59 protein-coding genes and 1 pseudogene (1 of these 60 running past the window's edge) are annotated in these 53,459 nt (G+C 72.7%); 27 read left to right on the top strand and 33 right to left on the bottom strand.

All coding sequences use genetic code 11. The features are described 5' to 3' along the window. On the bottom strand, positions 1-280 hold the 5' portion of the coding sequence (locus ACSLTV_RS29390; protein WP_435613185.1) for a DUF2000 family protein. 182 nt of this gene lie to the left of the window's left edge; 280 of the gene's 462 nt are visible here — the first part of the coding sequence; the start codon lies at positions 278-280; the stop codon falls past the left edge of the window. Between the two features lie 49 nt (positions 281-329). On the opposite strand from ACSLTV_RS29390, the gene ACSLTV_RS29385 reads away from it, so the two are divergent. The 3 genes from ACSLTV_RS29385 to ACSLTV_RS29375 all read left to right on the top strand — a co-directional run bounded on the left by ACSLTV_RS29385 (position 330) and on the right by ACSLTV_RS29375 (position 2,517). Beyond that, entirely contained in the window at positions 330-1,205 is an 876-nt protein-coding gene (locus ACSLTV_RS29385; RefSeq protein WP_435613184.1) for an AraC family transcriptional regulator, read from the top strand. A gap of 323 nt (positions 1,206-1,528) precedes the next feature. Continuing rightward, the gene (locus ACSLTV_RS29380; protein WP_435613183.1) at positions 1,529-1,792 is read left to right on the top strand and encodes a GntR family transcriptional regulator; all 264 of its coding nucleotides are present in this window, start codon (positions 1,529-1,531) and stop codon (positions 1,790-1,792) included. A gap of 29 nt (positions 1,793-1,821) precedes the next feature. After that, a complete protein-coding gene (locus tag ACSLTV_RS29375) occupies positions 1,822-2,517 on the top strand; it encodes a methyltransferase domain-containing protein (RefSeq protein WP_435613182.1) in 696 nt (231 codons plus the stop codon). On the opposite strand, the gene ACSLTV_RS29370 is transcribed toward ACSLTV_RS29375, so the two are convergent. Next, positions 2,471-2,977: a YbjN domain-containing protein gene (locus tag ACSLTV_RS29370; protein WP_432139417.1), complete on the bottom strand. Its 507-nt coding sequence runs from the start codon at positions 2,975-2,977 to the stop codon at positions 2,471-2,473. The two genes, ACSLTV_RS29375 and ACSLTV_RS29370, sit on opposite strands and share 47 nt — an antisense overlap. Further along, the gene (mshA, locus tag ACSLTV_RS29365; RefSeq protein WP_432139418.1) at positions 2,970-4,310 is read right to left on the bottom strand and encodes a D-inositol-3-phosphate glycosyltransferase; all 1,341 of its coding nucleotides are present in this window, start codon (positions 4,308-4,310) and stop codon (positions 2,970-2,972) included. Before mshA ends, ACSLTV_RS29370 begins: the two co-directional genes overlap by 8 nt. Before the next feature lie 420 nt (positions 4,311-4,730). Between mshA and ACSLTV_RS29360 the strand changes: the two genes are divergently transcribed. The 3 genes from ACSLTV_RS29360 to ACSLTV_RS29350 all read left to right on the top strand — a co-directional run bounded on the left by ACSLTV_RS29360 (position 4,731) and on the right by ACSLTV_RS29350 (position 8,486). Continuing rightward, positions 4,731-5,549, top strand: a complete 819-nt coding sequence (locus ACSLTV_RS29360; protein ID WP_432139419.1) for a class I SAM-dependent methyltransferase — start codon at positions 4,731-4,733, stop codon at positions 5,547-5,549. Between the two features lie 183 nt (positions 5,550-5,732). After that, positions 5,733-6,869, top strand: a complete 1,137-nt coding sequence (locus ACSLTV_RS29355; RefSeq protein WP_432139420.1) for an NlpC/P60 family protein — start codon at positions 5,733-5,735, stop codon at positions 6,867-6,869. A 327-nt stretch (positions 6,870-7,196) separates the two neighbouring features. Further along, complete coding sequence (locus ACSLTV_RS29350; protein WP_432139421.1) at positions 7,197-8,486, top strand: PP2C family protein-serine/threonine phosphatase; 1,290 nt, start codon at positions 7,197-7,199, stop codon at positions 8,484-8,486. Positions 8,487-8,784: 298 nt separating this feature from the next. On the opposite strand, the gene ACSLTV_RS29345 is transcribed toward ACSLTV_RS29350, so the two are convergent. The 13 genes and pseudogenes from ACSLTV_RS29345 to ACSLTV_RS29285 form a co-directional block, all read right to left on the bottom strand. Beyond that, positions 8,785-9,120: a DUF2516 family protein gene (locus ACSLTV_RS29345; protein WP_432139458.1), complete on the bottom strand. Its 336-nt coding sequence runs from the start codon at positions 9,118-9,120 to the stop codon at positions 8,785-8,787. A 153-nt stretch (positions 9,121-9,273) separates the two neighbouring features. Then, positions 9,274-9,951 (bottom strand): hypothetical protein, encoded by a 678-nt coding sequence (locus ACSLTV_RS29340; RefSeq protein WP_435613181.1) that lies wholly within the window; start codon positions 9,949-9,951, stop codon positions 9,274-9,276. A 122-nt stretch (positions 9,952-10,073) separates the two neighbouring features. Continuing rightward, complete coding sequence (locus ACSLTV_RS29335) at positions 10,074-10,511, bottom strand: helix-turn-helix domain-containing protein (RefSeq protein ID WP_432139423.1); 438 nt, start codon at positions 10,509-10,511, stop codon at positions 10,074-10,076. A 116-nt stretch (positions 10,512-10,627) separates the two neighbouring features. Continuing rightward, a complete protein-coding gene (locus ACSLTV_RS29330; protein WP_435613180.1) occupies positions 10,628-10,972 on the bottom strand; it encodes a hypothetical protein in 345 nt (114 codons plus the stop codon). 35 nt (positions 10,973-11,007) lie between these two features. Further along, positions 11,008-11,618: pseudogene (locus ACSLTV_RS29325) on the bottom strand (hypothetical protein). Continuing rightward, entirely contained in the window at positions 11,615-11,851 is a 237-nt protein-coding gene (locus tag ACSLTV_RS29320) for a hypothetical protein (protein WP_432158290.1), read from the bottom strand. Before ACSLTV_RS29320 ends, ACSLTV_RS29325 begins: the two are co-directional and overlap by 4 nt. Then, a complete protein-coding gene (locus ACSLTV_RS29315; protein ID WP_432158289.1) occupies positions 11,848-12,399 on the bottom strand; it encodes a DUF2269 family protein in 552 nt (183 codons plus the stop codon). The genes ACSLTV_RS29320 and ACSLTV_RS29315 overlap by 4 nt, the downstream gene beginning before the upstream one ends. A gap of 101 nt (positions 12,400-12,500) precedes the next feature. Continuing rightward, on the bottom strand, positions 12,501-14,714 hold the full coding sequence (locus ACSLTV_RS29310; protein ID WP_435613179.1) for a HelD family protein: 2,214 nt from the start codon (positions 14,712-14,714) through the stop codon (positions 12,501-12,503). Positions 14,715-14,792: 78 nt separating this feature from the next. Next, positions 14,793-15,404 carry a TetR family transcriptional regulator gene (locus tag ACSLTV_RS29305; RefSeq protein ID WP_432139429.1) on the bottom strand — a complete coding sequence of 204 codons (612 nt, stop codon included), beginning with the start codon at positions 15,402-15,404 and terminating at the stop codon, positions 14,793-14,795. An 86-nt stretch (positions 15,405-15,490) separates the two neighbouring features. Beyond that, entirely contained in the window at positions 15,491-16,717 is a 1,227-nt protein-coding gene (locus tag ACSLTV_RS29300; RefSeq protein ID WP_435613178.1) for a phosphotransferase family protein, read from the bottom strand. A 69-nt stretch (positions 16,718-16,786) separates the two neighbouring features. Then, entirely contained in the window at positions 16,787-17,530 is a 744-nt protein-coding gene (locus tag ACSLTV_RS29295) for an HAD family hydrolase (protein WP_435613177.1), read from the bottom strand. Beyond that, a complete protein-coding gene (locus ACSLTV_RS29290) occupies positions 17,527-18,375 on the bottom strand; it encodes a GntR family transcriptional regulator (RefSeq protein ID WP_432139432.1) in 849 nt (282 codons plus the stop codon). The genes ACSLTV_RS29295 and ACSLTV_RS29290 overlap by 4 nt, the downstream gene beginning before the upstream one ends. 3 nt (positions 18,376-18,378) lie before the next feature. Beyond that, positions 18,379-19,254 (bottom strand): FadR/GntR family transcriptional regulator, encoded by an 876-nt coding sequence (locus ACSLTV_RS29285; RefSeq protein ID WP_432139433.1) that lies wholly within the window; start codon positions 19,252-19,254, stop codon positions 18,379-18,381. A gap of 125 nt (positions 19,255-19,379) precedes the next feature. Here ACSLTV_RS29285 and ACSLTV_RS29280 point away from each other — a divergent pair, with 125 nt between their 5' ends. Further along, a complete protein-coding gene (locus ACSLTV_RS29280; RefSeq protein ID WP_432139434.1) occupies positions 19,380-19,562 on the top strand; it encodes a hypothetical protein in 183 nt (60 codons plus the stop codon). Here ACSLTV_RS29280 and ACSLTV_RS29275 read toward each other — a convergent pair. The 3 genes from ACSLTV_RS29275 to ACSLTV_RS29265 all read right to left on the bottom strand — a co-directional run bounded on the left by ACSLTV_RS29275 (position 19,552) and on the right by ACSLTV_RS29265 (position 22,732). After that, positions 19,552-20,469: a winged helix-turn-helix domain-containing protein gene (locus tag ACSLTV_RS29275; RefSeq protein WP_432139435.1), complete on the bottom strand. Its 918-nt coding sequence runs from the start codon at positions 20,467-20,469 to the stop codon at positions 19,552-19,554. The two genes, ACSLTV_RS29280 and ACSLTV_RS29275, sit on opposite strands and share 11 nt — an antisense overlap. Positions 20,470-20,792: 323 nt before the next feature. Beyond that, positions 20,793-22,052 carry a GNAT family N-acetyltransferase gene (locus ACSLTV_RS29270; protein WP_432139436.1) on the bottom strand — a complete coding sequence of 420 codons (1,260 nt, stop codon included), beginning with the start codon at positions 22,050-22,052 and terminating at the stop codon, positions 20,793-20,795. A gap of 83 nt (positions 22,053-22,135) precedes the next feature. Then, on the bottom strand, positions 22,136-22,732 hold the full coding sequence (locus ACSLTV_RS29265) for an RsiG family protein (protein ID WP_432139437.1): 597 nt from the start codon (positions 22,730-22,732) through the stop codon (positions 22,136-22,138). Positions 22,733-22,912: 180 nt separating this feature from the next. Between ACSLTV_RS29265 and dtd the strand changes: the two genes are divergently transcribed. Beyond that, on the top strand, positions 22,913-23,338 hold the full coding sequence (gene dtd / locus ACSLTV_RS29260) for a D-aminoacyl-tRNA deacylase (protein ID WP_435613176.1): 426 nt from the start codon (positions 22,913-22,915) through the stop codon (positions 23,336-23,338). Positions 23,339-23,443: 105 nt separating this feature from the next. Here dtd and ACSLTV_RS29255 read toward each other — a convergent pair whose 3' ends face one another. The 6 genes from ACSLTV_RS29255 to ACSLTV_RS29230 all read right to left on the bottom strand — a co-directional run bounded on the left by ACSLTV_RS29255 (position 23,444) and on the right by ACSLTV_RS29230 (position 27,319). Beyond that, positions 23,444-23,734, bottom strand: a complete 291-nt coding sequence (locus ACSLTV_RS29255; RefSeq protein ID WP_432139439.1) for a DUF1416 domain-containing protein — start codon at positions 23,732-23,734, stop codon at positions 23,444-23,446. A gap of 35 nt (positions 23,735-23,769) precedes the next feature. Beyond that, positions 23,770-24,615, bottom strand: a complete 846-nt coding sequence (locus tag ACSLTV_RS29250) for a sulfurtransferase (protein WP_432139440.1) — start codon at positions 24,613-24,615, stop codon at positions 23,770-23,772. Between the two features lie 137 nt (positions 24,616-24,752). After that, the gene (locus ACSLTV_RS29245) at positions 24,753-24,833 is read right to left on the bottom strand and encodes a putative leader peptide (protein ID WP_350203226.1); all 81 of its coding nucleotides are present in this window, start codon (positions 24,831-24,833) and stop codon (positions 24,753-24,755) included. 197 nt (positions 24,834-25,030) lie between these two features. Next, positions 25,031-25,753 (bottom strand): LmeA family phospholipid-binding protein, encoded by a 723-nt coding sequence (locus ACSLTV_RS29240; protein WP_432158282.1) that lies wholly within the window; start codon positions 25,751-25,753, stop codon positions 25,031-25,033. Between the two features lie 106 nt (positions 25,754-25,859). Further along, positions 25,860-27,056, bottom strand: a complete 1,197-nt coding sequence (locus ACSLTV_RS29235; protein ID WP_435613175.1) for a hypothetical protein — start codon at positions 27,054-27,056, stop codon at positions 25,860-25,862. An 8-nt stretch (positions 27,057-27,064) separates the two neighbouring features. Then, positions 27,065-27,319 carry a MoaD/ThiS family protein gene (locus ACSLTV_RS29230; protein ID WP_432139459.1) on the bottom strand — a complete coding sequence of 85 codons (255 nt, stop codon included), beginning with the start codon at positions 27,317-27,319 and terminating at the stop codon, positions 27,065-27,067. Positions 27,320-27,397: 78 nt separating this feature from the next. Between ACSLTV_RS29230 and ACSLTV_RS29225 the strand changes: the two genes are divergently transcribed. After that, complete coding sequence (locus ACSLTV_RS29225; RefSeq protein ID WP_432139443.1) at positions 27,398-27,664, top strand: DUF3099 domain-containing protein; 267 nt, start codon at positions 27,398-27,400, stop codon at positions 27,662-27,664. A 29-nt stretch (positions 27,665-27,693) separates the two neighbouring features. On the opposite strand, the gene ACSLTV_RS29220 is transcribed toward ACSLTV_RS29225, so the two are convergent. Together ACSLTV_RS29220 and ACSLTV_RS29215 are read right to left on the bottom strand one after the other, a co-directional pair. Next, positions 27,694-28,056 carry a DsrE family protein gene (locus ACSLTV_RS29220; protein WP_432139444.1) on the bottom strand — a complete coding sequence of 121 codons (363 nt, stop codon included), beginning with the start codon at positions 28,054-28,056 and terminating at the stop codon, positions 27,694-27,696. A 190-nt stretch (positions 28,057-28,246) separates the two neighbouring features. Then, the gene (locus ACSLTV_RS29215) at positions 28,247-28,420 is read right to left on the bottom strand and encodes a hypothetical protein (protein ID WP_435613174.1); all 174 of its coding nucleotides are present in this window, start codon (positions 28,418-28,420) and stop codon (positions 28,247-28,249) included. A gap of 173 nt (positions 28,421-28,593) precedes the next feature. Here ACSLTV_RS29215 and ACSLTV_RS29210 point away from each other — a divergent pair, with 173 nt between their 5' ends. The 10 genes from ACSLTV_RS29210 to ACSLTV_RS29165 all read left to right on the top strand — a co-directional run bounded on the left by ACSLTV_RS29210 (position 28,594) and on the right by ACSLTV_RS29165 (position 38,650). Next, complete coding sequence (locus tag ACSLTV_RS29210; RefSeq protein WP_435613173.1) at positions 28,594-29,436, top strand: helix-turn-helix domain-containing protein; 843 nt, start codon at positions 28,594-28,596, stop codon at positions 29,434-29,436. Continuing rightward, positions 29,418-29,627, top strand: coding sequence for a DUF397 domain-containing protein (locus ACSLTV_RS29205; RefSeq protein ID WP_435613172.1), 210 nt, complete (start codon positions 29,418-29,420; stop codon positions 29,625-29,627). Before ACSLTV_RS29210 ends, ACSLTV_RS29205 begins: the two co-directional genes overlap by 19 nt. Before the next feature lie 218 nt (positions 29,628-29,845). Beyond that, entirely contained in the window at positions 29,846-30,508 is a 663-nt protein-coding gene (locus ACSLTV_RS29200) for a hypothetical protein (protein WP_432158280.1), read from the top strand. Continuing rightward, on the top strand, positions 30,505-31,338 hold the full coding sequence (locus ACSLTV_RS29195; RefSeq protein ID WP_435613171.1) for a hypothetical protein: 834 nt from the start codon (positions 30,505-30,507) through the stop codon (positions 31,336-31,338). Before ACSLTV_RS29200 ends, ACSLTV_RS29195 begins: the two co-directional genes overlap by 4 nt. Beyond that, the gene (locus tag ACSLTV_RS29190) at positions 31,335-32,273 is read left to right on the top strand and encodes a hypothetical protein (RefSeq protein ID WP_435613170.1); all 939 of its coding nucleotides are present in this window, start codon (positions 31,335-31,337) and stop codon (positions 32,271-32,273) included. Before ACSLTV_RS29195 ends, ACSLTV_RS29190 begins: the two co-directional genes overlap by 4 nt. Before the next feature lie 224 nt (positions 32,274-32,497). Continuing rightward, on the top strand, positions 32,498-33,073 hold the full coding sequence (locus ACSLTV_RS29185) for an FABP family protein (protein ID WP_432139451.1): 576 nt from the start codon (positions 32,498-32,500) through the stop codon (positions 33,071-33,073). Positions 33,074-33,105: 32 nt separating this feature from the next. Next, positions 33,106-33,543 carry a Fur family transcriptional regulator gene (locus tag ACSLTV_RS29180; RefSeq protein WP_432139452.1) on the top strand — a complete coding sequence of 146 codons (438 nt, stop codon included), beginning with the start codon at positions 33,106-33,108 and terminating at the stop codon, positions 33,541-33,543. A 9-nt stretch (positions 33,544-33,552) separates the two neighbouring features. Further along, positions 33,553-34,518 (top strand): CAF17-like 4Fe-4S cluster assembly/insertion protein YgfZ, encoded by a 966-nt coding sequence (gene ygfZ, locus ACSLTV_RS29175; protein ID WP_432139453.1) that lies wholly within the window; start codon positions 33,553-33,555, stop codon positions 34,516-34,518. A gap of 193 nt (positions 34,519-34,711) precedes the next feature. Continuing rightward, positions 34,712-36,640, top strand: a complete 1,929-nt coding sequence (locus tag ACSLTV_RS29170) for a DNA/RNA non-specific endonuclease (protein WP_432139454.1) — start codon at positions 34,712-34,714, stop codon at positions 36,638-36,640. Between the two features lie 72 nt (positions 36,641-36,712). Then, positions 36,713-38,650: a S41 family peptidase gene (locus ACSLTV_RS29165; protein WP_432139455.1), complete on the top strand. Its 1,938-nt coding sequence runs from the start codon at positions 36,713-36,715 to the stop codon at positions 38,648-38,650. 47 nt (positions 38,651-38,697) lie between these two features. Here ACSLTV_RS29165 and ACSLTV_RS29160 read toward each other — a convergent pair whose 3' ends face one another. After that, complete coding sequence (locus ACSLTV_RS29160; protein WP_435613169.1) at positions 38,698-39,564, bottom strand: alpha/beta hydrolase; 867 nt, start codon at positions 39,562-39,564, stop codon at positions 38,698-38,700. Between the two features lie 181 nt (positions 39,565-39,745). Here ACSLTV_RS29160 and ACSLTV_RS29155 point away from each other — a divergent pair, with 181 nt between their 5' ends. The 6 genes from ACSLTV_RS29155 to ACSLTV_RS29130 all read left to right on the top strand — a co-directional run bounded on the left by ACSLTV_RS29155 (position 39,746) and on the right by ACSLTV_RS29130 (position 45,175). Then, a complete protein-coding gene (locus ACSLTV_RS29155; protein WP_432139573.1) occupies positions 39,746-40,525 on the top strand; it encodes a response regulator transcription factor in 780 nt (259 codons plus the stop codon). Between the two features lie 116 nt (positions 40,526-40,641). Continuing rightward, positions 40,642-41,664, top strand: a complete 1,023-nt coding sequence (locus ACSLTV_RS29150; RefSeq protein WP_432139572.1) for a LacI family DNA-binding transcriptional regulator — start codon at positions 40,642-40,644, stop codon at positions 41,662-41,664. 89 nt (positions 41,665-41,753) lie between these two features. Next, positions 41,754-42,716, top strand: a complete 963-nt coding sequence (locus ACSLTV_RS29145; protein WP_432139571.1) for a S1C family serine protease — start codon at positions 41,754-41,756, stop codon at positions 42,714-42,716. A 29-nt stretch (positions 42,717-42,745) separates the two neighbouring features. After that, positions 42,746-42,946 (top strand): hypothetical protein, encoded by a 201-nt coding sequence (locus ACSLTV_RS29140; protein WP_432139570.1) that lies wholly within the window; start codon positions 42,746-42,748, stop codon positions 42,944-42,946. A gap of 43 nt (positions 42,947-42,989) precedes the next feature. Continuing rightward, positions 42,990-43,724: a response regulator transcription factor gene (locus tag ACSLTV_RS29135; RefSeq protein ID WP_432139569.1), complete on the top strand. Its 735-nt coding sequence runs from the start codon at positions 42,990-42,992 to the stop codon at positions 43,722-43,724. Further along, on the top strand, positions 43,721-45,175 hold the full coding sequence (locus tag ACSLTV_RS29130) for a HAMP domain-containing sensor histidine kinase (protein WP_432139568.1): 1,455 nt from the start codon (positions 43,721-43,723) through the stop codon (positions 45,173-45,175). The genes ACSLTV_RS29135 and ACSLTV_RS29130 overlap by 4 nt, the downstream gene beginning before the upstream one ends. A gap of 18 nt (positions 45,176-45,193) precedes the next feature. On the opposite strand, the gene ACSLTV_RS29125 is transcribed toward ACSLTV_RS29130, so the two are convergent. The 5 genes from ACSLTV_RS29125 to ACSLTV_RS29105 form a co-directional block, all read right to left on the bottom strand. Continuing rightward, positions 45,194-46,249, bottom strand: coding sequence for a hypothetical protein (locus tag ACSLTV_RS29125; protein ID WP_435613168.1), 1,056 nt, complete (start codon positions 46,247-46,249; stop codon positions 45,194-45,196). A gap of 10 nt (positions 46,250-46,259) precedes the next feature. Further along, entirely contained in the window at positions 46,260-47,477 is a 1,218-nt protein-coding gene (locus ACSLTV_RS29120; RefSeq protein WP_435613167.1) for an ABC transporter permease, read from the bottom strand. Beyond that, on the bottom strand, positions 47,474-48,307 hold the full coding sequence (locus ACSLTV_RS29115; RefSeq protein WP_435613166.1) for an ABC transporter ATP-binding protein: 834 nt from the start codon (positions 48,305-48,307) through the stop codon (positions 47,474-47,476). Before ACSLTV_RS29115 ends, ACSLTV_RS29120 begins: the two co-directional genes overlap by 4 nt. Then, positions 48,304-50,001 (bottom strand): hypothetical protein, encoded by a 1,698-nt coding sequence (locus tag ACSLTV_RS29110; protein ID WP_435613165.1) that lies wholly within the window; start codon positions 49,999-50,001, stop codon positions 48,304-48,306. Before ACSLTV_RS29110 ends, ACSLTV_RS29115 begins: the two co-directional genes overlap by 4 nt. A gap of 183 nt (positions 50,002-50,184) precedes the next feature. Beyond that, the gene (locus tag ACSLTV_RS29105) at positions 50,185-50,682 is read right to left on the bottom strand and encodes a hypothetical protein (protein ID WP_432139563.1); all 498 of its coding nucleotides are present in this window, start codon (positions 50,680-50,682) and stop codon (positions 50,185-50,187) included. A 325-nt stretch (positions 50,683-51,007) separates the two neighbouring features. Here ACSLTV_RS29105 and ACSLTV_RS29100 point away from each other — a divergent pair, with 325 nt between their 5' ends. Both ACSLTV_RS29100 and ACSLTV_RS29095 read left to right on the top strand, forming a co-directional pair. After that, entirely contained in the window at positions 51,008-52,342 is a 1,335-nt protein-coding gene (locus ACSLTV_RS29100) for an ATP-binding protein (protein WP_432158271.1), read from the top strand. After that, positions 52,339-53,459, top strand: a 1,121-nt coding sequence (locus ACSLTV_RS29095; RefSeq protein WP_432139561.1) for a tetratricopeptide repeat protein, incomplete at its 3' end; no start/stop codon positions are given. The genes ACSLTV_RS29100 and ACSLTV_RS29095, both read left to right, overlap by 4 nt.

Below are 53,459 nucleotides of genomic sequence, written 5' to 3'. Positions count from 1 at the left end.
GCACGCGCGCGTGGGCCGTCGACAGCGTCTCCTTGTCGCCCTCGAACACCAGCACCGGCTGGCGGAACATCGGCAGGTAGGGGACGCCGTCGCCGTCCTCGTACGGCTCCCCGACCACCTCGGGGGCCGCCGTGCCGAGTCCGCTGACGAGGAACGCGGTCACGTTGAGGCGCTGCCACGACTCCAGGTCCGCCCGCAGCAGGACGGCGATCTTCGTGTCGAAGCGGACGGGGGTGCGTTCGGCGGGGCCGGGCTCACCAGGCAGGGGTTCAGCGTTCATACGGTGAGACTGCCGACCGGCGTACGACCCCGTCTTGTACGTTTTTTGCATGGCCGCCCGGCAGGAAGTCACCGCGTGGCGTCCGCGCGTGCCGGGCGTCACCGAGGTCTTCCACGCGCGCTTCACCGAGCACGCCTACCCGATGCACGTCCACGACGCCTGGACCCTGCTGATCGTCGACGCCGGCGCCGTGCGCTACGACCTGGACCGCCATGAGCACGGCACCCCGCACGACACGGTCACCCTGCTGCCGCCGCACGTCCCCCACAACGGCTCCCCCGCGACCCCGGACGGGTTCCGCAAGCGGGTGGTGTACCTGGACACCGGGGTCCTCGGCGAGTACCTCGTCGGGGCGGCGGTCGACCGGCCCGACCTGCGGGACCCCCTGCTGCGTCGACGCGTGGGGCAGCTTCACACCGCGCTCGCGCGGCCCGGTGGCGAACTGGAGGCGGAGAGCCGGCTGACGCTCGTCGCGGAACGCCTGCGCGACAGCCTTCGGCCCGCCCGGCGTACCACGCCGCCCCGTGACCCCGTCCTCGCCCGCCGCCTGCGCGAACTCCTCGACGCGCGCGTGCCGGACGGGATCACCCTGGCGGAGGCCGCGCGGCTCGTCCACGCCCACCCCGCCCACCTGGTACGGGCGTTCAGCGCCGCGTACGGCATCCCCCCGCACCAGTACCTGACGTCCCGTCGCGTCGACCTCGCCCGGCGGTGCCTGCTCGACGGGCTTCCGCCGGGCGAGGTCGCCACCGCCGCCGGCTTCTACGACCAGGCCCATCTCACCCGGCACTTCCGGAAGGTGGTGGGGGTGACGCCGGGACGGTACCGGGCGCCGCAGAAGCCGTCGGCTCCCGTCGGTCCGGGCGGTTCAGGCGTCGGCCCCGGCTCTCCGCGACCCGGAGGGCGTCCGCCAGGGCCTCGGTGAGGCGCTCGGCCAGGAAGCGGAGTTCGCCGGGCTGTGGGGTGCGGGGGAGCATGTCCCGCGCGGGGGAGAGGAGTTGGCTGCCCATCTCCAGTTGGACGGTCTCCGTCGTGTCCGCCAGGCGGGACACCGGGCCGGTGCCGTCGTCGTCGTCGGCGATCAGGTAGCAGGCTTTGCCTTCGGCGCCGGTCCACGGCAGCGGGCGGGGCTCGTTCACGCGGCCCCCGGACGGCTGCTCTCCGTCGCGGGGGTCCCGCTTTTCCGGGTCGGTCTACCGCAGTCTACCGCGGTCGCGCGGTCTACCGCAGAGTTTTAGCGTCCACTGCATGAGCCCAGAACTTGACCGGACGCGACCCGTCTGGCGGCAGGTCGCCGCGGCCGTAGAGACACGCATCGCGGACGGCACCTACCCGGTGGGAGCGCGGGTGCCGTCCGTCGTCGAGCTGGCCTCGGAGTTCGGTGTCGCGGCATCGACGGCGCAGAAGGTACTGGCCCACCTCAAGGCGGAGGGGCTCATCCGCGCCGAGGTCGGCCTCGGCTCCTTCGTCGCCAAGCGCCCCGACCAACCCCCCGCCCAGCCCGACGCGTAACCACCCCCGGCGCCGGAAATGGATGCCCCGTGGACTGGCACGAGTGGCACCAGGCGTACGACGCACCCGGCTCCTACCTCAGCAGGCGTCTCGCGCTCGTCCAGCGGCGGATAGCCGACGCACTCGACGAGGCTCCGGCCGGGCCGCTCACGGCGGTGAGTGTGTGCGCGGGGCAGGGTCGGGACCTGATCGGCGTACTGGCCCGGCATCCCAGGGGCGGCGACGTGCGGGCCCGCCTGGTCGAGCTGGACGAGCGCAACGTCGCCGTGGCGCGGCGGCTCGCGGCCGGGGCGGGGCTGGAGGGCGTCGAGGTCGTCGCCGGGGACGCCGCCGCGACGGACGCGTACGCGGACCTCGCCCCCGCCGATCTCGTCCTGCTGTGCGGGGTGCTCGGCAACATCACCGACGCCGACGTGCGCACCACGTTCGACCACTGCACCCGGCTGTGCCGGCCGGGCGGCGTCCTGGTGTGGACGCGGACCCGGCACTACGACACCGGGGTGTGCGACTGGCTCAAGGAACGCGACTTCGAGGCACTGTGGGTGTCGGGGCCGGACGTGCCGTACGGCGTCGGCGCGCACCGGTACACGGGGCCGGGCGGACCGCTCGCGCGGGGACGGCGGATGTTCACCTTCGTCGGCTACGACGTGCTGCGGCGCCCCGGCCCGGTACCGGTGGTCACTCCCCCGCCGGCCGCGGAGCGGCGTCGCGGGTCAGGTGGCTGAACGCCTCCAGGTTGCGCGTGGACTCCCCGCGCGACGTGCGCCAGGCGTACTCCTTGCGGATCGCGGAGGCGAACCCCAGCTCCAGCAGGGTGTTGAAGGCCCCGTCGGCCGCCTCCAGGACCTGGCCGAGCAGGCGGTCGACCTCGTCGGCGGTCACGGAGGCGAGCGGGAGGCGGGCGGTGACGTACACGTCGCCGAGCCGGTCGACGGCGTAACTCACGCCGTACAGCTTGAGGTTGCGCTCCAGGAGCCAGCGGTGGACGCCCGCCTCGTTCTCGTCGGGGTGCCGGACGACGAAGGCGTTGAGCGACAGGGAGTGGCGGCCGACGCGGAGCGACACCGTGGTCGACAGCTTGCGGGTGCCGGGAAGGGTGACGACGTAGGTGCCGGGCTCGGGACTCTCCCAGGCCAGTTCGGCGTCCTTGAGGGCGGACTCGATGACCTTGTGTGCATCAGCCATGCTGCGAGCGTACGCGACGGCGGTGGGCGTGCAGCGCGGCCGTGTACACCTCGGCGGTGGCGGCGGCCGCGGTGTCCCAGCCGAAGGACTGCGCGTGCCGGGCGGCAGCGGCGCCCATACGGTCCGTCAGGTGCGGCTCGTCGGCGAAACGGGCCAGCACGCGCGCGTACGGCACCGGGTCGTGCCCCTGGACGAGGAAGCCTGTCTCGCCGTCGCGCACCGCCACGGGCAGGCCCCCGACGGAGGAGGCCAGAACCGGTGTCCCCGCGGCCTGCGCCTCTATGGCGACGAGGCCGAAGGACTCGCTGTAGGAGGGCACGACGAGCACGGACGCGGCCCGGAACCAGTCCGCGAGCTGCTGCTGCCCGACCGGCGGGCGGAACCGTACGACGTCGGCGATCCCGAGCCGCGCGGCGAGCTTCTGCAGGCCCTCCGGCTTGGCGAGGCCGCTGCCGCTGGGACCGCCCACGACGGGGACGACGATGCGGGAGCGCAGCTCGGGCCGCTCGTCCAGGAGCACGGCGACGGAGCGCAGCAGCACGTCGGGCGCCTTCAGGGGCTGGATGCGGCCCGCGAAGAGAGGAATCAGGGCGTCCTGCGGCAGGTCCAGGCGGGCGCGGGCGGCGGCGCGGCCGTCGCCGGGGCGGAACCGGTCGAGGTTGACGCCGGGATGGACGACGGCGACCTTGCCGGGGTCGGCGGAGTAGTGCCGGACGAGTTCGTCGGCCTCGTCGGAGGTGTTGGCGATGAGGCGGTCGGCGGCGTCGACGATCTGGGTCTCGCCGATGACGCGGGCGGGCGGTTCGGGCCGGTCACCGGCGGCCAGGTTGGCGTTCTTGACCTTGGCCATCGTGTGCATGGCGTGCACGAGCGGGACGCCCCAGCGCTGGGCGGCGAGCCAGCCGACGTGGCCGGAGAGCCAGTAGTGGGAGTGGACCAGGTCGTAGTGGCCGGGGCGGTGGCCGGCCCACGCCTGCATCACGCCGTGGGTGAAGGCGCACAGCTGGGCGGGGAGGTCCTCCTTGGCCAGGCCCTCGTAAGGGCCGGCGTCGACGTGCCGCACGAGCACGCCGGGGGCCATCTGAACGGAGGGCGGGAGGTCTCCGGTGGTGGCCCGGGTGAAGATCTCGACCTCGATGTTGATCGCGGCGAGGCGCTGCGCGAGTTCCACGATGTAGACGTTCATGCCGCCGGCGTCGCCGGTGCCCGGCTGGTGCAGGGGGGAGGTGTGCACGGAGAGCATGGCGACGCGGCGTGGCCTGCGGTGCGGCAGCCGCAGGCGGGAGGGGGTGGCCGGGGAGCGGCGCCCGAGCCTGCTGACGTACTGGCTCACGTGGCGTTCCTCCTTGCTGCGGGCGGGCAGGCCGGACAGGAGGGTGCTCCTCCACGGGTGGCAACACCGGAGCGAGTCATTCCCATTCCGGCCGGATTTCCGGGCGGCCGGTTTTTGCCGAACGATTACCGTCTGTCGCTCAACCGTTCGATGGGGTGACGGCGTCGGGCGGCCTCCGTCCTGCTCGGGACCCGCGCGGAGCGCGTGCGGAGCCCGTGCGCCCCGCGCGTGCGCTCCGCGCGGGTGATGCGCGCGGGTGATGCGCGCGGGTGGTGCGCACGGGTGGTGCGCTCCGTGCGGGCCGCTTGCGGGCGGGCGCGGGCGCCGTGCGGGCCACACGCGGGCGGCTTGCAGTCACCAGAGGCCCCGGCCCGGACCCGATCCGGCCCCGGCCGCGCGCGGACGCATACCCTCGTAGGCATGCCCTCCCGCCCCGCCGCCCGCCCCGTGGGCACCGTCACGCGCGGGACGACCAACCCGAACCGGCTGCGGCGGATGGACCGCTGGATCGCCGCGACGCACGGCGCCGAGCTGCGGCGGGCCGCCGCGCCCGTCGCCGTCGACCTCGGCTACGGGGCCGCCCCCTGGACAGCCGTGGAACTCCTCACCCGGCTGCGCGCCACCGCGCCCCACACGCGCGTGGTGGGCATCGAGATCGACCCCGCGCGCGTGGCGGCCGCCCGCCCCTACGAGCGCGACGGGCTGGTCTTCCGGCACGGCGGCTTCGAGATCCCCCTCCCCGGACGGCCGCACCTGGTGCGCGCCGCCAACGTGCTGCGCCAGTACGACGAGGACCAGGTGGCCGCCGTGTGGCAGCGGCTGTGCGCGCGGCTGGCGCCGGCCGACCCGGTGGCGGGCTCGGGCGGCGGCCTGCTGGTGGAGGGCACGTGCGACGAGATCGGCCGGCGGCACGTGTGGGTGGCGCTCGGCCCGCAGGGACCGCGCACGGTGACCTTCGCGACCCGGCTGGGCTCCCTGGAGCGCCCGTCCGACCTGGCGGAACGGCTCCCCAAGGCGCTGATCCACCGCAACGTGCCCGGGGAGCCGGTCCACGCCTTCCTGCGTGACTTCGACCGCGCCTGGGCGGCCGCCGCGCCCTACGCCTCGTACGGCGCCCGGCAGCGCTGGATCCGGGCGGTGCGCGAGCTGACGGCCGACTGGCCGGTGACGGACGGCCCGGCACGGTGGCGGCAGGGAGAAGTGACCGTGCGGTGGGAGGCGTTGGCGCCCCGGAGCTGAGCGGGGCCGTCTGCCTGGTCGAGGAGCCGCCGGAGGCCCCGGAGCCGGGGCGGAACGATCTCCCCCTCTCCTTCGTCACAGAAGCGGGGGGGCGGCATCACCTCTGTCGTTTTCCGGCGCGGCATGGCACGATCCCCCAGACGTCCAGAAGTTACTGACGGTTAATCAGTTGGGGGGGGCTGTATGGGTACGGGTACGGGCAGGCGCGGCATGCTCGCGGTGGCCGTGACCGTGGTCTGCGCGGTCACGGTCCTGGCGGTGCCGGGGACCGCGTTCGCGAGAAGCCCCGAGCCGACAGGCCCCGCGTCCCCTCCGGCCGCCACCTCGCCGTCGACCCCAGGCGCCACCGGGGCCCCCTCCGCGACACCCCGGACCCTCGCGCCGGACAAGGACCTGCAGGCCGTACGCGCCAAGCTCGACGCGCTCTACCACGATGCCGCGGTCGCCACCGACGCCTACAACGCCGCCGAGGAGGCCGCCGAGCAGCAGTCGGCGCAGATCGTCGCACTGGCCCGGAAGATCGTCGAAGGCCGGGACCGGCTCGCCGAGTTGAAGGAGCGGGCCGGCGCCGCTGCCCGCTCCCAGTACCGCACCGGCGGACTGCCCGACGAGGCCCGGCTACTGCTCAGCGACAACCCGGGGCAGTTCCTCGACGGCACCGGCCGGGTGCGGCAGGGCCACAAGGCGACCAAGGACATGCTCGGCGAACTGACACAGGTCCAGCAGGACTTGGAGCAGTACGCCAAGGACGCCACCGCCCAGTGGCAGAAGCTGGAGACCAACCGCAAGGCCAAGGCCACGGCGCAGAAGCGCGTCGAGCAGCAGATCGCGGCGGCGAAGAAGCTGGAGTCCGAGCTGGAGCAGGAGGAGAAGGAACGCCTCGCCCGGCTGGAGGCCGAGGCGGCGCGGCAGGCACAGACCACGTGGCTCGGCACCGGCGTCCTCACCGGCGTGCGGGGCAAGGCGAGCGCGCAGGGCGAGCGGGCGGTGAAGTTCGCCACCGAGCAGGTGGGGAAGCCGTACGTATGGGGCGCCGAGGGCCCGAAGTCGTTCGACTGCTCGGGGCTCACCTCGCAGGCGTGGGCCAGCGCGGGGCACGGCATCCCGCGCACCTCACAGGAGCAGTGGCGACAGCTCAGGCACGTCGACGTCAAGGACATGCGCCCCGGCGACCTGATCATCTACTTCAAGGACGCCAGCCATGTGGCGATGTACGTCGGCGACGGGGCGATCATCCACGCGCCCCGGCCGGGACGGAACGTCACGCTGGCGGGCGCCGGCTCCATGCCGATCCTGGGAGTGGTGCGGCCGGACGCGTGAGGCGGAGGGCCGTTGAGCACATGGGACGGCGGGCACCCGGGAGGGTGCGGAACGAGTCGGACTTGCCGGATTCGTGATGGCCGCCACGTGACCCAGCGCACCCCAACCGGCCGCCAAACGCCGCCCGGACGTGACCTTCGTCATCCCCTCGGGGGCGGCGGGGTGCCCAACTGCGGTAGGGAACGCGGCATATGACACGGGCCTGAGATCAAGCAGCGTGCCGCACACCATTCCGCTGCGGCGCACACAACGGCTATGGTCCCCGTCGGTGGGTCGAGGTCCCTCGCTCCCACCATGCCCTCGGGGGGAGGGAAGGAACCCGAAACGATGCCCGTACCCATACCGCGGCAGAGAGCGATCCCCGTCGTGGAGAGTGGTCAGGCGGTCGAGGTCGAGAACAACATCACTCCCAACGGAACAGGCGCGTCCGACACCGCCCACACCAACCTCACGCTCCTGCTGATCCAGGACGACCCGGCCGCCGCGCCCGTCGTCCCGGATCTGCTGGACTCGGCCGGCAAGCCGATCCGCGTGCGCACCGCCCGCAACCTCACGGAGGCGGAGCGGCTGCTCACCGACGACGTGCACTGCATCCTGCTCGACCTGGCGCTGCCCGCGCCCGGCCGCGCGCAGGACGACGCGGACGAGCTCGCCGTGCTCAAGGAGGTGCTGCGGCTCGCGCCCCGGCACGCCGTGCTGGCGCTCACCGCGTCCGGCGACGCCGAGCGCGGGGCAGAGGCCGTGCGCGTCGGCGCCCAGGACTACCTCTTCCGCGACGAGCTGGACGGCCGGCTGCTGAGCCGGGCCATCCGGTACGCGGTGGAGCGCAAGCGCTCCGACTCCGCCGAGCGGCGCCTGGCCGAGGGAAAGCTGCGCGCCCAGGAGAACGCCCGCCTGGAGCGGGGCCTGCTGCCCACGCCACTGCTGGAGGGGTCCCCGCTGCGGTTCGCCGCGCGCTACCGGCCCGGCCGTTCGCGCGCGCTGCTCGGCGGCGACTTCTACGACACCGTGCGCACCCCCGACGGGACCGTGCACGCCATGATCGGCGATGTCTGCGGCCACGGCCCGGACGAGGCGGCGCTCGGCGTGGAGCTGCGGATCGCGTGGCGTGCGCTGACCCTGGCGGGGCTGTGCGGCGACGAGCTGCTGAGCACGCTGCAGGAGGTGCTGGAGCACGAGCGGGGCGACGAGGAGATCTTCGCGACGCTGTGCACGGTCGACATCGCGCCGGACGGACGCCGGGCCGGGCTGTGCCTGGCGGGCCACCCCGCGCCGCTCGTGGCGGGACCGGGCCGGCCGGCGCGGCTGCTGCCGTACGAGAACAACGGTCCGGCGCTGGGTCTGCTGCCCGGGGCCCGCTGGCCGCGGATGCAGGTGGAGCTGGGCGCCGAGTGGAGCCTGCTGCTGTACACCGACGGGCTGATCGAGGGCCGGGTCGGCGAGGGGTCGCGGGACCGGCTGGGCCAGGACGGCATGGTCGAGATGATCCGGCGGCAGCTGGGCGAGGGCCTGCGGGGCGAGGAACTGCTGCAGGCGGCGGTGCAGGAGGTCCGCGAACTCAACGGGGGCGAGCTGACGGACGACGTGGCGCTGCTGTTGCTGGAGCGCGGAGCGTGACCGCCGCCCCGGCGGGCCGCGCGAGCGGTCCCTCGGGGGAGACGGCCGAGGAGCGGCGTGGCCGGCGAGGCTGACCACCGGGTGGGAGACGGCCGAGGAGCGGCTTGACTGACTGCCCGGCTGGGCGGCGATCGAGGAGCGGCCTGACTGACTGCCTGGCGAGAAAAGCGGCCGGCGCCGTGAGGGGCCACTCACGGAGGAGACCGGCGGGCGTGGTGAGGGGCCGCGCGGGGTCGGCGGGCGGGTGAGGGGCGCCGCTCGTGGGGGTCGGAGGGTGGGGTGAGTACCGTCCGGGCGCTCAGCGGCCGCCGTTCCACGGGCCGTAGGGGCCGTCGCTGCTGGAGCCCCGGCCGCCTCTGCGACCGCCCCGGCCGGAGACCTGCTGGAGGGCGGGGCGTACGTCGACGAAGAAGACGATCGACGCGATGAGGCCGATGATCTGCAGGAACAGCATCGGGATCAGCAGGTTCACGGCGACCGCGATGCCGAGGATGATCAGCCAGAAGCCCTTGTTCTGCTTGCTGGCGGCCCGGTAGGCGTCCTCCCGGAAGAAGGCGGCCATCACGAACGCCCCCACGGCGAGCGCCAGCATGGCCAGGTAGAGCAGCCACATGAACCCGGCGAAGCCCTGCATCAGCACTACGTCCACCACCCGACTCGACTCGTCCTTACCCGGTCACCGTACCCGCACCATGACCCGGCTACCCGGTAGAACGGACCGGGCACCCGAGGAGTGCCCGGTCCGCCGGATTCACCCGTTTTCACTCGGCCTCACCGCCGACCGGGGTCACTTCGCGGGCGGGGTGGTCTTCTTCGCGGTCGTCTTGCGGGCCGGGGCCTTCTTGGCGGCGGTCTTGCGGGCCGGGCCCGTGTCGCCCTCGCCGGTGAGAGCGTCACCCTCGGCGTCCTTCACCGCTGCGGGCTCGGGCTTCAGCTCGGGCTCGGCCTTCGGCTTGGCCTCCGGCTCGACGGCGATCGCCAGCTCCTCGATCTCCTCGGCCGCCCCGCCGCGCCACTGGCGCACGGTCTGCTCGCCGTGCTCCGCGACCTTCTCGTACGTCTCACGGGCCTTGACCGCGTACTCCGCGGCCACACCGACGCCGCGCAGGGCGAGGTCCTGGGCGGACTCGCCGAGCTTCTTGATGTCGGCGTCGAGGGTGGTGCCGAGCTTCTTCAGGTCGCCGTCGAGCGAGGCGAAGAAGTCGGTGACCCGGGTCTGCAGGTTCTCCTGGGCCTCCTTGGCCTTGACGCCGGCCTCCTTGGCGCGCGCGGCGGCACGGTCCTGAACGGTCTTGGGGTCGGTGTTGCGAACGGCCTCGAAGCGGGCCGGCGCCTCGGCGCGCAGCTGCTCCACCAGGCCGGGCACCTTACGGGCCTCCTGCAGAGCCAGGTCGGCGGCGCCGGCGGCGAAGTAGAGGGGGGTCGGGTCGCTGAGGGTCTTGCGCAGGTCGTCGGTGATGGTCATGGTGAGGGTCCTCCCTTGGTTCGGGTCGTTCGCGTTCGGGTCGTTCGCGTTCGTGCTGTCCGCCGTGGATTCGGCTGAGGGCGGAGCTGGTCCGCAGTCGGGCGGCCGGTCCCCTGGTCCGGTCAACTGGCCGTCTGCTGCGGATCGGCGTCGGCGCCGGGGTCCTGCGAGTCGTCGGGTCTCGCGCCGTCGGGTCTCGCCCCGTCGGGCGCGAAGCCGTTCTCCTTGCGGAACGACTCGTAGATCTGGAGCAGCGCCTGCTTCTGCTGCTCGGTGAGCGTCGGGTCGGCGAGGATCACCGCCCGGGTCTCGACCTCGTCGCGGTCCCGCTCGGCATCCAGGATCCCCGCCCGCACGTACAGCGTCTCGGCGGAGATCCGCAGCGCCTTGGCGACCTGCTGCAGCACCTCCGCGCTCGGCTTGCGCAGCCCGCGCTCGATCTGGCTGAGATACGGATTGGACACCCCGGCGGCCTCGGCGAGCTGCCGCAGCGACAGCTGCGCGCTCCTCCGCTGCTCGCGCAGGTACTCACCGAGATTGCCGACGTTGAGCGAGGCCATACCCCCACAGTGCACCCCTGCGCTAACAATTGCAAGCACCTCGCTTGCAGGAGTGCGCCATGCCGTCCGGCAGGGCGCCTGTGACTGGGCACGTTGTCACTTGAGGAGGACAACTGTCACCGTGCGTCTTGGCGGACTCCCGTGCAGGCGAGGACTGAGCCTGCGTCGTCGGCGAAGAAGAGCATGAAGGCCCACGTCCGGTCCGGTGAGAAGATGCAGCCGATCCTGACCTGAGCCGCTTCGAGCCGGGTGAGGATGTCGACGGTGGACGGCAGGGCGAGAGTCTCAGCACCTCGCTTCCTCGCCCGTCGGAGACGAGCCGCGTAGATGCCGGCAAGCTGCTGACCGGGAACGCGGCCGTCCCATACGACGAAGTCGCCTCCGGCGAGAAGCGCCGCCCTGGCGGGTTCGCAGGCCGTGGTCTGGTTGCCCAGCATCACGGCAAGTTCCGCCCGGTCCATCTGTCCTCCTCCCGCCTTGCTGTCCCGCTGTCCGCTCAGTCGTCGAAGTGGAGGCCGGGCCGGGTCCAGAGTGTGAGGTCACTGCTGGTGGCGACCGCCAGGGTCAGGCCGGAGGGAGAGAACCCGGCCGCGCGGAGTTCTGAGTACTCGGAGTGGAAGACGTGCCACCACGTCCCTCCCGCCGCGCCTTTGTGGGACCCGCCGTCGGCAGAGAGGATGACGCGGTCGTGGGGCCACTCGGGGCTGACGACGTCCAGGGTCCAGCCGTCCGGCGTGGTGCTGTGCAGGCCGCCGCCGAAGAGTCCGGCTATGCGTACCGGGACGCCCGCGATTGGGCCGAGCCCCGGGCAGGTGAGGTCCGGGTGGGCGTCGGGAGTGCTCGTTTCCGGGTCAGGGTCCCGGTCGCGGGCGATCTTCTCGCCGGTGACCGCATCGAAGAGTCCATGGCCGTCGCTGGACACGACCATGATGAGGTCGTGTCCGCTGTCGGGATGGACGGCGAATCCAATACCGAGCAGGCCCCCGAACCGAGCAGGCCCCCGATGGGAGTCCTGCGGTCCATCACCGGCTGCCACGGCTCGGGGGCCGGCATGACGGTGGCAGCGAGATAGCGCTCGCGCAGCTTCTGCTGGTACTCCGTGATCAAGTCGTCTCCTCGGTGCGATCCGCGTCGAGGGTCTCTCGCGCAGCGGCCCACGTCGACTCGAATTCTTGGCGAGTGATCTCGGCAGCACCGTCCGCTTCTTGCCATCCGCGCAGTGCGCCCTCCGCGAGGACGCCGTACTGCCGCTCGTAAGCGGCCATGGCCGCGGGGTCAGGAGGCGGCCCGCAGCAAGAGGCGGCCGGGCCGGTGTCGTTCAGGTCCGTCGGCGCGGTCACGGGGACGACGGTACGCCGGGGCGCCGGCCGGCCTGCCGAGCGGTCGGCGCCGGGCGGCGGGTCCGTTCCCGTGCCGCGCGGCCGCGGCGGGTCAGGCCCCAGGGCTTGAGGACGGAGATGACCGTCATGAAGACGTACGCGGTCAGGGAGACGATCGGGCCGTGCAGGACGTCGTCGGGCAGCGGCCGGCCGGCGGCGACCTCGGCGGTCGCGGAGTTCACCGTCGGACGCAGCACGAAGGTGGTGGCGGTGAGGGCGGCGAGGGTCAGCCAGAACTTGACGTAGACCCAGCGGTGCCTGGCCAGCCCCCACTTGGTGCCCAAGGACAGCGCCAGACCGCTGGCCAGGGTGAGCAGGGCCACCGGGAGCAGCAGCCAGTCGGCGAAGAGCTTCATGGCGCGGACGGACCCCTCCACGGTCGCCGCGGACCCGGTGGTGGCCGCGGTGACGGCGAGGGCGAGCAGGCCGAACGTGAGGCCCAGCCAGCCCGCCGAGGCGACGACATGGACGACGAGGAGGGCCCGGCGTGCGGGTCGGCGCAGTTCCATGCGTTCACCGTGCCGCGCGCGGGGCGCTGCGGCGTCTGACGGCGGGAGTAAGCGGGCCTGCTCCCCGCGCCGTACGCCCGCCCTGGTGAGTGCGGCACGTGTCAACCGCGGTCGTGGACACGGCTGTCGCTGCCGGGGGCCTCCCAGGGGAGGTCCCCCGTGTGGACCACCACCAGCCGGGACACCGCCCGGGTGAGCACCACGTACAGCCGGTTCAGGCCGCGCGCCTCCCCCTGAGCGACGGCGCTCGGCTCGACGGCGACGACGTGGTCGTACTCCAGCCCCTTGACGGCGCTCGCCGGGACCAGGCTCAGCCGTGCGCCCGGCTCCTCGGGGCCGGCGGGGCTCAGCCCGGCCCCGGTGAGGGCGTCGCGTACGGCTGCGGTGTGGGCGTCGGCGGCGACGACGCCGACGGAGCCCTCGTGGGCCAGCGCCTCGCGTACGGCGGCGACGACCTCGGCGAACAGGTCGCCGTCCGCGCGCCGGGTCCGCAGCTCGCCGTCGGCGCGCAGGGAGCGGGCGGGCGGTACGTCGACGTCGAGGCGGGTCAGGAGGCGGTTGGCGAGGTCGGCGACCGGCCCCGGCACGCGGAAGCCGGTGGTCAGCCCGATCACCGGCGCCTGCGGCCGGCCCAGGTGGGCGAGCTGGACGGGCCAGGAGCGGGCCGCCCACGGGGTGGTGCCCTGCGCCAGGTCGCCGAGGACGGTCAGCGAGCCGAACGGGACCCGCCGGGCGATGGCGCGGCACTCCATCGGGGAGAGGTCCTGGGCCTCGTCGACCACCACGTGCCCGTACCCCTCGGGGTGCTCGACGAGCCCGGCGAGTTCGTCGAGCAGGACGAGGTCGGCGGCCGACCAGCGGGCGGACTTCCAGGACCGGGGCGGGCGCGCCCAGGTCAGCGCCGTCCGTTCGGCCGGGTCGAGCAGGCCGTCCGCCGCCCGCCGCAACGCCTCGCCGCCGCGGAGGAGTTCGGCGAGCACCTGCTCCGGCCGGGCCGCCGGCCACACGGCGTCGACGCAGGCGGTGACCGCTCGTGACCGCTCGACGCGCCGCTGCCAGGCGCCCGGCCGGGGCCCGCCGCGCCGCTCCGCCTGCTCGCGCAGCCGGCGCACGATCCGGGCCCGCACCCGCTCCCGGCCGGTCCCGTACGGGGGTTCCTCGGCCCGGACCCCGGCCACGATCCGGGCGAGGTCTCCGGCCGTGATCCGCCAGCGGTAGGAGCCGTCCGGGACGACCAGGTCGGTGGCGTGGTCGGCGGCCACGCGCGCGTACAGGGCGCGGCGCAGCACCTCGGCCATGCGGGCGTCGTGCTTGACGGCGGCGGTGGGCGCGGCGTCGGTGGCGGTTGCCGGGTGGCGGGCGATCTCGTCACAGAGGGTGGACTGGCGTACGTCCGTCTCGCCGAGGGCGGGCAGGACCTCGGCGATGTAGGAGAGGAAGGCGCGGTTCGGGCCGAGGACGAGCAGGCCGCCGCGGTGCACGCGCTGCGGGTGGGTGTAGAGGAGGTAGGCGGCGCGGTGCAGGCCGACGGCGGTCTTGCCGGTACCGGGAGCGCCCTGGACGCACACCGACTCGGTCAGGGCGGCGCGTACGAGGTCGTCCTGCTCGGGCTGGATGGTGGCGGCGATGTCCCGCATGGGGCCGACGCGGGGGCGTTCGATCTCCCCGGCGACGATCGCGCTCGGCCGCGCCCCGTCCGCCTCGGCCTCGTTTCCTGCCCCGGCTCCAGCTCCGGCCCCGGTCCTGGTCCCGGCTCCCCCTCCGGCTCCGGTCCTGGTACCGGCTCCGGTCCTGGTTCCGGCTCCAGCTCCGGCTCCGGCTGCCAGGTGCTCGTCCTCCAGCCCCGTCAGGTCGGCCGAGTCGCCGCGGCTGCCCGGGGCCCAGCCGAACCGGCGGCGGACGGCCACGCCCTGCGGGTCGCGGGGGCCGGCCTGGTAGAAGGCGCGGGCGACGGGGGCCCGCCAGTCGACGACCAGGGGCGGCGAGGCCGGGTCGGTGCCGATGCGCAGCCGGCCGATGTGCAGCCGCTCGCGCGTCCCGCACCGATCCTGGCCCCGGTCCCCGTCCCGGCCCTCGCCCTCGCCCTCGTCCTCGCCCCGGAAGTCCAGCCGGCCGAAGAACAGCGGGCCCTCGGGCAGGTCCCGCAAGGCCTTCGCGTGGCTGCGCAGCCGGTAGCCGAGGGCCTCGGCGTCGGCACCGGACGCGGAGACGTCCTCGCCGGTGACGACCTGCCGCGCCGCTCCGGCGACCATGGCGGCGAGGGCGGCACGGCAGGTGTCGTGGTGGGCTCGTTCGAGGTCGAGTTCGCGGTCCATGCGGGGAAGCGTACCCAGCAAACGTTACCGAGTTATATTTATTACTCGATTGCATTCAAGGGCCGGTGCCGACCCCGCTCACGCGTAGCGCCGCAGCCCCTCCCCCAGCAGCCCGAACGCCCGCTCGGCCGCCCGCACCGCGTCCTGCCGTACGTCCGCCGCCCGCTCCCCCGCCGCGATGCGCCGCCAGTTCTCCAGCGCGAGGATCCGCTGCACGGCGATGATCTGCCCGGCGGCCAGCCGGGCCTCCAGGTCGCCGCCGAGCGCGTCCGCCAGCGCGGCCTCCGCCCGCTCCAGATGGGCGGAGAGCCGGGCGACCAGGGCGGGGGTGCCGTAGAGCAGGGTGTGGAAGGCGAGGACGTCGGGGTCGTCGTTCAGCCCGGTGACGGGGTCACCGGCGGCCAGCCGGTCCAGGAAGTGCCGGCGCAGCGCCCGCAGCGGCGGCTCGTCCGGCGCGCCGGACACCACCCGCGCGGCCTCCCGTTCGTGGTCGGCGATCCGGTGCAGCACCAGGTCCTCCTTGGCGGGGAAGTACCGGAACAGCGTGGGCTTGGACACGTCGGCGGCCGCCGCGACCTCCGCCACCGACACCGCGTCGAAGCCGCGCTCCACGAAGAGCCGGACCGCGACGTCCGACAGCTCCTGATACATCCGCCGCTTCTTGCGCTCGCGCAGCCCCAGCTCAGCCATGCCAGGAGCCTACGCACCCGCCCGGACCGCGACCCGCCGGCCGCCGAGCCGGGCACGCGGCGCGCCGGGCCACTCCCTCCAGGAACCTACGCCCCCGCCCCCGCCGCAGTACGCCGTACCGCCCCCCGGGGTGCCGGCGCGGGTCCGGGGGCCGGCGGGCCGGGGCTCGTGGCCGTGTCGGGGTGGGACGGGGGGCGGCTGCCGGCGCCCGGGCCGTGGTCGGCGTGCCAGGCGCGCAGGGCCGCCTCGGCCTGCTGCTCGCCGATCGGCTCGTCCGTGCGGCCGAGCGGGCCCCAGGCGCGGCGCAGGGCGCGGTGGACGCGTTCGGCGCCCTGCCGGAAGTCCCCGTCGGCGGGCTCGTCCGGCAGGGCCAGGGCGGCGCGCATCACGTCGGGGAACAGGGACTGGACGTACTCGAAGTCGAGGTAGGCGCCGAGGTCGCGGTCCAGGCCGGCGGTCATCCGGGCGTGTCCGGCGGCGGTCAGCGAGTCGGCCCACAGGTCGGTCAGGACGCGTCGCTCGGTGTCGTCGTAGTCCATGCGGACCAGGTGGGTGGCGAGGTCGTGCAACGGGTCGCCGTACAGGGCGAGTTCCCAGTCGACGACGGACAGCCGCTCGCCCAGCGGGGTCCGGTCGACCACGACGTTGCCCCGGTGGACGTCGGTGTGCAGCAGGCAGAACGGGCGCGGCAGGAGGGCGCGCGGGGTGGTCAGGAAACGTTCCACCGCGTCGTGCGGGATGCCCACCCGGTCGAAGAGGGCGCCGAAGCGAGGGCGGTTGGCCAGGTGGACCCGCTCCTCGGCGAAGCGCGCCAGGCGGCACAGGAACGCCGTGGTGTCCGGGGAGCGCGGCCAGTCCGCGGGCGGCGTCGGCAGGGCGTCGGCCGGCACCGAGACGAGCCGGGCGAAGAAGTCGGCGAACGCGGCCAGCCGCACGTCGCCCACCGGGCCCTTGGGCGTCTCCTCGGCGAGGACCCGCCCGGGTACGTAGTCGTGCAGCGACCAGGAGCCGAAGTCGGCCAGGCAGCGCGGTACGTCGTCCAGCCGCTCGCCCACCGCGGACAGCACCGCCGACTCCGGCCACAGCCGGGGCACCACCTCCACGGTCCGCAGCGGCACCCGGAACTTGGCGGGCACCTGACCCGACTCCAGCCCGAGCAGCCGGGCCAGCGGCCCGCCCACCGGGAGGATCAGATTGCGGTTGTGGTGACCGACGACGGCTTCGCCGCCGGACAGGCCGGCGCCCAGCAGTCGGGCGCGCGCGAGGAGACGCACCAGGGTCAGGCGTGCTCCCTGAGGCGGTTGGGACGACATGGCCGCAGAGGGTATCCGCTCCGGCGTGACGCTCCTCACATCCGGCCACGATGTGGACAGAACGTTCGCTCACGCGTGCGCCCGCACCGCGCGCAGCAGCGGCTCCAGGGAGCGCACGACGTGACGGTGCTCCACCCCGGACCGCAGCAGCATGTGCTCCTTGACGTCGTTACGCGCGTAGCCGATGAACCGGACCCCGGCGTCACGGGCCGCCGCGTGGTCGGTGACCGTGTCGCCGATCATCAGCGAGTCGCCGGGCGCGGCGCCCAGGGCCTCCAGCGCCCGGTGCAGGGTGTGGGGGTGCGGCTTGAGCAGGCTCATGTCCTGGGTGCGCCCGTAGACGTGCGGCGCGAAGCAGGGCAGCAGGCCGCGGCTGTGCAGGTAGCGGTTGACCGTGCGGGCCGAGTTGTTGGTCACCACGGCGAGCCGCGTCCCGGTCGCCACCCAGGTGCGTATCAGGGGGTCGGCGTAGGCCGTCGGCATCGCGTGCCGTACGGCTCGCAACTCGTGCTGGGTCAGCCGCTCCTCCAGTTCGAGGAAGAGGTCGCTGCGGGGGTGGCGGCGGCCGAAGGCGCTCAGCCGGGTGTAGGCGTCGCGCTGGATCCGCTCCTCGTCGGTGAGCAGCCCGAGCAGCCCCCGTGCGCGGAACAGGGAGAGTTGGTCCTCCGAGAGGTGGTTACCCGAGTCGCCGGGGAACAGGGCACAGATCGGTCCGTCGAAGTCGAAGAGGACATACCGTGTGCGCGCGACCAGCTCTCGCAGATCGTCGGCCTCGCTCGTCACCAGGTCGGTCCGTCCCGTGTCGGCAGTCACCTGCCGAGTGTGGGCCGTTCGGCGGTCGATGCCCAGAGGGCCTCGAAGTACCGCGCGGCGTCCTGGAAGGCCTCGCCCTCCTGGCCGGGAGCACCGCGCCGGTACTCGAAGAGCTGCGCCTGGAAGCCGCCCACGTCCAGTACCTCGAACTCCCCCTCGCCGGGCAGCTGGTAGGTGCGCGGCCCCACGTGGTACCTGCCCTGCAGGGCCAGCGCGCCGTTGAGCAGGTACAGCTTCTCCGACGGCCAGAACGGCAGGGCGCCGAAGGCCGGGGGCCGCGCGTCGATGCCCTCGGCGGCGAACGCCTCCAGCCGCCACTTCATGACGGACTCCTGCTTGCTGATCTGGTTGCGCAGCTCGGCCCGCACCCGCTCGGCCAGGTCGGGCCGGCCGACCGGCCGCGGGTAGGGGAGTTCGGCGTCGGGGCCGGGCACCAGGCACCGCAGTTCGATGGACCGGGGGCGCAGCTCGCGGCGCAGCACCGCCATGTGCACCTCGTTGAGCGCCCACAGCAGGGTCTCGGCGGTGAAGCAGACGGCGTCGACGCGCACCTCGTCCGCGCGAAACGCCTCCGCCAGATAGCGGCCCAGCACCACCCGGGAGGCCCGGGACCGCCGGGCGGGCGGCGGGGCCGCGCCGGCGACCCGGGGCGGGCTGCCCTTGGTGAGGTGGGTGAGCAGCCCGTCCTCCTTCAGGGCGCGCAGCGCCTGGCGGACCGCGCCGCGCTCCACGCCGAACTCCTCGGCCAGCTCGGCCTGGGTGGGCAGCCGGTCGCCGGCCTTCAGCTCGCCGGCGCGGATCCGGCCGCGCAGGCTGTCCGCGATGTTCTGGGGGGTCGTCGTCACGGTTCAGCCCAGGTCCAGGTCGGAGGTGATGGTCTCCCAGAGGGCGTCGAACCACTTCTGGGACTGCTCCACGAACGCCGCCTCCCGCGGGCCGCCGTCCCGCTCGAAGCTGAACAGCAGCGACTCGGCGTCCAGCACGTCGTACAGGTCGGTCGGGCCGTGGTCGGTGCGCTCCTCGCGGCGGCCGACCTGGTAGTACGCCATCAGTGCCTCCTGTCCGTCGAGCAGGAAGAGCTTGACCGGCGGGGTGAACGGCAGCGCCCGGAAGGTCACGTTCACCTCGATGCCGTGGGTCGCGCGCAGGGCGTACAGATTGTGCCGCAGCACATGGCCCTGGGCGTTGCGCCGGGCCAGCCACCGCTCGTGCACGGACTCGTCGGTGCCGTCCACGGGCGCGGGGAAGGCGAGGTTGATGGTCCGGGACGGCAGCAGGACGCGCACGTCGACGGCCCTTGGGCGCAGCCGGTCCTCGTGGACGAGGCGCAGCGGCTCGCCCATGGCGACCATCAGGGTCTCGGCGGTGAGGCAGACGACGTCGATCCGGACCCGCGGCGCGTCGAACGCGGCGACCAGGCGCGGGGCGAGCGCCACCATGGCCGGCCGGGGCTCGTCCCGGCCCGCGGACGCGGCCTCGGCGACGCGCGGGGGGCTGCCCTTGCTCACGTGGGTGAGCAGCCCGTCGCCCTGCAGCGCCCGCAGGGCCTGGCGCACGGCGGCGCGCTCCACGCCGAACTCCGCGGCGAGCTCGGCCTGGGTGGGCAGCCGGTCGCCCGCCTTCAGCTCGCCGGCGCGGATGCGCTCGCGCAGCGCCTCGGCGATCTCCCGGGGGGTGCGCCTTCTGCCGCCGTCCACCACCACGTTCTCCTGGGTCACGACCAAACGCTACAACTCATATCCATCTTAAGGGACTTACCCAAAAGTTGTTTGGCAGTTGTCGCCAAGTGGGGACAACTTAAGCACAGTTGGTTGCCAACTTAAGAAAGTTGGTGGGAGGAGGTAGGCCCATGTCCCCACTCGCCCTCGTCTCCACGGCCCTGGAACAGGTCGTCCAGTGGAAGTACGGCACCGCCGGCACCGTCGGACTGCTCCTGTTCAGCGGGGGCATGAAGGCGCAGAGCCCGACGGCGACCTCGCTCGGCGCGGTGATCCTCGCCGTACTGGTGGCCGGCCCCGCGGTCAGCTCATAGCCACCAGGTCCGAACTGATGGTCTCCCACAGTGCGTCGAACCACAGGTGGGACTGTTCCACGAACAGCGTGTCCCGCGGTCCGGCGCCCCGCTCGAAGGCGAACAGCATCGACCGGGTGCCCTCCGCGTCGTACAGCGCCATCCGCTCCTGGCCGACGACCTGCTCACGCCGCTCCAGCCGGTAGTACGCGAACAGCGCCTCCGAGCGGTTGAGCAGGTACAGCTTCACCGGCGGGGTGAACGGCAGCGCCCGGAAGGTCACCGTCACCTCGATGCCGTGCGTCGCGCGCAGGGTCCGCAGGTTGTGCCTGAGCACCTGGACCTGCGCGTTGCGGTGCGCGAGCCAGTGGCGGTGCAGGCTCTCGGCGGGCGAGGCGGTGTCCACCGGGGCCGGGAAGGCGAGGTCGATGTCGCGGGCGGGCAGCAGGACCCGGACGTCGACCTTGGCCGGTTTCCGACGGTCCGTGTGAATCTGCCGGAGGGGTTCGCCCATGGCAAGTGTGAGGGAGACGGCGGTCAGGCAGAGCGCGTCGATCTCGACGTGGTCGGCCGCGAACGCCTCCGCAATGCGCGGCGCGAGCGCCACCATCGTGGGCTGCGGACCGTCCGCCGCACGGAGCCCGGACGGGCTCCGCTCCAGGTCCGGGGCCACGGTCGGCGGGGCGCCCTGGGTGGCGCCGGTGAGCAGGCGCTCCTCCCGCAGGATCCGCAGGGCCTGGCGCACCGCGCCGCGCTCCACGCCGAACTCGTCCGCCAGCCGCGCCTGGGTGGGCATGCGCTGGCCCGGTCGCAGCACCCCCGACCTGATCCGGGCGCGCAGTTCGTCGGCCACGTCGCGGTGTGATTTCTGTGGCCGCTGTTGCCTCTTCCGCCCACTGGCGGAGGCGTGTTCCGGCTCCACGGCCAAACAGTACAACTTCCCGCCATCTTTGGGCAGTTCAGCGAGAGATGGTTATAAGCCGCTTCCAAGCGGACATAAGCAGAGTGAAGTTGGCAGCCAACTTCCACAACATGGTCAAGCTTGCCGGTGGTTGGTCGGGTTCCCTTCCGGAGGGGAGCCGGGAGCCCGACAGGAAACCGGACCGGCACGAGACGGCACAGTCACAACTGAACACCGCGCACAGCCACAACCGAACATCGACAACTGAACATCGACCACTGAACAATCCGCGCTACGGATCCACCGAACGGCACGAGCATCGCAGCCCAGGGGGAAGGAGCGACCCACACTCAGAACATGTCCGGGCACCACGGTCGCCTGGACGTACGCAGCAGGGCGTCCGCCTTCCGGGCGGCGCCCGCTCGTTCTTCGCGCACCCGGCCCAGCGCCGCCAGCCGCACCGCCGACTCGTCGCCCAGCCACAGCGGCGCCAGGTCGGCCACGTCGAGCGTGAGGTCGGCGCTCCGGGTGCTCGGGGTGCAGGACGCCCCCTCGGGCGAGGCCTCCAACAGGAACCGGCCCCCGGTGAACCCGCCCGGGTCGGCCACCTCCAGCACCAGCCCGCCCCGGCCCTCGTACGTCCGCGCCTCCAGCGCCCGTACGACGTCCAGCAGCCGCACCCACAGGAAGTCGGCGAGGCTGACGATCCGCGCCGCCCGCGGGTCGGGCAGCAGAAGGGGCAGCACGTCGTCGGGGGCTCGGCAGCCGGAGCGCACCGTCACCACCCAGTCGATCGAGCACAGGTAGTGCCACAGCGCGCGCTCGGCGGCCGGCGTGGCCGCGACCAGCCACTCCACGGTCGCGGTGTTCAGCGGCTGCTTGGCGTCGCCCCACTTGTCGTCCGCCCCGTAGCGGACCATGCCCTCGATGTCGCCGGACGCCGAGCGGTACAGCGCGAAGAACGGCTCGGTCCAGTCCGGCTCGGCGCGCAGGACGCCCGTCTGGAACTGCCACCAGCGCTCGCTGCGGCTCACCGCGCCCGGCTGTGCCCGGCGCACGCGCTCGAACAGCTCGGGGCCCAGCTTGCGGACGTCGGCGCCGTCGAGCAGCTCGATGCGGCCGCCGTCGTCCGGGACCGCCCGGCGCGGGTCCAGCCCGGTCCGGGGCACGTCGATCGCCCACTCGGCGGTCCGGGTCGCGACGCCGAAGCCGTAGCGGCCGTAGATCGGATACTCGGCGGCGATCAGCGTCGCGGCGACGTCCCCGCGGTCCTTCGCGGCGGCCAGGTCGTGGCCCATCATGCGGGTCAGCAGGCCGCGGCGGCGGTGGGTGGGGGAGACGGTCACGTTGGTGACGGCGTCCGTGGGCACGATCGCCCCGCCCACGACGGTCAGCTCCTGCGCGAACGACCGGAACGTGGCCACGCACCGCCCCGCGTCGAATGCCCCCTGCGTCCGCGCCGGCTCCATCCCCGACGCCCGCGCGGCCACCACCTCCTCCGGCACGTCCCGGCTCCGCAGGAACCCGACGTTCATCGCCCGCACCCACGCGGGAATCTCGGCCTCGGTGATCGCACGGACATCGATGTCGGTGGCGGCGTGGCTGGTCATGAGGCCACGGTAGGCGGCCCACCGCTCGGCTGTCGCCCGCATTTCCGACCGCCGACGGGGGCGGGCGCGCGGGCGGCCACGGGTCAGGTCAGGAGGTCGTCGATCTGGGCCTCGCCGTCCCGGTAGCGGCGGGTGATCTCGGTGCTGCAGCCGTCCATGGTGCGCTGGCGGGCCAGGCGGTGGCGGGAGACCTGCTGCTCGTAGCGGGCGAGGCGGTCCATCGCCGCGGCCAGCTCGGCGTCGGTGCGGGCGCCCAGGTCGGACAGCTCCACCTCGGCGAGCATCTCGGCGGCGAGCCGCCGGTACTCCTCGCTGTGCGGGGTGGCCACGGTGACGTGGCGGGCGGAGGAGCGCTGCCGGGCCGGGCCGTCCGCGAGGATCTCGGAGAGGCGGGCCACGACCGACGCCTCACCGGGAGCGGGCCGCAGGGGCGCCGCCGCCGCGCCGCGCCGCGCGAGCTCCGCGCGCAGGATGTCGATCCGCCCGTGCAGCAGCCGCCGTACGTAGCTGAGGTCCGCCTCGTCACGCTGGGCGTCCCGGCGCAGGGTGCGCAGCTCGGCCAGGCTCAGCCGGGACAGGTCCGGTCGCGGCGGCTCCCCCGCCGGCTCCGGACTGTCGGTGCGCTGCACGGGCGTCCGCAGGGTGGTCGTGCCCCGCTGCCCGGTACTCGGTGTGCTCATTCCCTCTACCGTCCCCTCGACCGGCGTGTGGCTAGCATCGTGCCACCCCGAGTGGCCGCTCGGTTACCGAGTGCCCCCGAACGGCCCAGATGCGGGCCAAAGGATCAAAAGGAGACCGGCTCACGGCCAGGTCTGGGACCGGGTCACGGGGGTCGCCGGCGGGCACGGCATGATGGCCGTATGCGAGCGGTGGTGCAGCGGGTGGACGGCGCGAGCGTCGTCGTGGACGGCGAGACGGTCGGCGCGATCGAGGGCGAGGGACTGTGTGTCCTGGTCGGCGTCACGCACGAGGACACCAAGGAGAAGGCGGCCCAGCTGGCCCGCAAGCTCTGGTCGATCCGCATGCTGCAGGACGAGAGGTCGTGCAGCGACATCGACGCGCCCCTGTTGGTGATCAGCCAGTTCACGCTCTACGGCGACGCCCGCAAAGGCCGCCGCCCCACCTGGAACGCCGCCGCGCCCGGTGACGTCGCCGAGCCCCTGGTCGACGAGGTGGTGTCCCAGCTGCGCGCGCTCGGCGCGACGGTGGCGACGGGCCGCTTCGGCGCCCGCATGCGGGTGTCGCTGACGAACGACGGCCCGTTCACGGTGCTGCTGGAGATCTGAAGCCCGCGCCCCGGAGCACCGCTCGGGGTCCGGGCAGGGCGAAGAGGGCCGTACCCCAAGGCGTCCAACCCGCGGGGTACGGCCCTCCTGCCGTTCGGGGACCGGTCAGACCGCGATCGCGACCTCGGCCAGAGCGCCCTTCTCGGCGACGACGACGGTGCGGTCGGCGCTGCCGCCGGGCACCAGCGCGCGCACGGTCCAGGTGCCCTCTGCCGCGTAGAACCGGAACTGGCCGGTCGCCGAGGTGGGGACCTCGGCGGTGAACTCGCCGGTCGAGTCGAGCAGACGCACGTAACCCTGCACGGGCTCGCCGCCGCGGGTCACCTGACCCTGGATGGTGGTCTCACCGGGCTTGATCGTCGAGGCGTCGGGGCCGCCGGCCTTCGCTCCGCACATGTTGAACTCCTTGAGGGGTAAAGGTCGGTGAGGTCTTACTTGTTGGCGCCGAGCTCGATCGGCACGCCGACGAGGGAGCCGTACTCGGTCCAGGAGCCGTCGTAGTTCTTGACGTTCTCCACACCGAGCAGCTCGTGCAGCACGAACCAGGTCAGCGCGGAGCGCTCACCGATGCGGCAGTACGCGATGGTGTCCTTGGCGAGGTCGACCTGCTCCGCGGCGTAGAGGGCCTTGAGGTCCTCGTCCGACTTGAAGGTGCCGTCGTCGTTGGCGTTCTTCGACCACGGGATGTTCCGGGCGCTCGGCACGTGGCCCGGGCGCTGCGACTGCTCCTGCGGCAGGTGGGCCGGGGCGAGCAGCTTGCCGGAGAACTCGTCGGGGGAGCGCACGTCGACCAGGTTCTGCGAGCCGATGGCGGCCACGACGTCGTCGCGGAAGGCGCGGATCGACTTGTCCTGCGGCTTGGCCCGGTACTCGGTCTTCGCCCGCTCGGGCACCTCGTCACCGGCGACCAGCTCGCGCGCGTCCAGCTCCCACTTCTTGCGGCCGCCGTCGAGGAGCTTGACGTTCTCGTGGCCGTAGAGCTTGAAGTACCAGTAGGCGTACGACGCGAACCAGTTGTTGTTGCCGCCGTAGAGGACGACCGTGTGGTCGTTGGCGATGCCCTTCTCCGACAGGAGCTTCTCGAAGCCCTCCTGGTCGACGAAGTCGCGGCGGACCGGGTCCTGGAGGTCCTGGGTCCAGTCGATGCGGATCGCGTTCCGGATGTGGTTCTTCTCGTAGGCGGACGTGTCCTCGTCCACCTCGACGATGGCGATGGTCGGGTCGTCCAGGTGCTCCTGGAGCCAGTCGGCGTCGACCAGGACGTCGCTGCGGCTCATGCTGTTTCTCCTCCGGGGCAGTTGCGGCGGGGGCGTGCGAGTGGGAGAGGCGTGCGCGCAGGCCGTACGGGGGCGCGGCGCACGGGGTGCCCGGACGGAGCCGGGCGGGGGATACGGAAGCGCGTCGGCGCTCCCGCTCAGACGGTGCGACAGAGCATGGCGGCGACACGGCACAGGTCTACTGCCCGCCGCTTCGTGAGATCCGCCTGTCGCTTCATGCCCTCGATCGTAGGGACGGACGGGCGGGCATGTCACCGGCGTGTCATATAGCGAGACGGGATCGTCCGAATGCCGGGAAACGAAAAGCGCCCGGGCAGCCCCCGCAGGGGTCCCGGGCGCTCGCGGCCCTCGTCGTGCGGGCCGGCCATCTGCGGTACGGACGCCGCCGTCTCGCCGATCGGACAGGGAGCCGGCGTCAGCCCGCCAGCCGCACGTCGGTGCCCTTCACCGTGATGTCGACGCCGTCCTGCGCGGCGGTCACCTGGTCGAGCTTGATGCCGCCCGGCAGACCCTCGATCTTCTGCTGGAAGTCGGTGATGGAGCGCACCTCGTTCTCGGCGGCCCGGACGCCGGCGAAGCTGGGCAACGAGTCGGCGTGGACGCGGACGGTGTCGCCGTCGACGGTGACCGTGCTGAGGACGTAGACGGTCTGCGGCAGGATCGACGGCTTCACGCCGACCTTGATCTTGCCGTTGCCGCCGTCCGCGAGACTCACCACCTTCGCGGTGATCCCGAGGCCGATGTCCTGCGGCTCCGACTTGGCGGCCTTCAGCAGTTCCTCGTAGGTGATGCGGGCGGTGCCGGTGGCGCTGTCGGCGGTGGCGGAGCTGTAGTCGCCGGAGAACTCGACGCCCTTCATGTTCGCCTGGAGGTTGTCGATGCGGATCTTCCTGCCGTCGCCGGTGTCCGCCTCGTAGTCGTCGATGCCGACCTCGACGTCGTCCAGGGAGCCGCCGGCGACCTGGGTCAGGAACGGGAAGCCCTTGATCGAGACGTCCGGGGTCTCGGCCAGGTTCTCGCTGGTCCGCAGCTTGTCGGCGGCCTCGTCCTCGGCGAAGCCCACGGCCAGCCGGTCCGCGAGAACGAAGAGACCGCCGAGGATCACCGTGACGATCAACAGTATTCGAAGCGCGCGCATTGCGTTGGTTCCCCCGTGTGGAAGTAGGGCGGCGGCGGTCGGTGACCACCCACGGTAGCCCTGGGGGCAAGGGGAGCCGTGAAATTGTCGATCACCTGTGACATGGCTAGCCCAGCGCCCGCCCCAGCACGTACACCGCCGGGGCCGCCGCAGCGAGGGGCAGGGCCACGCCCGCCGTGAAGTGGACGAACCGCGACGGGTAGTCGTAGCTCGCCACGCGGTGCCCGATCAGCGCGCACACGGCCGCGCCCGCGCCGAGCACCGCGCCCTTCGTGCCGAGGTCGGTCATCCCGCCCACCGCGGCCCCCGCGCCGGCGGCGGCCAGCAGCGCCGCCACCACCGAGACCGGCCCCGGCAGCGGCAGCGCCCGCGCGACGACCGCCACCCCGACCGCAGCCGCGCCGACCGACACGGCGTCCGGTTCGGCGCCGAGGTAGCCCGTCGCCACGATCGCCAGCGCCGCCGAGGCGACCGTCGCCATCAGGCCGTACATCCGCTCGTCCGGGTCGGCGTGCGAGCGCAGTTGCAGCACCAGGGAGAGCAGTACCCACACGCCGAGGGTGCCGAGGATCGCGGCGGGCGCGTGCGAGCGGCCGGCGGCCAGCAGCGCGGCGTCGGCGACCAGTGCGCCGAGGAACGCCAGCGCGATGCCCTGCCGGGCCGGCCACATCCCGTTCAGCCGGAACCACCCGGCCGCGGTGACCGCCTGCAGCGCCACGACGGGCAGCAGCAGCCCGTACGTCCCCACGGCCGCGGCCCCGGCCAGCAGCAGGCCGAGCAGCAGGGTGAGCCCGGCGGGCTGGATCCCCGGCTCGATGATCGGGGACCGGCCTTCGAGGCGGGCCCGCTGGGCGTCGGTGATCCGGGAGTTCCCGGCGAGGGTGGCGGGGCCGTAGGCCGGGGCCGGTTCCTCGGTGGCGGCGGCCGGGGCGGGTGCCTGGTTCGGCTGCGCGAGGTACGAGGTCTGCGCGGCGTCCGCCACCGGCACCGGCGGCTGCACGCTGGTCTCCCAGGTCTGCCCCTGCCACTGCTGGGTGTACTGCTGGGCCTCGTCGTAGCCCTGCTGGGCCTGGGGGTACTGCGTGTACTGCTGCTGGTACTGCGGTTGCTGCTGGTATTGGGGCTGCTGCTGGTACTGCGGTTGCTGCTGGTATTGGGGCTGCTGCTGGTAGGGGGGCTGCTCCTGCTGGTGATGCTGGGGCTGCTGGTACTGGGGTTGCCCGTACGGGTCGTGCTGCTGCTGACCCTGATACGGGTCGTACCCCTCTTGGCCCTGGTAGGGCTGGTAAGGCTGGTCGGACATCGGTCTGCTCACCCTCCTGCGAACGGCGGGAGCACCTCGACCGTGCCGCCCTCGGCCAGCCGTACCGTGTCATGCTCACGCGTCCCCACGGGGTCGCCGTCCACCAGGAACGAGCAGCGCAGCAGCACGCGCGTGAGTTCCCCGGGGTGCCGTTCCCGTACCGCCGCGAGCGCGCCGGCGAGGGTGTCCGCGTCGTACGGCTCCTCGGCGACCCCGGCGGCAGCCTTGGCGGCGGCCCAGTAGCGCACCGTGACCTTGGCCATCTCGTCCCTCTGGTCTGTCATGTCGGTCGGGCTGTGTCGGCTTCAGGCTACTGGGCTCGGCCGACCTACCCTGGACCCATGTACGCACGCCGGCGTCACATCTACTTCGCCATGATGGCGACGTGCCTGGGCCTCTTCGTCCTGGCCTGGGGAGTCGTCCGCATCTGGTCGATCCCGGCCGCGGTCGCGATGTGTCTGGTAGCGATGGTCATCCCACCCCTCGCCGCGATGGTCGCCAACCGGCGGGGCCCGGAGGACCGCTGGTGGGACGACCCCTCCGGGGATCCGAAGTCCGACGAGTGGTGGGACGAGCTGGACGGCAAGAAACGGCGCCCGCGCCAGTAGGCGGGTCCCCGTCCGGGACTGAGCCGGTCTCAGTAGACGAGCGCCTGCGTCTCGTCCCCGAGCGCCTCCTGCACGAAGACCTGTGCGCCGGCGATCCGTACGCCCTCGATCACGTCCTTCTCGGTGATCTCGCGCCGGGCCGCGCACTGCGTGCACAGGGTGACGCGCCCGCCCGCCATGATCGACTCGATCAGGTCCGGCAGCGGCGCCGCGTGCGGCAGCTCGAACTCGGCCGCCCGCCCGGGCAGCGCGAACCACGCCGACTCCCCGGTCAGCCACAGCGACACCTCGACGCCGCTGGCCACGGCCACCGCCGCCACCGTGAACGCCTGGGAGCACCGCTCGGGCGCGTCGGCCCCCGCCGTCACCTTGATCACGAGCCTCTTGTCCATGGGCGGAAGGGTAGTCCCAGCAGCAGTACGGCGACGCCGAGCACGGTGAGCAGCCCGTGTCGCCCGCGTCGCACCACCCGCACCGCCCGGCGGGGCTCCGGCGGAGCCGGCGGGGGCGGCGGGGACGGAGCCGGTGGCCGGGGCGGGTAGCCCGGGTGGAAGGGCGGCAGCGCGTACGGCACCCGTTCGCTCACGCGCGGTGGTCCTTCCTCTGATGGCGGCGCAGCAGCACGTTCGCGTCGGTCTCCGCGCTCCGGTCGTACGCGGCCCGCGCGGCCTCCCGCAGCACCAGCAGCTCGGCGCAGGTGGCGCAGCCGGGGACGGGCTGCGGCGGCCGGCTCAGGTCATCGTCGATAACAGGCATGACTTTTCCACCCTTTCGTCCAACATATATACGGAAAGCACCAGTTGCACTACTCTGCGTATTCCTGGGCTGATACGAGGATGGCGCAGGGCGGGGGCCGTCGGGGCGTTGACGGGGCTTAACGCAACAAGGGGCGGTCTAAACGCAACAAGCGCAACAAGCGAGGGGGTGCCATGCCGCCGAGGCGGGCGATCACGGGCAAGAGCCAGGAACCGCGGCTGCGCTACGCGGAGGAGCTGCGCTTACTGCGCACCGAAAAGGGCCTGACGCTTCGGGAGTTGGCCGATGCGGTGGGCTGGGACTCCTCCGTCTTCAGCCGCCTGGAGAACGGACACACGCTGGGGAGCCCGGAGATCGCCGAGGCCCTGGACCGGTACTACGGCACGCGGGGCCTGCTGCTGACGCTGTGGGAGCTGGCGATGGGTGACCCCACGCAGTTCAAGGAGCAGTACCGGCGGTACATGATCCTTGAGTCGGAGGCGGTGAGCTTGTGGCACTTCGGGGTCAGCACCGTCCACGGCCTGCTCCAGACCGCCGAGTACGCCCGGGAAGTGCTCGCAATCGGCGGGGCCGACGGCGACGAACTGGACCGGCAGATCGAGGCGCGAACCGGGCGACGGCAGTTGCTGGAGGGGCGCGAGGCTCCTGCTTTCCGCGCTTTGCTCGCTGAGGCCGCTCTGCGGACCCCCCTGCTGGACCCCGGCGCCTGGACGAGGCAGCTGCAGCACCTGTTGGAGGTGTCGGAGCGGTCGAGCGTCACCATCCAAGTGCTGCCTCAACATGTCGGACTGTACGGCTTGGTGAGCACCGACGTGATGTTCCTGCGGCTGCCGGACGGACGGACCGTGGCGTACACGGAGAACGCCCTGCGAGGCGAACTGGTCGAGGAATGCGCCTCTGTCGAGCGACTGCACCGTGCGTACGATTCGATGCGTGACGCGGCTCTGAATCCCGCCCAGTCACGGAAGTTCATCCTGCGGATGTTGGAGGAGACGCCGTGCGATCCATCGACCTGAACGGTCTGACGTGGCGCAAGAGCAGCTACAGCAATCCGGATGGCGGCGCGTGCCTCGAAGTCGCCGAAGCCGTGCCCTCCCTCACCCCCGTCCGGGACAGCAAGGACACCACCCGCACCCCCCTCCTCCTCTCAACTGCCGCCTGGGCGGCCTTCGTCGGGGGTGTGCGGCGAGGAGCCCTTCCCGGATGAGACCAACTCGTGATCGAAGAATGCACAACTCACGGTGTTGTACATGAGTCCCCTGTGAAGCGCGTATGCGGAGTGCGCGCTTCACATTTGTGGGGGATGTCTTGGAAATACCCGAATCGGTAACGGAATCGGCACCGGACCCCGTTCCGGAATCCGTACCCGCGGAAAGACCACGGCGCCGGCGCGGGCGTACGACGCTGCTGATCGCGTCCGCCGCCGTGCTCGGTGCCGTCGCGGGCGGCTGTACCGGATACCTGATCCAGGCGGACCGGAACGCCACCGCGCTGCCCCCGCTGTCGCAGCCCACGCTGCCGCAGGCGAAGGGGCCGGCGCCGAAGCCGCTGTCGGCCGCTCGGGACCGGCAGGTCAGGATGGACGGCGACCTGCGCGAACTGCTGCTGGACAAGCCCCGCGGCGCGAAGGACGTGGACGGGCTCAAGGGCAACGACGGCTGGCTCCCGATGTATGAGTACGCCAACTACTTCGACAAGCCCGTGCGGGCCTTCGGCGCCCTCCTCGACGACGAGTTCCGCCGCGCCGTCACCACCGGCTGGGAGGTCGGCAACAGCTACACCGTGGAGATCCAGCTGGCCCAGTTCCGCCAGGAGGAGGACATGGTGGTCGACCACCGGGTGGAGACGTCCGAGCGCTGGGCGGACAACGAGTCCGACACCGACAGCTGGCCGGTCCCGGGCACGGAGAACGGCATGGTGTACGTCCACCGCACACCGGAGGAGAAGCCGGGATACCTGCCCCTGTACGGGGCGGAGGCCTACGCGTGGCGCGGGGACACCGTGATGGGGGTCTGGGTCTACTCCAGCAAGCCGATCGCCAAGGCGACGATCATGGACCTGGCCAAGCGGCAGATGGAGCGGCTGTGAGCGAGAACCGGACCGAGCCCGTCGTCCTGAGCGAGGCGCAGGAGGAAGCGGCACCCGATGTCCCGCCGCAGCCCGTGAAGAAGCCCGTGCGGTGGGGCCGGATCGCCACCGCCGCCGGCGCGGCGCTCGTCGTGGGGGCGGTGGTCGCCGGGGTCGGGTACACCGTCGTCACCGTGCGGGACGCCGACCGGGACGCCGGAGACCCCGTGTGGGCGTTCCCCGAGGAGACCGCGCCGACCGCCGTGCCGCCCAGCCCGACCGGACTCGCCGGCGTGATCGTGCCGTACGACACCGAGTGGGACCGGGGCCCGGACCTGGAGGACTTCGGCGCGGACGCCCAGCTGAGCGGGAAGCGGGCCGCGGCGCTGCGCAAGCAGGCGTTCAGCGATCTGCCCCGCACCGAGCGCAAGCAGCTGGAGAAGGAGATCGACAAGGAGCGCGTCCGGGGGATGGCGATGCGCAGCTACGCGGGCCCCTACGGCTCCGACGGGGTCACGGTGAGCATCGTCCTCACGCAGATGGACAACAAGTCGGCCGTCCGTGACGCCTCCAGCTGGCAGAACGACTTCCTGGCGGATCTCGACGCCATACGCAAGGGTCCCGAGGTCGAGGACCACAAGAACACCAAGTGTTTCCTGCCGCCCAAGGAGGACGCGGACGAGGACGAGGACGACGAGGAGGCGCTCGACGCGATGATCTGCTCCGGGTACGTGGGAGACGTCCTGGTCAACCTCACGGCGTCTGGCGAGAGCGAGGCGTTGACGGACTACGTCCCGCGCCTGCTGGCCAATCAACTGGACCGCATCAAGGCCCCGGGAGCGGCCGTATGACCGAGCAGCCCCAGTCCGAGCCGCAGACCACGGACGGTCCGGTGAGCGACGAGCACGGTTCGGGGGCCGCCCCGGACGGCGTCCCCGCACCTCCGCCACTCCCCCCGATGCCACCGCAGGCCCCGCCCCCGCCCGAAGCACCGGAACAGGCCCCGGCCCCGGCCCCGGTCAAGAAGGACCGCCGGGTCCTGCGGGCCGTGCTGCGATGGACCGCCGCCGTCGTCGTCTTCGCCACGGCGGGGGCCGGAACGGCGTACGGCATCACGCGGATGGAGCGCACCGACGTGCCGGGACTGGCGACCGAGTCGGACGGGCGGTGGGAGTACCCGGCGCTGAGCCGGCCGCCGCTGCCCTCCGGCAGCCCGGGACCGTTCGCGGTGGACAACGAGGCCGGTACCCACCACGCCGACCTGCGCGCCCTGGTGCTGCCGGCACCGAAGGGCGCGACGGAGGACAAGGCGCTGCGCGGCACCGACGGGTGGCTGGCGACGAAGGACCTCCTCGCGGAGTTCCCGGACGAGAACGACCGCGCCGGCCTGGCCCAGCAGCTGAAGGACTACGGGCTGCGGCACGTGGCGGCGCGTGGCTGGACCACCCCGGACGGCACCCACACCCGCGTCTACCTGCTGCGCTTCAGCACGGCGGAGGTCGCGGAGAGCCTGTCGGACGAGCTGGTGCGGTACGGCGATCCGGCCTACCGCGTGCGCGGCACGGACGAGGTCGAACTCGACGAGGACTTCCCGGAGAACGCCGACGTCCGGAACGTGGAACGGTCCCCCCACGTCGAGAAGGAACCCTACGGCGACGAGCAGGTCCGCTACGCCTACCTGACCGCCGGCGACGTCGTCGCCCTCGTCGTGCAGTCCCGCAAGGGCGGTGCCGCGGCCGTGCCCTTCCAGCAGACGGTCGTGTTGCAGAGCCAGCTGCTGGGGTGAGCGGGGCGGGGGCGTACCTCACAAGGAGGGCCGGGCCCCGGCCGCGTAAGCTGGGGCCCGGCCCTGTACGTACGTACCCCACTCCGCTCATCCGAGGAGCAACCCGTGGAGATCTTCTTCGAGTCCCTGCTGGTCCTGGTCTGCGTCGGCGTGCTCGCCTTCGCCGGTCTGACCGTGAAGAAGCTGTACCAGGGCCAGCGCTGATCCATAGCTAGGAACCCCTCATGATCGAGATTCCGTCCGACCTCCACAAGGACCTCGTCCCCCTCGCCTTCCTGCTCGGCAACTGGGCGGGTGCGGGTGTGCACGACTTCCCCGGCGCCGAGAAGTGCAACTTCGGCCAGGAGGTCAGTTTCACCCACGACGGCCGGGACTTCCTGGAGTACCACTCCGCGACCTGGGTGCTGGACAAGGACGGCAACAAGGTCCGTCCGCTGGAGTCCGAGCACGGCTACTGGCGGATCGACGCCGAGCGCAAGGTCGAGGTGACGATGACCCGCGACGACGGCGTCATCGAGATCTGGTACGGCGAGATGGCCCACCAGAAGCCGCAGATCGACCTGGTCACCGACGCCGTGGCCCGGACGGCCGCCTCCCAGCCGTACAACGGCGGCAAGCGGCTCTACGGGTACGTCAAGAGCGACCTGATGTGGGTCGGTGAGAAGCAGACCCCCGAGGTCCCGCTGCGCCCGTACATGTCGGCCCAGCTGAAGAAGGTCGTCACCCCGGAGGACGTGGAGCGCTGGGCGAAGGCCCTCCCGGAGGACATGCCGGACGACGGGATCGCCTTCTTCAAGTAGGCGGGCCTTCGAGTGGTCCTAGACTTTCCGGTGTGGTGAGCACTGACTGGAAGAGCGATCTGCGGCAGCGCGGCTACCGGCTGACGCCGCAGCGGCAACTCGTGCTCGAAGCCGTGGAGTCCCTGGAGCACGCGACCCCCGACGACATTCTCGGCGAGGTCCGCCGGACCGCGTCGGGGGTCAACATCTCGACGGTGTACCGGACGCTCGAACTCCTGGAGGAGCTCGGGCTGGTCTCCCACGCGCACCTGGGGCACGGGGCGCCGACCTACCACCTCGCGGACCGGCACCACCACATCCACCTGGTCTGCCGGGACTGCGAGAACGTGATCGAGGCCGATCTGAAGGTGGCCGCCGAGTTCACCGCCAAGCTGCGGGACGAGTTCGGCTTCGAGACCGACATGAAGCACTTCGCGATCTTCGGGCGGTGCCGGAGCTGTGCTCTGAAGGGTTCAACTACCGGGTCGTAGGCTAGGGGTATGAAGAGCCCCCTGCTGTCCCTGCCCGGCGCCGTCCCCGCCGAGGGTGTGGACGAAGGCGTCGCCGCCCATTACGGCGATCTGTTCCGCGAGCAGCGCGCCCTCGCCGACGGCACCGGATTCGTCGACCTCTCGCACCGAGGGGTGATCACCGTGTCCGGCGCCGACCGGCTGAGCTGGCTGCACCTGCTGCTCACCCAGCACGTCAGCGACCTGCCCGCCGGGCGGGCCACCGAGGCGCTGATCCTCTCCGCGCACGGGCACATCGAGCACGCGCTGTATCTCGTCGACGACGGCGAGACGGTCTGGGCGCACGTCGAGCCCGGCACCCGGGAGGCGCTGGTCGCCTACCTGGAGTCGATGAAGTTCTTCTACCGGGTCGAGGTCGCCGACCGCACCGACGACATCGCGGTGGTGCACCTGCCCGCCGGTTCCATCGCCCCGGTCCCGGACGGCGTCGTCGTACGGGAGACGCCCTACGGGCGGGACCTGTTCCTGCCGCGCGAGGACCTGGAGGCCTTCGCCGAGCGGGTCGGGTCACCGGCCGGGCTGCTGGCGTACGAGGCGCTGCGCGTCGAGCACCACCGGCCCCGCCTCGGCTTCGAGACGGACCACCGCACGATCCCGCACGAGCTGGGCTGGATCGGCTCGGCCGTCCACCTGCAGAAGGGCTGCTACCGGGGCCAGGAGACGGTCGCCCGGGTGCAGAACCTCGGCAAGCCGCCGCGCCGCCTGGTCTTCCTGCACCTCGACGGCAGCGAGGTGCACCTCCCGGCGCCGGGCACGGAGCTCCGGCTCGCGGCGGACGGGCCCGACGGCCGCAGGATCGGCTTCGTGACGACGTCGGTCCGCCACCACGAGCTGGGCCCGGTCGCCCTCGCCCTCGTCAAGCGCAACGTGCCGCTCGACGCCCCCCTGGTCGCGGGCGACACGGCCGCCGCCCAGGAAGTCGTCGTGGAGCCGTAGCCCCAACGTCGACTTGCTTCTCCGCGCCCCTCACCGATGATGGAGGTGAGGGGCGCGACGACGTCCTCCACCGCAGGTCCGGTGACGTGTCCCGGCTGCCGTTCTCACCTCCACCACTCCTCGGAGTCGCACCGGTCACCCACTTTCCGGTGCTCGCCCCCTGACGTCCCGCCGACGAAGGGATGTGGCCGTCATGGCCACGAGAACCACGAAGAAGACAGCGTCGAAGGCCGTCTCCAAGGGCGCCCCGACATCCGCACCGCGGCCCGCCTCGGCGCGCCGGACCTCCCCCCGGGCCTCCTCCCCCGACGACGAACTCGTCGCCTCGCTGCGGCAGTACATCCGCACCCGGGGCCCGCACCTGCTGGAGGACCCGAACATCACCTCCGTCGGCATCGGCCGGAAGATCACCGACGGGGAGCGGGGCGAGGAGGTGGCGCTGCAGTTCACCGTGGCGGCCAAGGCCGAGCCGGAGGTGCTGGAGTCCCTGGGCACGTCCCTGATCCCGGCCACGATCACCGTCGACGGCCATGAGGTGCCGACCGATGTCGTCGAGCGCACCTACCAGCCGAGCTTCCGCACGGTGCCCGAGGTGGAGAGCCCCCTGCGCAAGACCCGGCTCGACCCGATACGGCCGGGGGCCAGCGTCGGCGCGGTGACGGTCTCGGCGGGCACCATCGGGTGCGTCGTCTTCGACAGGGCCGACGGCACACCGTACGTACTGAGCAACTGGCATGTGCTGCAGGGCCCGTTCGGGGAGCTGGGCGTGGAGGTGGTGCAGCCCGGCACCCGGGACGACAACCGCGTCGACCGCAACCGTCTGGGTGTGCTCAAGCGCTCGCACCTCGGCGTGGCCGGCGACTGCGCGGTGGCGACCGTGGAGAACCGCCACTTCTTCCCGGAACTCCTCGAACTGGATGTCGCACCCCGGACCCTCGGGGAACCCGAGCTCGACGACAAGGTGGTCAAGAGCGGCCGGTCGACCGGGGTCACCCACGGCGTCGTCCGCCGCGTCGACACCGTGGCGAAGATCGACTACGGCGGGGTGACCGGCGTCAGGACCGTGGGCTGCTTCGAGATCGGCCCGGACCCCGACCATCCGTCGTCGGACGGCGAGGTCAGCAGCGGCGGTGACTCCGGGGCGGCCTGGCTGTTCAAGGAGGGCGACCGCGTCAGCACGGTGATGGCCGGGCTGCACTTCGCCGGCGAGGGCACCGGTGACCCCGACGAGCACGCGCTGGCCTGCCTGTCGACCTCGGTGTTCGAGAAGCTCGACATCACCCTCACCCAGCCGGCTCCGGAGGAGCTGGAGATCATCGCCGGCTACGACGCCGGGTTCCTCGGCGAACGGATCGAGCCCCCTGAGCTGGACACCGACCTGGCCCAGGACGCCGTACTGCTGGGCGGCTCGCCGGTGATCCCCTACACGCATTTCTCCCTCGCCCTGAGCGAGCCTCGGCGCTTCCCGTTCTGGGTGGCCTGGAACGTCGACGGCGCCTCGCTGAAGAAGCTCAGCCGCAGCGGCATCCCCTTCGTCAAGGATCCGCGGCTGCCCGGCACCGCCCAGGTCGGCAACGAGCTGTACCAGGCCAACCGGCTCGACCGCGGGCACATCGCCCGCCGCGCCGACCTGCTCTGGGGGAGCCTGCCGGAGGCCCGGAAGGCCAACACCGACTCGTTCTTCTACACCAACATCACCCCGCAGATGGACGACTTCAACCAGAGCGCCAGAAACGGGGTGTGGGGCGAGCTGGAGGACGCCGTCTTCGCCGACGTCGACGTCGACGACCTGCGGATCAGCGTCATCGGCGGCCCCGTCTTCCAGGACGACGACCGCGTCTACCGGGACGTGCCCGTACCCCGCGAGTTCTACAAGGTGATCGCCTTCACCGAGAACGGAGAGCTCAAGGTCAAGGCGTTCCTGCTCACCCAGAACCTGGACCAGCTGGAGGCGCTGGAGCTGGACGAGTTCCGGGTCTTCCAGGTCACCCTCGGCGAGGTCGAGGACCGTACCCGGCTGCGCTTCCCCGCCGCCTTGCACAAGGGCGACACGCTCCAGGTGCCCGAGGCCGCCGCGGACCGGGCGCCGCTGGAGTCCACGGCCGACATCCGGTGGAGCTGACCCCGCCGGGGCCCGGGCCGGGTGCCCGCCCGGCCCGGGCCCGCCCCGATCGTGAAGGACCGGCGTATCACCATGACCCCCACGGCTCACGACAGCGCACGCGAGTTCCCCCGTAACGCGGCGGAACCGGTGCGGGACCACCTGCGCGGCGCGGCTCCCCTGCCCGCCTTCCTGGAGGGCGCGGGACGGCTGTCCCTGGAGGACCGCCGGCGCCTCGTCGACCAGGCCCTCGTCCTGCTGGAGCAGAACTACGTCCACCTCCCGCTGAAAACCGCGATGCACGCCGTCAACCCGGTCCAGCGGCTGCGGCTGCTGCACCGGCGCCTGGAGCGGCAGACGCCGCGGACCATGCCGCGGGAGTGGCTCTTCCACGCCGAGATGTCGGAGATCTTCCACTCCGTGCGCGACCTGCACACCAACTACCTGCTGCCCGAGCCGTTCATCGGCAAGATCGCCTTCCTGCCCTTCCTGGTGGAGCCCTGCACGGAAGACGACCGAACCCGTTTCCTGGTCACCCATGTCGCCCAGGGCTTCTCCGCGCCCGGGTTCGAGCCGGGGGTCGAGATCACTCACTGGAGCGGCATTCCCGTCCTGGACGCCGTCGACCTCAACGCGGCCCGGTTCGCCGGCGGCAACGCGGCGGCCCGCCGCAGCCGGGGTGTGCAGTCGCTGACCGTGCGCCCGCTGGTCATCCACCTGCCTCCGTTGGAGGAGTGGGTGACCGTCAGCTACCTCGACCTCGCGGGGACAGCCCGGGAGATCCGGCTGAGCTGGCAGATCGTGGAGAACCTGCCCTCCTTCGTCGCCGCCCGCCGGGACACGGCCGTGTTCCAGGGCCTCGACCTCGACGGCGACGAGACCCAGCGGGCCAAGGTGCTGCTGTTCGCGCCGCAGGTGGTCGCCCAGGCACAGGCCGCCGAGGCGGACGCACCGGTGCCGGACCTGGGGGCGGGTGAGGTCGTCACCACCATGCCCTCGGTGTTCCGGGCCCGGACCGTCCGGACGGCGTCCGGGGTCTTCGGCCACCTCCGCATCTTCACGTTCAACGTCGACAGCCCCGGAGCCTTCGTCGCCGAGTTCGTCCGGCTCGTGCGCCGGCTGCCGCAGGGCGGCCTCGTCGTGGACGTCCGGGACAACGGGGGCGGGCACATCCACGCGGCCGAGTTCACCCTGCAGACGCTGACACCGCGGCGGATCACCCCGGAACCCGTGCAGTTCCTCAACACGCCCCTCAACCTGCGGATCTGCCGACTTCATCAAAGGGACCCCGGGCTGGACCTGGGCTCCTGGGTCCCGTCGATGGAACAGTCGCTGGAGACCGGATCGGTGTTCTCGGCCGCCTTCCCGATCACCCCGGAGAAGGGTGCCAACGCCATCGGCCAGCAGTACTTCGGGCCGGTCGTCCTGATCACCAACGCCCGCTGTTACTCGGCCACGGACATCTTCGCGGCGGGTTTCCAGGATCACGGGATCGGCCCCGTGCTCGGCACCGACGACAACACGGGCGCCGGCGGCGCCAACGTCTGGACGCAGGAGCTGCTGTCCGACTTCATGGCGGACGACCCGGCCACGCCCTATCTGCCGCTGCCGGCCGGTGCCGGGATGCGAGTGTCGATCCGCCGCACGCTGCGGGTCGGGCCGAACTCGGGCACCCCGGTGGAGGACCTCGGGGTCGTCCCCGACGAGACGCACCGGATGACCCGCCGCGACCTGCTGGAGGGCAACGCCGACCTCCTCGACCACGCGGGGCGGCTTCTGCAGGGCATGGCTCCGCACGCCGTGAACCTCACGGAGGCCGTCCCCGCCGACGGCGCCCTGCATCTGCGGCTCACGGCCGAGAACGTGGACCGGGTCGACGTCTACCTCGACCAGCGTCCCCGCGCCTCCGTCGACCTCGCCGGCGGCCAGGCCGACCTTCTGGTGCCGGGAGCGGCCGCCGCTCACACCGCCCGCCTGGAGGGGTTCGAGATCGGCCGTCTGGTGGCCAGTACGACGCGGGACCTGCCGTAGACGCCGGAGACCTGCTCGAGGGGCCGGAGAACCGCCGGAGCGGGCGGTCAGGTTCCCCGCCGGGCCCGGTCGGCGGCGTCGGCCGCCGACCGGGCCCAGTCCGCGATGCGGTCCAGCAGCGCCTCGTCGGTCGCGTGCTCGGCGTGGCCCATGCCGGGCTCCAGCCACAGGTCGGCGTGGCCGGCGGAGGCGTCGGCGAGGGCGCGCGGGTGGTCGAGCGGGAAGTAGCCGTCGCTGTCGCCGTGGACGACGAGGAGCGGGGTGGGGGCGATCCTGGGGACCGCCTCCACGGGGGACAGCGGGACCGGGTCCCAGTCGCGGTGGTGGATGCGGGTGCGGAAGCCGTAGCGGCCGACCAGGCGGCCGGCCGGGCGGGTCACCAGCCAGTGCAGGCGGCGCATGGGGGCGGTGCCCCGGTAGTACCAGCGGGCGGGGGCACTGACGGAGACCACCGCGGACACCGTCCCGGCGTGCAGCGCCGCGTGCCGCAGGACGACCGAGCCGCCCATCGAGAAGCCGACGGTGACCACGCGCCGGTGCCCGAGGTCGCGGACCCGGCGGACCACCGCGTCCAGGTCGAGGACCTCGCGGTCGCCGACCGTGGAGCGGCCGCCGGAGGCGCCGTGGCCGCGGAAGGAGAAGGCGGCGACGGCCCCGTGACGCCGCAGACCCGCCACCACCCTCCGTACGTGTGGCCGGTCCACGTCGCCGGTGAAGCCGTGCGCGACGACGAACACCAGGTCACCGGAGGGTGGCCGGGAGGCGTCGTATACAACCGCGGGCGGGTCGTATACGAAATCGACCGAAACCCCGTCGGCCGTGCGCAGAAACGTCCGCAATGGTGCGTGTTGGGTCGTCTCGCCATACGGACGAACGGTGGAACGTGCCACATGACCTGCCGGACCGTCGCTCATGTCGGCTATTCTGCTGGGCAGAGGACTCGGGCAGCGTAGCCCCCGGGTCCTTTTGTGCTTTCGGAAGCGTTGTATACGAAGCGGGAAACCCCAGGCGAACGCTCGTGTATGGGCCTTCGGGATCGCAGAGCAGGTGCTGTGCCGAACACGTCCTCGCAGGGACCGAGGAGGAACCAGACATATGAGTTCTCTGCTGCTCCTGACCAACGCCCTCCAGCCGTCGACGGAGGTGCTTCCCGCCCTCGGCCTGCTGCTGCACCACGTGCGGGTGGCCCCCGCCGAGGGCCCCGCCCTTGTCGACACCCCGGGCGCCGACGTCATCCTCGTCGACGGCCGCCGCGACCTGCCCCAGGTGCGCAGCCTCTGCCAGCTGCTGCGCTCCACCGGGCCGGGCTGCCCGCTCGTCCTGGTCGTCACCGAGGGCGGCCTCGCCGCCGTCACCGCCGACTGGGGCATCGACGACGTACTCCTGGACACCGCCGGACCGGCCGAGGTCGAGGCGCGGCTGCGGCTGGCGATGGGCCGGCAGCAGATCGTCAACGACGACTCCCCGATGGAGATCCGCAACGGCGACCTCTCGGTCGACGAGGCGACCTACTCCGCCAAGCTCAAGGGCCGGGTCCTCGACCTGACCTTCAAGGAGTTCGAGCTGCTGAAGTACCTGGCCCAGCACCCGGGCCGGGTCTTCACCCGCGCCCAGCTGCTGCAGGAGGTCTGGGGGTACGACTACTTCGGCGGCACCCGGACGGTCGACGTGCACGTGCGGCGGCTGCGCGCCAAGCTCGGCCCCGAGCACGAGTCGCTGATCGGCACCGTCCGGAACGTCGGTTATCGATTCGTTACGCCGGAGAAGGTGGAGCGCGCCGCCGAGGAGGCCAAGACCAAGGCGGACCGGACGAAGAGTGTCGATTCGGACAAGTCGGCCGTCGTGGGTGCCGAGGAAGTGTCCGCCGAGGCGTGACACCGGCGCGGGGCCCGGCGCGGGGCGCCCACGAGGCGCCGTCCACCCCTCGGGACGGTCGGGCCGGGCTCCTTCACGCCCTGCCCAGAGGCGGTCTCTCCGCGTAGACTCCGCGCGTGGCCAAGGTGACTCGGGACGATGTGGCACGGCTGGCGGGTACCTCCACCGCCGTCGTCAGCTACGTCATCAACAACGGACCCCGGCCGGTCGCCCCGGCCACGCGCGAGCGTGTCCTCGCCGCCATCAAGGAGCTGGGGTACCGGCCCGACCGGGTGGCCCAGGCGATGGCCTCGCGGCGCACCGACCTCATAGGCCTGATCGTGCCGGACGCGCGCCAGCCGTTCTTCGCGGAGATGGCGCACGCGGTCGAACAGGCCGCGTCCGAGCGCGGGAAGATGGTGCTCGTCGGCAACTCCGACTACATCGGCGAGCGCGAGGTCCACTACCTGCGGGCGTTCCTCGGGATGCGGGTCTCCGGCCTCATCCTCGTCTCACACGCGCTGAACGACCTGGCCGCCGCCGAGATCGACGCCTGGGACGCCCGGGTGGTGCTGCTGCACGAGCGGCCCGAGGCCATGGACGACGTCGCCGTGGTCCTCGACGACCGGGGCGGCGCCCGGCAGGCCGTGCGGCACCTGCTGGAGCACGGCTACGAGTACGTGGCCTGTATGGGCGGTACGGCGCAGACACCGGCCGTCGGCGACCCGGTCTCCGACCACGTCGAGGGCTGGAAGCGCGCGATGGAGGAGGCCGGCCTGTCCACCGAGGGACGGCTCTTCGAGGCGCCCTACAACCGGTACGACGCCTACGAGGTGGCGCTGAAGATACTCGCCGGGCCGGAGCGGCCCCCGGCGATCTTCTGCTCCACCGACGACCAGGCGATCGGCCTGCTGCGGGCGGCCCGGGAACTGCGGATCGACGTCCCCGGCGAGCTGGGGGTGGCCGGGTTCGACGACATCAAGGAAGCGGCGCTGGCCGACCCGCCGCTGACGACGGTCGGCTCGGACCGCTCGGACATGGCCCGCGCCGCCGTCGACCTGGTCCTGGACGACGGACTGCGCGTCGCGGGCTCCCGGCGGGAGCGGCTGAAGACGTTCCCGTCCCGGCTGGTCACGCGCCGGTCCTGTGGGTGCGTGTAGCGCGCCCTCATGTAGGGCGAACGCACTTCTGGCCGGGTTCTCAGACCGCCCTCAGGCGGCTCTCATGGTCGGGCGGAAAGCTCGGTGCCATGACGGAGAACCCTTACGTGAATCCGGAATGGCCGGCCCCGCCGGCGCACCAGCCGACGGCGCACCAGCCGACGCCCCCCGCGCAGGGCAGGCGCAGGCGGACCCGAGGCCCCGTGGGGCTGCTGGCGGCCGTGGCCATCGTGGCCGCGGCGATCGGCGGCGGCACCGCCTACGGGATCCAGGAACTCGTCGGTGACGACACCGCCGTGGCGGCCACCGCCGCCACCAACGTGGTGCCGGCCGCCAAGAAGGGCGACATCGCGGCCATCGCCGCCGCCGTCAGCCCCAGCATCGTCGAGATCAACGCGACGCTCGGCAACGGCGCGTCGACCGGCTCCGGCGTGATCATCACCGGTGACGGCGAGATCGTCACCAACAACCACGTGATCGCCGGCGCCTCCTCGGTCTCGGTGCGCACGAGCGACGGCACGAAGTACAGCGCGCGGGTCGTCGGCACCGACCCGGCGAAGGACCTCGCGCTGATCAAGCTGGAGAACGCCTCGGGGCTCAAGGCGGCGAGCCTCGGTGACTCCTCCCGCGTCCAGGTCGGCGACACCGTCGTGGCGATCGGCTCGCCCGAAGGGCTGACCGGCACCGTGACCAGCGGCATCGTCTCCGCCCTCGACCGGGACGTCACCGTCTCCACCGACGAGGGCGGGCAGCAGCAGCGGCCGGACGGCGGGTGGCCGTTCGAGTTCGGCGGCCGGCAGTTCAACGGCGACACCGGGTCGTCCACGACGACGTACAAGGCGATCCAGACGGACGCCTCCCTCAACCCGGGCAACTCCGGCGGCGCCCTCATCGACATGAACGGCAACATCATCGGCATCAACTCGGCGATGTACTCGGCCGCGGGCTCCGGCTCCTCCGACGCGGGCAGCGTCGGCCTCGGCTTCGCCATCCCGGTCGACACCGTCAAGTCCGACCTCGCCACGCTGCGGGCCGGCGGCTCCGGCAGCTGACCCGCCCGCCCCCTCCCGAGGAGCACGTCATGATCAAGCAGGTTCCGCACCCGGCGACCGGGGCCGGCGCCGCCGGTCTCGCACTGGCCCTCGGCGTGGCGTACGAACTGCACCCGCCGGCGGCGGACGGCGGCCGGGCACCGGAGGTGGCGGCGCGGGGCACGGCCGGCCGCGGTGCCGCCAAGCGTGCCGCCCGGGCCCGGCGCCGCCGGGCGGACGTGCGACGCTGAGAGCGTCCCGCCCGCCCGACTCCCGACCGAGGAAGCCACGCCCATGAGCCCCGCCGAAGGCGACCGTGACCCCCAGCGCATCCTGATCGTCGACGACGAGCCGGCGGTACGCGAAGCACTCCAGCGCAGCCTCGCCTTCGAGGGCTACGACACGGAAGTGGCCGTCGACGGCGCCGACGCCCTCGACAAGGCGGCTGCCTACCGGCCCGACCTGATCGTCCTCGACATCCAGATGCCCCGCATGGACGGCCTCACGGCCGCCCGGCGGGTCCGCGGCACCGGGGACACCACGCCGATCCTCATGCTCACCGCCCGCGACACGGTCGGCGACCGCGTCACCGGGCTGGACGCCGGGGCCGACGACTACCTGGTCAAGCCGTTCGAACTGGACGAGCTGTTCGCCCGTATCCGCGCCCTGCTGCGGCGCAGCTCCTACGCCGCCGCCGTGTCCGCCGAGGCGCGGCGGGACGAGGCGCTCGCCTTCGCCGACCTGCGGATGGACCTCGTCACCCGGGAGGTGACCCGGGGCACGCGCCCGGTGGAGCTGACCCGCACCGAGTTCACCCTGCTGGAGATGTTCATGGCCCACCCGCGCCAGGTGCTCACCCGCGAGCAGATCCTGAAGGCCGTGTGGGGCTTCGACTTCGAGCCGAGCTCCAACTCGCTGGACGTGTACGTGATGTACCTGCGCCGCAAGACCGAGGCCGGCGGCGAGCCGCGGCTCGTGCACACCGTGCGGGGCGTGGGCTACGTCCTGCGCCAGGGCGGGGCCGAGTGAACAAGGTGCTCCGCCGGTTCCGCGCGCTGCCGATCCGGACGCGACTGTCGCTGCTGGTGGCGGCGGCGGTGGCGTTCGCCGTCGCGGCGGTATCGGTGACCTGCTGGTTCGTGGTGCAGGGCAAGCTGTACGACCAGTTGGACAGCGAGCTGGAGAAGGCGTCGGCGATCGGCCCGGCCCAGCGGGCGGGCATCGAGAACGCCCTGCTCAACTGCACCCAGAGCCCGCAGAGCGGCTTCAACGGCTACCGCAACGCCTACTCCCAGGCGATCACGCCCGACGGGACCGCCTGTGTCCTCGGCGAGTCCCGGGGCGTCGTCAAGGTCACCCGGGCCGACGAGAACGTGATCGACGACGCGGGCGACAACGAAGGGGTCTACCGCGACGGGACCGCGCAGGACGGCACCCCCGTACGGGTGCTGACCGTCCCCCTCGCCCTGCGCAACAACCTCACCGGCGAGGTGTCCCGCGCCGCCTTCCTCGTCGCCGTGCCCCTGGACAAGACCAGGGAGACCCTCAACGAACTCGCCCTGCTGCTGCTGCTCGTCTCCGGGGTCGGAGTGGTCGGCGCCGGGGCCGCCGGGCTCGCGGTCGCGCGGGCCGGACTGCGGCCCGTGGACAAGCTGACCGACGCGGTCGAGCACGTCGCCCGGACCGAGGACCTGGGAATCCGCATCCCGGTCGAGGACGACGCCGACGACGAGGTGGCCCGGCTCTCGCGGTCCTTCAACTCCATGACGTCCGCGCTGGCCGGCTCCCGGGAGCTGCAGCAGCAGCTCATCGCGGACGCGGGGCACGAACTGCGCACGCCGCTGACGTCGCTGCGCACCAACGTCGAGCTGCTGACCCGCAGCGAGGAGACCGGCCGCCCCCTCCCGGCGGCCGACCGCAAGGCGCTGCTGACGTCGGTGAAGGCGCAGATGACCGAGCTGGCCGCGCTGATCGGCGATCTGCAGGAGCTGTCCCGGTCGCAGGGGCAGCGCGGGGAGCGGGTGCAGGTGGTGTCGCTGGAGGACGCGGTGCGGGCCGCGCTGCGCCGGGCGCGGCTGCGGGGCCCGGAGCTGACGATCGACGCCTCCCTGGAGCCCTGGTACACCCGGGCGGAGCCGGCCGCGCTGGAGCGCGCGGTGGTCAACGTCCTCGACAACGCGGTGAAGTTCAGCCCCGCCGGGGGCACCATCGAGGTGACCCTGACCGGCGGTGTCCTCACCGTCCGCGACCACGGTCCCGGCGTGCCCGAGGACGAACTGCCCTACGTCTTCGACCGCTTCTGGCGGTCGCCGTCCGCCCGCTCGCTGCCCGGCTCCGGCCTCGGCCTGTCCATCGTCGCCCGCACCGTCCAGGAGGCCGGCGGGCAGGTGACGCTGGCCCGCGCGGAAGGCGGCGGCACGGTGGCGACGGTACGGCTGCCCGGGGCGCCGACGCCTCCCCCGGAGACGCCGGCGCCGTAGTGCCCCCCTCGGGCGGGATCAGGAGTCGAGCAGGGTGCCCGGCAGGTCGAAGCGCTCGGTGGCGCCCGTGGCCAGGTCGACGCGGGTGACCGTGTCCTCCGCGTAGACGAGCCAGCCCGCCTCGGTGGGCGTGATGCCGAGGGAGGCGGGGAGCGCGTCGAGGGTGGCGCGGTGCCGTTCCCTGCCGGTGGCGGCGTCGAGTTCCACCAGGTCGGTGGCGCCGCCGTGGGCCGCCGCGATCACGATCGTGTCCTTGGTCGCGGCGACCGCGTCGACCCGGCCGCCGGTCACCGAGACGAGGGTCGCGGCGGGGGTCCGGGTCAGCGCGGCCCCGACCTCGCCGGCGGTGTCCTTCGCCGGGGCGCCTACGACGACCGGCCGGCCTGCCGGGCAGGCCAGGTCCTTGACCGTCAGGTCCTTCGGAACGGCGACGGGCGTGGTGCGGCCGTCGGTCAGGGCGGCGGTGTAGACGCCGGTGCCGTTGCTCAGGCAGATCGTGTCCGACGCCGGGTCGGAGGCGGCGTGGGCGATGGTGCCGGGGATCCTCACATCGCGCTCGGTGGACCAGTCGGCGGGGTCCTTCACCAGCACGCTGGAGGTGCCGCCCGCCTCGGGCAGCCCGCCGACCTCCGCGACGAGCGTCCGGCCGGGCAGGGTGCGGCGCAGGCTCTCCCCCTCGGGCAGCCCGTCGAGGGCCTGATCGGCGCGGTCGAGCGTGTAGCGGCGGTCGGGCCTGCCGTCCGCGCGGGGCACGCTGAGCAGCCAGCGGCCGTCGGCGAGGCGGACGATGTGCGGGCTGATCGCGTCGGTGTCGTCCTCCTGCTGCGGGACCACGGCCAGGCTCTGCGCGTGCCCGGCGGCCGGGTTGATCCCGACGACCGTGACCAGGCCGTCGACGCGGGCCAGCGCGAAGGTCGTGGAGCCCTGCCAGTCGTCGCCCAGGTCGACGCCGCCGGGGCCGGAGCAGCCCGTCGTCAGCGCGGCCGCGGTCGCCAGCGCGGTCAGCGCCAGGGCGGCGCGGGCCGGTCCGGCCGGCCGGCCGCGCCCGGGGCGGTGCGTGTCGTCGTACGGCATGACGGGTGGCTCACCAGTCCTTCATCGCTTCGGTGGGGGACATCCTCGCCGCCTTGCGGGCCGGGGCCAGCGATCCGATCGCCACCACCAGCACGGTCAGGCCGAGGAGGAACAGCAGGGTGCCCGGCGCCGGGAGCGGCAGCCGGTCCTCGACGTAGGGCGCGAGGTCGGCGCTGTCGCGCAGCACGGCCGCCGAACCGGCGGCGAGGAGCGCGCCGAGCGCGGCACCGGCCAGCGCGGCCACCGCGCCGACCAGCGCCATCTCCGTGACCAGCATGGTCAGCACCGCCCGGGTGCGGAAACCGACCGCCTTGAGGACGCCGATCTCCTGGGCCCGCTGCCGGGACAGCGCGCCGGTCACGGTGATCGCACCGGCGAACGCCAGCACGGCGAGCACGCCGAGCAGCACCCGGCCGACGGTCCTGATCATCTCCAGTACGGCGGGCAGCGCGTCGAGCTGCTGCTGCAGGGTGACCGCCGGGTAGCCGAGGTCCTGGACGGCCCTCATCACGTCCGGGACGTTCTCGGCGCGGTCGGCGACCACGGTCAGCTGGTCGTAGCCGATGCCGCTCAGGTACGTCTTCTCGGGCCGGCCCGCGCGGTCGGCCGCCCACTTGATCACGGTGGCGTCGGCGGCGTACGCGGCGTCCGGGTTGTCCAGCTGCCAGGTGGGGTCGTAGACGCCGACGAGCCGGGCGTGGCCGGTGACACCGGTTCCCTCGCCGGGCCGGACGAAGCGGGTGGTCTCGATCTCGACCTGCTTGCCGACCAGCGCGCCGAGGTCCACGCCCTGGGACACGGCGGGTGCCACGATCTCGCCGGGCCGCAGCGGGAACAGGTCCTCGCGGACGGACTTGGTGACCGGCGGGGGGAGCGCGGGGCGGTACGTCGTCGCGTAGAGCAGGACGGTGTCGCCCGCGTCGGTCAGCACCCCGAACGACACCTGCGCCCGGTGCTGCACCGACGCCACGTGCGGCAGCGCGGCGAGGCGGGCGGCCGTGCGGTCGGTGAGCTGCGGGGTGTCGGGTCGGTCGGCGGGCCGGTCGACGGTGACGCTGCGGTTGGCGCTGCTCTGTGTGACGCCCGAGTCGGTGGCGCCCTGCGCACGGCCGGCGATGCCGAGGGCGGCGAGGCAGACCGCCGCGGCGACGGCGACCAGCGCGACCAGGCCGTAGAGGCGGCGGCGCAGGGCCCGGACGTTGGCCAGGGCGAGGCCGAGGACGTTCATTCCGTGCCCTCCGTTTCGGTCCGGGGGTCCGTTTCGGTCCGGGGGTCCGTAGCGGTCTTGGTGGTCGAGCCGGACTTCGTGATGGTGTCGGACTCCGTGGTCGTGTCGGACTTCGTGGTCGTGTCGGACTCCGTGGTCGTGTCGGTCCTGACAGTCGTGTCGAGCGCGCCCTTGTCGAGGCGGTGCACCACGTCCGCGCGGTCCGACACCGCCGGGTTGTGGGTGACGAGCAGCACCGCGCGGCCCTCGTCCGCCAGTTCGCGGAACAGGCCGAGCAGCACCTCCTCGCTGTCGGTGTCGAGGTTCCCGGTGGGTTCGTCGGCGAGCACCACGGGCGGGTCGTTGACCAGCGCCCGGGCCAGCGCGACCCGCTGCTGTTCGCCGCCCGAGAGCTCGCTCGGCAGGTGGTCGGCGCGCTCGGCCAGCCCGACCCGCTCCAGCAGCCGCCGGGCCCGGTCCTCGCCGTCGGCGCGGCGGCCGGCGTACGGCAGGAGCACGTTGCGCAGCGCCGAGTGCTGCGGCAGCAGGTTGTACGACTGGAAGACGAAGCCCAGCCGGGTGCGGCGCAGGCCGGCGAGCGCGCCGTCGCCGAGCCCGGAGGTGTCGGTGCCGTCGACGTACACGCGGCCCCGGTCCGGCGGGGTCAGCAGGCCGAGGACGTGCAGGAGCGTCGTCTTGCCGGAGCCGGAGTGACCGACCAGGGCGGTGATCTCGCCTCCTCCGACGGCCAGGTCGACCTCCCGCAGGACGTCGACCCTCCTTCCGCGCAGGGTGTAGGACTTGCCCACGCCCTCCGCGCGCAGCAGTGCGTTCACCGGGTTCTCGCTCACTTTCCGCTCTTCCTCCCGTCCTGGTCGCCGGCCGGCAGCCAGCCCATGGCGCCGTCCAGACGCCGGTCCAGCGTCCACACGGCCCAGGTGGTCTTCAGGTCGCACGCGGTGTCGCCGCCGCCGACCTGGTACAGGTCGGGCAGGGCCGGGCAGCCCCGGTGGGGGGTGATGCCCCGGTCCAGGGCGGCGCGCAGCGTCCCGTCCACGGGTCCGCCGAGCAGGACGTAGGCCCGGGCGACCAGCGCGTAGTCGTAGACGGAGGGGAAGCGGTCCGGGTTCTGTGCCCAGGGCCGCAGGGCGTCGGCGGTGATCCAGGAGGGCACGGCGTCCCGGTGGCCGGCGTCGGCGAGGCCCACGGTGAGCGTGGCCGCCGCGACCAGCCGTGCGGGGGTGTCCAGGGCCCAGCGGGCGACCGTCGGGACGGCCGCCGGTGCGTCGGCGTCGGTGCAGGTCAGGGCGGTGCGCTGCCAGACGGTGGCGTTCTGCTCGGTGACGGTGGCGGGCAGCACCGTCGGGTCGGCGCACAGTTTCCGTGCCTGGTCGGCGGCGTCGTCGTCACCGTCGGTGACCTGGCGCAGGGCGGCCCGGTTCAGCCGCTCGGCGCCCTCCTGGCTCACGTCCGGTGCGTGTTCCTCGCGGTCGAGGGCGGACAGCAGCCCGGGGTCCCGGCGGGACCAGCCCGCGAGGGCGCGCAGCCGCTGGACGAAGAGGGAGGCGTCGGGGTTGCCGAGGTAGGCGTCGGGGTCGCGGACCGTGCCGTCGTCGAGGCGGTCGGCTTCGAGCCGCTCGATCACCGGCGTGAACAGGGACCGCGGCGAACCGGCCGCTCCGAGGACGTGCACCAGCTGGTAGAGCTGCTCGTACGGCAGCTCGGCGGCGCCGTCGCGGAGCACCGGCTCCCAGGTGCCGCGGTCCACCGCGGGCTTGCGTCCGGCCGCCTCCTGGACGACGACGTAGGCGTAGGTGTCGGCGAGCCGCTGGCCGCGGGCCTCGGGGGTGAGGCCGGCGTAGTCGTCGGTGCGGGGCGCGGGGACGCGGGTGAGGGTGGCCGGGACGGGTTCGTGCAGGAGGCGCAGGGAGGCGGCGAGGGCGCTGCTCTGGTCGAGGGGACGGCCGCCCGGGGCGGACGCGGGCGCGTCGGCGAGCGAGCGCAGCCAGGCCACGGTGGTGGCGCGGTCGTCCGCGGGGAGGTCGTCCAGGCCGTCGACCGCGTCGAGGACGTCGAGGGCGGCCCAGGTGCCACCGAGGCGGGCCGCGTCACCGTCGTCGCCGAGCGCGGAGTCGACGTACCAGCCGCCCTCGGCGCGGGCCTTGCCCACCGCCGTCGCGTCGGCGGGGCCGAGGACGTCGCCGGCGCCGGCGCGGCGCAGCGGGACGAGCCAGTCGCGGCCCCACAGGGAGGCCGTCTCCAGGGCGTCGTGGCGGAAGGAGGCGGCGTCGGCGGGGCTCATGCTGGTCTTCGGGTCCCGGCCGAGTTCGGTGAGGGTGCGCAGTGCGTAGGACTGGGCCTGCGGTCCGGCCGGCTCCCGGCGCAGGAACGGGTGGTAGTAGTAGCCGTTCTCGCCGCTGGCCAGCACGTCGAACTGGCGGGCCCTGGCCGGATCCCGTTGCTCCGAATCGCCGGACGAGGAAATGCACGACGCGCAGGACGCCATCAGGACGGCGGCCGTCGCCGCCCCGAGAAGACGGCGCACCGGAATTCCTCCACGCGCCCGCCGCGGCACGGTACCGAATCTCACGGATCTCCCCCGTTCATTCACAGGTCCCCCAGGAAAGCCGGCAAAAGCCAGCAAAAAATGCCACACCGCCGGGCCCTTGACGGTGTGACATTTCCTGTCGCTCGCTCAACTACTTCGGCACGCCGAAGCGGAAGCCGGTCAGGCGGCGCCCGCGTAGGCGCACTTCTCGCTGACCTTGATCGAGTTGGTGACCTTGGCCGAGCCGCAGCTCTTGGTCGACACGTAGGTGGTGGCGCCGCCCGGGCGCATCTGGCCGTGGGTGTCGGAGATGTTGGCGCGGGTGTTCTTCCAGCGGACCTCGCCGAGGGACTTGCTCTTCATGGTGAGCGTGGCCTCGGGGTTCTTGGAGATCTTGATGGAGACGCTGAAGCCGTGGGCCTGCAGCTCGGCGCGGTTCTGGATCCACTGCGCCTTGCGCGGGTTGCTGCCCGACATCTTGGTGGAGGCCTTCCAGTCACAGGTGGTGACGTAGAAGCCGCAGTGCCAGGCGTTCACCGAGATCTTGTTGCCGCCCGGCAGACCCACGGAAGTGGAGGCCGAGGTGGCGTGTGCCGGGGCCGCCGTCAGCACCAGCGCGCCGGCCGCGAAAGCGGCAGCCGCACCGGACATCAGGCGCGTACGTATGCCCTTGTTCATTCTATTGTCTCCCCGTGAGATCAACGAAAGCGGTTTCGGGTCAGGAAACCGCGCACATAAGCCGCGTCCGAAAGGGAGCGCGGCTTGTTGATCTCATTCATACGCGAGAGCCGAGCCGCCGCACAATTCCCGGGAGCCGCAAGGGCGGTTGGCTTGATCACATCGGTCGGACGGAACCGATCGGGGCCGTCGGCCATCGGGGGCGGACGCGGCGGCTACCTTCACCCGCGAGGCGGCGACCGCCTCGGCGGTCCGGTCCCCCGAAGGTGAAACGGAACTCCGGTCCCCGAACCGGGGGCCGGTCGCCGGTCCGTAGGGTAGGGCCATGTCCGAAGAGTCCCCGCTGATCAAGAGCCTCCGTACGGCCGTCGCCGCGGCCCCCGCCGACGTCCCCCTGCGCCTTCATCTGGCGGAGCTGCTGCTGGCCGCCGGGCACGGCGAGGCCGCCGTCGCCGAGGTCGCCACGGCGCTGCAGCAGGCGCCGGGGGACGCGCAGGCGCGGGCGCTGATGGCCCGGGCGATGGGGATACCCGCGTCCCCTGCCGGGACTGACGAGCCGCCACCCGCCACCACGTCGGCGGACGGTACGGGGGAGCCGTCGACCGGCTTCGACTGGAAAGCCGCCGAGCAGCAGATCGGGGACGTCGTACCGCCCCGGTTCGTCGAGACGCCGGACACCGGGACGCCGGACACCGGGACTACGGACACCGGGACACCGGGCACCGAGGCGCCGCGGGCCGCCGCCGACGGGCCGGGCGCGACGGGCGGCCCCGACGCCTGGGACGTGGAGGCGCCGGGCGGCGTACGGCTGGCCGACGTCGGCGGCATGCGGGAGGTGAAGGAGCGGCTGGAGGCGGCGTTCCTCGCGCCCCTGCGCAACCCCGAACTGCGCCGCCTGTACGGCAAGAGCCTGCGCGGCGGCCTGCTGCTGTACGGGCCGCCCGGCTGCGGCAAGACCTTCATCGCGCGGGCCGTCGCCGGTGAACTCGGCGCGTCCTTCCTGTCGGTGTCCGTCAACGACGTCCTCGACATGTGGATGGGCAACTCCGAGCGCAACATGCACGAGGTCTTCGAGGCCGCCCGCCGCCAGGCCCCCTGCGTGGTCTTCCTCGACGAGCTGGACGCGCTCGGCGCCAAGCGCAGCCGTACGGCGCACAGCGGCATGCGCAACACCGTCAACCAGCTGCTCACCGAGCTGGACGGCATCGACGCCGGCGCCAACGAGGGCGTGTTCGTGCTGGCCGCCACCAACGTCCCCTGGGACGTGGACGTCGCCCTGCGCCGCCCGGGCCGCCTGGACCGCACCCTCCTGGTGCTGCCGCCCGACGCCCCCGCCCGCGAGGCGATCCTCCGCTACCACCTGCGCGACCGTCCCATCGAGAACATCGACCTGGGCAGGCTGGCCAAGGCCACCGACGGCCTGTCCGGCGCCGACCTCGCCCACGTCTGCGAGGCCGCCGCCGAACGCGCCCTGCTGGAGTCGGCCCGCACCGGCACCGTCCGCATGATCGGCATGAAGGACCTGCTGGCGGCCGCGAAGGAGGTCGTCCCGTCGACCGAACCGTGGTTCGCCTCGGCCCGCAATGTGGCGATGTTCGCGAACGAGGGCGGCATGTACGACGACCTCGTCGCGTACCTGAAGAAGAGGCGCAAGCTGTGACGACCGCGCACTCCTCCCTGGAACGGGCCGACGGGCTCTTCGAGCTGAGGCGGTACGACGAAGCCAAGACGGTCCTCACCCGGCGGCTCGCCGAGGATCCGGAGGACGTCCGGGCCTGGGTCAGGCTCGCCCGGTGCCATCTCCGCCTGGAGAACGAGGCGGACCAGGCGCTGGAGGCGACCGAACGGGCGCTCGCGCTCGACCCCGAGGACGTCCCCGCGCTCATCCAGCGGGCCTACGCCCTCCAGGCCGTGGGCGGCCGCTTCCCGGAGACCGAGGGCGTCCTGCGGGAGGTCATCCGCATCGCCCCCGAGTACTGGGTGGGGTACGCGATGCTCGGCGACTGGCTGTGGCGCATCAAGGCCATCCGGTACGGTCAGGAGCACGGCGGCGGGTTCCCCGGAGGCGGGATCCCGCAGGTCTTCCTCGACGAATCCGCCGAACTCGCCAAAGAGGCCATGCGCCTGGCACCCGAGGAGGTCTTCCCCCTCGAAGTGGCCAGGCTGATCGCCGGCATGGCGGGCAACAGGACCGTCGCCGACATGCTGGACCAGGCCATCCTCCGGCTCGACCCCCACCACCCGGAGGCTCTCTCCCGGCTCACCGCCAAGGCCGCCGACGAGGCCAAGGCACCCCTCGCGGCCACCCTCTACGCCGATGCCCTCGCCGTCGCCCCCGACTCGGCGGAGATGCGGCGGGGCCTCGACAACGCCTCGTACCGCATGCTGCGCGGACTGCGCTGGCTCGCGCTGCTCTGCGTCGTCTTCGCCGGTGTCGGCCTCGACCTGTTCCCCGAGGACGGGGCGACGCCGCGCGCACTGCCTCTGGGACTCGGCCAACGCCTGTGGGACCTGGTCCCGATGGCCGGGATCTGGGCGCTGGGCGCGCTGCTGTTCTTCCGGCGGCTGCGGGCCGGGGTCCAGATCAATCTGCGGTCGGTGGTCCGGCGCCGCGTCTGGGCGCGCATCGTGCTGGTCCAGGCGGGGTGCACGATGCTCTGCGCCCTGCTGCTGGCCGAGGTGGCGTGGACGGACCGGACCGTGCCGCAGATCATCTTCTGGGCCGGGGTGCTGTCGGCGGTGGCGACGATGCCGTTCGACCGGAGGAAGAACCACTG

This window comes from Streptomyces sp. bgisy159, from assembly GCF_965341775.1.
GTDB lineage: Bacteria > Actinomycetota > Actinomycetes > Streptomycetales > Streptomycetaceae > Streptomyces.
This window is presented reverse-complemented; position numbering and strand designations above follow the sequence as displayed.

Excerpts from the sequence above, each read along its gene's own strand:
- ACSLTV_RS29385 (WP_435613184.1), top strand. The coding sequence starts at position 330 with ATGGCCGCCCGGCAGGAAGTCACCGCGTGGCGTCCGCGCGTGCCGGGC.
- ACSLTV_RS29380 (WP_435613183.1), top strand. The coding sequence starts at position 1,529 with ATGAGCCCAGAACTTGACCGGACGCGACCCGTCTGGCGGCAGGTCGCC.
- ACSLTV_RS29370 (WP_432139417.1), bottom strand. The coding sequence starts at position 2,977 with ATGGCTGATGCACACAAGGTCATCGAGTCCGCCCTCAAGGACGCCGAA.
- ACSLTV_RS29360 (WP_432139419.1), top strand. The coding sequence starts at position 4,731 with ATGCCCTCCCGCCCCGCCGCCCGCCCCGTGGGCACCGTCACGCGCGGG.
- ACSLTV_RS29355 (WP_432139420.1), top strand. The coding sequence starts at position 5,733 with ATGGGTACGGGTACGGGCAGGCGCGGCATGCTCGCGGTGGCCGTGACC.
- ACSLTV_RS29350 (WP_432139421.1), top strand. The coding sequence starts at position 7,197 with ATGCCCGTACCCATACCGCGGCAGAGAGCGATCCCCGTCGTGGAGAGT.
- ACSLTV_RS29345 (WP_432139458.1), bottom strand. The coding sequence starts at position 9,120 with ATGCAGGGCTTCGCCGGGTTCATGTGGCTGCTCTACCTGGCCATGCTG.
- ACSLTV_RS29340 (WP_435613181.1), bottom strand. The coding sequence starts at position 9,951 with ATGACCATCACCGACGACCTGCGCAAGACCCTCAGCGACCCGACCCCC.
- ACSLTV_RS29335 (WP_432139423.1), bottom strand. The coding sequence starts at position 10,511 with ATGGCCTCGCTCAACGTCGGCAATCTCGGTGAGTACCTGCGCGAGCAG.
- ACSLTV_RS29330 (WP_435613180.1), bottom strand. The coding sequence starts at position 10,972 with ATGGACCGGGCGGAACTTGCCGTGATGCTGGGCAACCAGACCACGGCC.
- ACSLTV_RS29315 (WP_432158289.1), bottom strand. The coding sequence starts at position 12,399 with ATGGAACTGCGCCGACCCGCACGCCGGGCCCTCCTCGTCGTCCATGTC.
- ACSLTV_RS29310 (WP_435613179.1), bottom strand. The coding sequence starts at position 14,714 with ATGGACCGCGAACTCGACCTCGAACGAGCCCACCACGACACCTGCCGT.
- ACSLTV_RS29305 (WP_432139429.1), bottom strand. The coding sequence starts at position 15,404 with ATGGCTGAGCTGGGGCTGCGCGAGCGCAAGAAGCGGCGGATGTATCAG.
- ACSLTV_RS29300 (WP_435613178.1), bottom strand. The coding sequence starts at position 16,717 with ATGTCGTCCCAACCGCCTCAGGGAGCACGCCTGACCCTGGTGCGTCTC.
- ACSLTV_RS29280 (WP_432139434.1), top strand. The coding sequence starts at position 19,380 with ATGTCCCCACTCGCCCTCGTCTCCACGGCCCTGGAACAGGTCGTCCAG.
- ACSLTV_RS29270 (WP_432139436.1), bottom strand. The coding sequence starts at position 22,052 with ATGACCAGCCACGCCGCCACCGACATCGATGTCCGTGCGATCACCGAG.
- ACSLTV_RS29265 (WP_432139437.1), bottom strand. The coding sequence starts at position 22,732 with ATGAGCACACCGAGTACCGGGCAGCGGGGCACGACCACCCTGCGGACG.
- dtd (WP_435613176.1), top strand. The coding sequence starts at position 22,913 with ATGCGAGCGGTGGTGCAGCGGGTGGACGGCGCGAGCGTCGTCGTGGAC.
- ACSLTV_RS29255 (WP_432139439.1), bottom strand. The coding sequence starts at position 23,734 with ATGTGCGGAGCGAAGGCCGGCGGCCCCGACGCCTCGACGATCAAGCCC.
- ACSLTV_RS29250 (WP_432139440.1), bottom strand. The coding sequence starts at position 24,615 with ATGAGCCGCAGCGACGTCCTGGTCGACGCCGACTGGCTCCAGGAGCAC.
- ACSLTV_RS29245 (WP_350203226.1), bottom strand. The coding sequence starts at position 24,833 with ATGAAGCGACAGGCGGATCTCACGAAGCGGCGGGCAGTAGACCTGTGC.
- ACSLTV_RS29240 (WP_432158282.1), bottom strand. The coding sequence starts at position 25,753 with ATGCGCGCGCTTCGAATACTGTTGATCGTCACGGTGATCCTCGGCGGT.
- ACSLTV_RS29235 (WP_435613175.1), bottom strand. The coding sequence starts at position 27,056 with ATGTCCGACCAGCCTTACCAGCCCTACCAGGGCCAAGAGGGGTACGAC.
- ACSLTV_RS29230 (WP_432139459.1), bottom strand. The coding sequence starts at position 27,319 with ATGGCCAAGGTCACGGTGCGCTACTGGGCCGCCGCCAAGGCTGCCGCC.
- ACSLTV_RS29225 (WP_432139443.1), top strand. The coding sequence starts at position 27,398 with ATGTACGCACGCCGGCGTCACATCTACTTCGCCATGATGGCGACGTGC.
- ACSLTV_RS29220 (WP_432139444.1), bottom strand. The coding sequence starts at position 28,056 with ATGGACAAGAGGCTCGTGATCAAGGTGACGGCGGGGGCCGACGCGCCC.
- ACSLTV_RS29215 (WP_435613174.1), bottom strand. The coding sequence starts at position 28,420 with ATGCCTGTTATCGACGATGACCTGAGCCGGCCGCCGCAGCCCGTCCCC.
- ACSLTV_RS29210 (WP_435613173.1), top strand. The coding sequence starts at position 28,594 with ATGCCGCCGAGGCGGGCGATCACGGGCAAGAGCCAGGAACCGCGGCTG.
- ACSLTV_RS29190 (WP_435613170.1), top strand. The coding sequence starts at position 31,335 with ATGACCGAGCAGCCCCAGTCCGAGCCGCAGACCACGGACGGTCCGGTG.
- ACSLTV_RS29185 (WP_432139451.1), top strand. The coding sequence starts at position 32,498 with ATGATCGAGATTCCGTCCGACCTCCACAAGGACCTCGTCCCCCTCGCC.
- ygfZ (WP_432139453.1), top strand. The coding sequence starts at position 33,553 with ATGAAGAGCCCCCTGCTGTCCCTGCCCGGCGCCGTCCCCGCCGAGGGT.
- ACSLTV_RS29170 (WP_432139454.1), top strand. The coding sequence starts at position 34,712 with ATGGCCACGAGAACCACGAAGAAGACAGCGTCGAAGGCCGTCTCCAAG.
- ACSLTV_RS29165 (WP_432139455.1), top strand. The coding sequence starts at position 36,713 with ATGACCCCCACGGCTCACGACAGCGCACGCGAGTTCCCCCGTAACGCG.
- ACSLTV_RS29160 (WP_435613169.1), bottom strand. The coding sequence starts at position 39,564 with ATGAGCGACGGTCCGGCAGGTCATGTGGCACGTTCCACCGTTCGTCCG.
- ACSLTV_RS29155 (WP_432139573.1), top strand. The coding sequence starts at position 39,746 with ATGAGTTCTCTGCTGCTCCTGACCAACGCCCTCCAGCCGTCGACGGAG.
- ACSLTV_RS29145 (WP_432139571.1), top strand. The coding sequence starts at position 41,754 with ATGACGGAGAACCCTTACGTGAATCCGGAATGGCCGGCCCCGCCGGCG.
- ACSLTV_RS29140 (WP_432139570.1), top strand. The coding sequence starts at position 42,746 with ATGATCAAGCAGGTTCCGCACCCGGCGACCGGGGCCGGCGCCGCCGGT.
- ACSLTV_RS29135 (WP_432139569.1), top strand. The coding sequence starts at position 42,990 with ATGAGCCCCGCCGAAGGCGACCGTGACCCCCAGCGCATCCTGATCGTC.
- ACSLTV_RS29125 (WP_435613168.1), bottom strand. The coding sequence starts at position 46,249 with ATGCCGTACGACGACACGCACCGCCCCGGGCGCGGCCGGCCGGCCGGA.
- ACSLTV_RS29120 (WP_435613167.1), bottom strand. The coding sequence starts at position 47,477 with ATGAACGTCCTCGGCCTCGCCCTGGCCAACGTCCGGGCCCTGCGCCGC.
- ACSLTV_RS29105 (WP_432139563.1), bottom strand. The coding sequence starts at position 50,682 with ATGAACAAGGGCATACGTACGCGCCTGATGTCCGGTGCGGCTGCCGCT.
- ACSLTV_RS29100 (WP_432158271.1), top strand. The coding sequence starts at position 51,008 with ATGTCCGAAGAGTCCCCGCTGATCAAGAGCCTCCGTACGGCCGTCGCC.